49 protein-coding genes are annotated in these 57,671 nt (G+C 58.1%); 31 read left to right on the top strand and 18 right to left on the bottom strand.

Annotated elements, in window-relative coordinates; genetic code table 11:
- Positions 1-487: 487 nt before the first annotated feature.
- Positions 488-1,681, top strand: coding sequence for a Fic family protein (locus tag Q0D41_RS03595; RefSeq protein ID WP_294375314.1), 1,194 nt, complete (start codon positions 488-490; stop codon positions 1,679-1,681).
- A gap of 54 nt (positions 1,682-1,735) precedes the next feature.
- Here Q0D41_RS03595 and Q0D41_RS03590 read toward each other — a convergent pair whose 3' ends face one another.
- The 3 genes from Q0D41_RS03590 to Q0D41_RS03580 form a co-directional block, all read right to left on the bottom strand.
- Positions 1,736-2,407, bottom strand: a complete 672-nt coding sequence (locus tag Q0D41_RS03590) for a molecular chaperone (RefSeq protein ID WP_294375312.1) — start codon at positions 2,405-2,407, stop codon at positions 1,736-1,738.
- Between the two features lie 142 nt (positions 2,408-2,549).
- Positions 2,550-3,131 carry a 4Fe-4S dicluster domain-containing protein gene (locus Q0D41_RS03585; RefSeq protein ID WP_294375307.1) on the bottom strand — a complete coding sequence of 194 codons (582 nt, stop codon included), beginning with the start codon at positions 3,129-3,131 and terminating at the stop codon, positions 2,550-2,552.
- A gap of 11 nt (positions 3,132-3,142) precedes the next feature.
- The gene (locus Q0D41_RS03580) at positions 3,143-5,665 is read right to left on the bottom strand and encodes a molybdopterin-dependent oxidoreductase (protein ID WP_294375304.1); all 2,523 of its coding nucleotides are present in this window, start codon (positions 5,663-5,665) and stop codon (positions 3,143-3,145) included.
- Between the two features lie 556 nt (positions 5,666-6,221).
- On the opposite strand from Q0D41_RS03580, the gene Q0D41_RS03575 reads away from it, so the two are divergent.
- Positions 6,222-7,022 (top strand): YebC/PmpR family DNA-binding transcriptional regulator, encoded by an 801-nt coding sequence (locus Q0D41_RS03575; protein WP_294375301.1) that lies wholly within the window; start codon positions 6,222-6,224, stop codon positions 7,020-7,022.
- Positions 7,023-7,167: 145 nt separating this feature from the next.
- Here Q0D41_RS03575 and Q0D41_RS03570 read toward each other — a convergent pair whose 3' ends face one another.
- Complete coding sequence (locus tag Q0D41_RS03570; protein WP_294375298.1) at positions 7,168-8,049, bottom strand: MBL fold metallo-hydrolase; 882 nt, start codon at positions 8,047-8,049, stop codon at positions 7,168-7,170.
- A gap of 275 nt (positions 8,050-8,324) precedes the next feature.
- Here Q0D41_RS03570 and Q0D41_RS03565 point away from each other — a divergent pair, with 275 nt between their 5' ends.
- From Q0D41_RS03565 to Q0D41_RS03555, 3 genes are read left to right on the top strand one after another with little or no spacing between them, the layout of a single operon-like run.
- Positions 8,325-9,125, top strand: coding sequence for a hypothetical protein (locus Q0D41_RS03565; protein WP_294375295.1), 801 nt, complete (start codon positions 8,325-8,327; stop codon positions 9,123-9,125).
- A gap of 27 nt (positions 9,126-9,152) precedes the next feature.
- The gene (locus Q0D41_RS03560; RefSeq protein ID WP_294375293.1) at positions 9,153-10,010 is read left to right on the top strand and encodes a hypothetical protein; all 858 of its coding nucleotides are present in this window, start codon (positions 9,153-9,155) and stop codon (positions 10,008-10,010) included.
- A 30-nt stretch (positions 10,011-10,040) separates the two neighbouring features.
- The gene (locus Q0D41_RS03555) at positions 10,041-10,163 is read left to right on the top strand and encodes a hypothetical protein (RefSeq protein ID WP_294375858.1); all 123 of its coding nucleotides are present in this window, start codon (positions 10,041-10,043) and stop codon (positions 10,161-10,163) included.
- On the opposite strand, the gene Q0D41_RS03550 is transcribed toward Q0D41_RS03555, so the two are convergent.
- On the bottom strand, positions 10,107-10,322 hold the full coding sequence (locus Q0D41_RS03550) for a helix-turn-helix domain-containing protein (protein ID WP_114615916.1): 216 nt from the start codon (positions 10,320-10,322) through the stop codon (positions 10,107-10,109). The two genes, Q0D41_RS03555 and Q0D41_RS03550, sit on opposite strands and share 57 nt — an antisense overlap.
- 122 nt (positions 10,323-10,444) lie before the next feature.
- Between Q0D41_RS03550 and Q0D41_RS03545 the strand changes: the two genes are divergently transcribed.
- The 3 genes from Q0D41_RS03545 (at position 10,445) to Q0D41_RS03535 (ending at position 12,212) form a co-directional block, all read left to right on the top strand.
- Positions 10,445-11,599: a hypothetical protein gene (locus Q0D41_RS03545; RefSeq protein ID WP_294375288.1), complete on the top strand. Its 1,155-nt coding sequence runs from the start codon at positions 10,445-10,447 to the stop codon at positions 11,597-11,599.
- Positions 11,600-11,694: 95 nt separating this feature from the next.
- A complete protein-coding gene (relB, locus tag Q0D41_RS03540; RefSeq protein WP_294375283.1) occupies positions 11,695-11,922 on the top strand; it encodes a type II toxin-antitoxin system RelB family antitoxin in 228 nt (75 codons plus the stop codon).
- Positions 11,919-12,212: a type II toxin-antitoxin system RelE/ParE family toxin gene (locus tag Q0D41_RS03535; RefSeq protein ID WP_294375279.1), complete on the top strand. Its 294-nt coding sequence runs from the start codon at positions 11,919-11,921 to the stop codon at positions 12,210-12,212. Before relB ends, Q0D41_RS03535 begins: the two co-directional genes overlap by 4 nt.
- A 267-nt stretch (positions 12,213-12,479) precedes the next feature.
- On the opposite strand, the gene Q0D41_RS03530 is transcribed toward Q0D41_RS03535, so the two are convergent.
- The gene (locus Q0D41_RS03530; RefSeq protein WP_294375276.1) at positions 12,480-12,602 is read right to left on the bottom strand and encodes a hypothetical protein; all 123 of its coding nucleotides are present in this window, start codon (positions 12,600-12,602) and stop codon (positions 12,480-12,482) included.
- A 110-nt stretch (positions 12,603-12,712) separates the two neighbouring features.
- Here Q0D41_RS03530 and Q0D41_RS03525 point away from each other — a divergent pair, with 110 nt between their 5' ends.
- Positions 12,713-13,669 (top strand): hypothetical protein, encoded by a 957-nt coding sequence (locus Q0D41_RS03525; protein ID WP_294375275.1) that lies wholly within the window; start codon positions 12,713-12,715, stop codon positions 13,667-13,669.
- A gap of 49 nt (positions 13,670-13,718) precedes the next feature.
- Here the strand turns inward: Q0D41_RS03525 and Q0D41_RS03520 are convergent, their stop codons facing one another.
- Complete coding sequence (locus Q0D41_RS03520; protein ID WP_294375273.1) at positions 13,719-15,059, bottom strand: helix-turn-helix domain-containing protein; 1,341 nt, start codon at positions 15,057-15,059, stop codon at positions 13,719-13,721.
- A 305-nt stretch (positions 15,060-15,364) separates the two neighbouring features.
- The gene (locus Q0D41_RS03515; protein ID WP_294375270.1) at positions 15,365-16,582 is read right to left on the bottom strand and encodes an IS110 family transposase; all 1,218 of its coding nucleotides are present in this window, start codon (positions 16,580-16,582) and stop codon (positions 15,365-15,367) included.
- A 263-nt stretch (positions 16,583-16,845) separates the two neighbouring features.
- Between Q0D41_RS03515 and Q0D41_RS03510 the strand changes: the two genes are divergently transcribed.
- A complete protein-coding gene (locus Q0D41_RS03510; RefSeq protein ID WP_294375268.1) occupies positions 16,846-17,877 on the top strand; it encodes an IS3 family transposase in 1,032 nt (343 codons plus the stop codon).
- Between the two features lie 221 nt (positions 17,878-18,098).
- On the opposite strand, the gene Q0D41_RS03505 is transcribed toward Q0D41_RS03510, so the two are convergent.
- From Q0D41_RS03505 to Q0D41_RS03495, 4 genes are all read right to left on the bottom strand, one after another.
- Entirely contained in the window at positions 18,099-19,487 is a 1,389-nt protein-coding gene (locus tag Q0D41_RS03505) for a helix-turn-helix transcriptional regulator (RefSeq protein WP_294375266.1), read from the bottom strand.
- Between the two features lie 51 nt (positions 19,488-19,538).
- Positions 19,539-21,485, bottom strand: a complete 1,947-nt coding sequence (locus Q0D41_RS03500) for an FAD-dependent oxidoreductase (RefSeq protein WP_294375264.1) — start codon at positions 21,483-21,485, stop codon at positions 19,539-19,541.
- A gap of 219 nt (positions 21,486-21,704) precedes the next feature.
- Positions 21,705-21,857, bottom strand: a complete 153-nt coding sequence (locus Q0D41_RS10040; protein WP_367113805.1) for a LuxR C-terminal-related transcriptional regulator — start codon at positions 21,855-21,857, stop codon at positions 21,705-21,707.
- Positions 21,858-21,912: 55 nt separating this feature from the next.
- Positions 21,913-22,170 carry a hypothetical protein gene (locus Q0D41_RS03495; protein ID WP_294375263.1) on the bottom strand — a complete coding sequence of 86 codons (258 nt, stop codon included), beginning with the start codon at positions 22,168-22,170 and terminating at the stop codon, positions 21,913-21,915.
- Positions 22,171-22,200: 30 nt separating this feature from the next.
- Between Q0D41_RS03495 and Q0D41_RS03490 the strand changes: the two genes are divergently transcribed.
- From Q0D41_RS03490 to Q0D41_RS03480, 3 genes are all read left to right on the top strand, one after another.
- Positions 22,201-22,632 carry a hypothetical protein gene (locus tag Q0D41_RS03490; protein WP_294375261.1) on the top strand — a complete coding sequence of 144 codons (432 nt, stop codon included), beginning with the start codon at positions 22,201-22,203 and terminating at the stop codon, positions 22,630-22,632.
- Between the two features lie 360 nt (positions 22,633-22,992).
- Positions 22,993-23,907, top strand: a complete 915-nt coding sequence (locus Q0D41_RS03485; RefSeq protein WP_294375258.1) for a ketopantoate reductase family protein — start codon at positions 22,993-22,995, stop codon at positions 23,905-23,907.
- A 401-nt stretch (positions 23,908-24,308) separates the two neighbouring features.
- Positions 24,309-26,117: a hypothetical protein gene (locus tag Q0D41_RS03480; RefSeq protein ID WP_294375255.1), complete on the top strand. Its 1,809-nt coding sequence runs from the start codon at positions 24,309-24,311 to the stop codon at positions 26,115-26,117.
- A 125-nt stretch (positions 26,118-26,242) separates the two neighbouring features.
- Here the strand turns inward: Q0D41_RS03480 and Q0D41_RS03475 are convergent, their stop codons facing one another.
- Positions 26,243-27,550: an O-acetylhomoserine aminocarboxypropyltransferase/cysteine synthase family protein gene (locus tag Q0D41_RS03475; protein ID WP_294375252.1), complete on the bottom strand. Its 1,308-nt coding sequence runs from the start codon at positions 27,548-27,550 to the stop codon at positions 26,243-26,245.
- Positions 27,551-28,160: 610 nt separating this feature from the next.
- On the opposite strand from Q0D41_RS03475, the gene Q0D41_RS03470 reads away from it, so the two are divergent.
- From Q0D41_RS03470 to Q0D41_RS03435, 8 genes are read left to right on the top strand one after another with little or no spacing between them, the layout of a single operon-like run.
- On the top strand, positions 28,161-30,041 hold the full coding sequence (locus Q0D41_RS03470; protein WP_294375250.1) for a nucleoside-diphosphate sugar epimerase/dehydratase: 1,881 nt from the start codon (positions 28,161-28,163) through the stop codon (positions 30,039-30,041).
- Between the two features lie 3 nt (positions 30,042-30,044).
- Positions 30,045-31,127, top strand: coding sequence for a glycosyltransferase family 2 protein (locus Q0D41_RS03465; protein ID WP_294375846.1), 1,083 nt, complete (start codon positions 30,045-30,047; stop codon positions 31,125-31,127).
- 2 nt (positions 31,128-31,129) lie between these two features.
- Complete coding sequence (locus tag Q0D41_RS03460; RefSeq protein ID WP_294375248.1) at positions 31,130-32,017, top strand: phosphorylcholine transferase LicD; 888 nt, start codon at positions 31,130-31,132, stop codon at positions 32,015-32,017.
- A 9-nt stretch (positions 32,018-32,026) separates the two neighbouring features.
- Positions 32,027-33,016, top strand: a complete 990-nt coding sequence (locus Q0D41_RS03455) for a glycosyltransferase (protein ID WP_294375245.1) — start codon at positions 32,027-32,029, stop codon at positions 33,014-33,016.
- 33 nt (positions 33,017-33,049) lie between these two features.
- Positions 33,050-33,763: a 2-C-methyl-D-erythritol 4-phosphate cytidylyltransferase gene (locus Q0D41_RS03450; protein WP_287538483.1), complete on the top strand. Its 714-nt coding sequence runs from the start codon at positions 33,050-33,052 to the stop codon at positions 33,761-33,763.
- Positions 33,763-34,776: an alcohol dehydrogenase catalytic domain-containing protein gene (locus Q0D41_RS03445; protein WP_294375234.1), complete on the top strand. Its 1,014-nt coding sequence runs from the start codon at positions 33,763-33,765 to the stop codon at positions 34,774-34,776. Before Q0D41_RS03450 ends, Q0D41_RS03445 begins: the two co-directional genes overlap by 1 nt.
- Positions 34,776-36,494, top strand: a complete 1,719-nt coding sequence (locus Q0D41_RS03440) for an O-antigen polysaccharide polymerase Wzy family protein (RefSeq protein WP_294375231.1) — start codon at positions 34,776-34,778, stop codon at positions 36,492-36,494. The genes Q0D41_RS03445 and Q0D41_RS03440 overlap by 1 nt, the downstream gene beginning before the upstream one ends.
- Positions 36,487-37,545, top strand: coding sequence for a hypothetical protein (locus Q0D41_RS03435; RefSeq protein ID WP_294375227.1), 1,059 nt, complete (start codon positions 36,487-36,489; stop codon positions 37,543-37,545). The genes Q0D41_RS03440 and Q0D41_RS03435 overlap by 8 nt, the downstream gene beginning before the upstream one ends.
- Before the next feature lie 94 nt (positions 37,546-37,639).
- Here the strand turns inward: Q0D41_RS03435 and Q0D41_RS03430 are convergent, their stop codons facing one another.
- Together Q0D41_RS03430 and Q0D41_RS03425 are read right to left on the bottom strand one after the other, a co-directional pair.
- The gene (locus tag Q0D41_RS03430; protein ID WP_294375224.1) at positions 37,640-38,455 is read right to left on the bottom strand and encodes a phosphorylcholine transferase LicD; all 816 of its coding nucleotides are present in this window, start codon (positions 38,453-38,455) and stop codon (positions 37,640-37,642) included.
- Between the two features lie 9 nt (positions 38,456-38,464).
- Positions 38,465-39,310, bottom strand: coding sequence for a phosphorylcholine transferase LicD (locus Q0D41_RS03425; RefSeq protein WP_294375221.1), 846 nt, complete (start codon positions 39,308-39,310; stop codon positions 38,465-38,467).
- Between the two features lie 97 nt (positions 39,311-39,407).
- Here Q0D41_RS03425 and Q0D41_RS03420 point away from each other — a divergent pair, with 97 nt between their 5' ends.
- From Q0D41_RS03420 to Q0D41_RS03385, 8 genes are all read left to right on the top strand, one after another.
- Positions 39,408-40,382, top strand: a complete 975-nt coding sequence (locus Q0D41_RS03420; RefSeq protein WP_294375218.1) for a glycosyltransferase — start codon at positions 39,408-39,410, stop codon at positions 40,380-40,382.
- The gene (locus tag Q0D41_RS03415; RefSeq protein ID WP_294375213.1) at positions 40,382-41,500 is read left to right on the top strand and encodes a glycosyltransferase; all 1,119 of its coding nucleotides are present in this window, start codon (positions 40,382-40,384) and stop codon (positions 41,498-41,500) included. Before Q0D41_RS03420 ends, Q0D41_RS03415 begins: the two co-directional genes overlap by 1 nt.
- Positions 41,501-43,054 carry a lipopolysaccharide biosynthesis protein gene (locus Q0D41_RS03410; protein WP_294375210.1) on the top strand — a complete coding sequence of 518 codons (1,554 nt, stop codon included), beginning with the start codon at positions 41,501-41,503 and terminating at the stop codon, positions 43,052-43,054.
- A 175-nt stretch (positions 43,055-43,229) separates the two neighbouring features.
- Positions 43,230-44,903: an NlpC/P60 family protein gene (locus Q0D41_RS03405; RefSeq protein WP_294375208.1), complete on the top strand. Its 1,674-nt coding sequence runs from the start codon at positions 43,230-43,232 to the stop codon at positions 44,901-44,903.
- 191 nt (positions 44,904-45,094) lie between these two features.
- On the top strand, positions 45,095-46,309 hold the full coding sequence (locus Q0D41_RS03400; protein WP_294375205.1) for a DegT/DnrJ/EryC1/StrS aminotransferase family protein: 1,215 nt from the start codon (positions 45,095-45,097) through the stop codon (positions 46,307-46,309).
- Positions 46,302-46,898: a sugar transferase gene (locus tag Q0D41_RS03395; protein ID WP_294375202.1), complete on the top strand. Its 597-nt coding sequence runs from the start codon at positions 46,302-46,304 to the stop codon at positions 46,896-46,898. The genes Q0D41_RS03400 and Q0D41_RS03395 overlap by 8 nt, the downstream gene beginning before the upstream one ends.
- Before the next feature lie 128 nt (positions 46,899-47,026).
- On the top strand, positions 47,027-49,168 hold the full coding sequence (locus tag Q0D41_RS03390) for a L,D-transpeptidase family protein (protein ID WP_294375200.1): 2,142 nt from the start codon (positions 47,027-47,029) through the stop codon (positions 49,166-49,168).
- A 307-nt stretch (positions 49,169-49,475) separates the two neighbouring features.
- The gene (locus Q0D41_RS03385; RefSeq protein ID WP_294375197.1) at positions 49,476-51,539 is read left to right on the top strand and encodes a C39 family peptidase; all 2,064 of its coding nucleotides are present in this window, start codon (positions 49,476-49,478) and stop codon (positions 51,537-51,539) included.
- A 151-nt stretch (positions 51,540-51,690) separates the two neighbouring features.
- Here Q0D41_RS03385 and Q0D41_RS03380 read toward each other — a convergent pair whose 3' ends face one another.
- From Q0D41_RS03380 to Q0D41_RS03370, 3 genes are read right to left on the bottom strand one after another with little or no spacing between them, the layout of a single operon-like run.
- A complete protein-coding gene (locus Q0D41_RS03380; protein WP_294375195.1) occupies positions 51,691-51,963 on the bottom strand; it encodes a hypothetical protein in 273 nt (90 codons plus the stop codon).
- The gene (locus Q0D41_RS03375; protein ID WP_294375194.1) at positions 51,953-53,068 is read right to left on the bottom strand and encodes a hypothetical protein; all 1,116 of its coding nucleotides are present in this window, start codon (positions 53,066-53,068) and stop codon (positions 51,953-51,955) included. Before Q0D41_RS03375 ends, Q0D41_RS03380 begins: the two co-directional genes overlap by 11 nt.
- Positions 53,069-53,114: 46 nt before the next feature.
- A complete protein-coding gene (locus Q0D41_RS03370) occupies positions 53,115-54,890 on the bottom strand; it encodes a phosphotransferase (protein WP_294375191.1) in 1,776 nt (591 codons plus the stop codon).
- A 176-nt stretch (positions 54,891-55,066) separates the two neighbouring features.
- Between Q0D41_RS03370 and Q0D41_RS03365 the strand changes: the two genes are divergently transcribed.
- A complete protein-coding gene (locus Q0D41_RS03365; RefSeq protein ID WP_294375188.1) occupies positions 55,067-55,639 on the top strand; it encodes a hypothetical protein in 573 nt (190 codons plus the stop codon).
- Positions 55,636-57,671, top strand: a 2,036-nt coding sequence (locus Q0D41_RS03360) for a BspA family leucine-rich repeat surface protein (RefSeq protein WP_294375186.1), incomplete at its 3' end; no start/stop codon positions are given. The genes Q0D41_RS03365 and Q0D41_RS03360, both read left to right, overlap by 4 nt.

The raw sequence follows: 57,671 nt of genomic DNA, 5'->3' as shown, positions 1-57,671 counted from the left end.
CTGCTAAATGCTCGTAGCGTTTAGCAGGTTTTTCTTTATGGGGAAGCGATGGTTGCGCGGTTTTGCTCGCAGGATGGCAGGAAACGTCGCCATGGGGCCTCGCTGCATGGGCTCGGCATGGCATTCGGGGCCCCGTTGGCGGCTTTTCTGCCGCTTTTCGCGCTTCGCCGGTCCTTTTCGGGCCTTTTCTGCGACTTTAGGGCATCTCGCGAGGCCCCATGGTCGCGTTTTCTGCCAGCCAGGGAGGAAAACGCTGCAGCGAGGCCCCCTAGTGGCGTTTTCTGCCGCGGAATTGCTGCTCGCTCGGTTTCGCCCAGCGACCGGAGTTACTCTCTTGCTCGGCTTCGCCCAGCGCCCGGAGTCGTTCTCGTGCTTCCGCTGTCCTCGCATTGCGGAATTTTGAAAAAGCCGCAAAAGTATCTTTTCCCAGATTAGACGGCTACTATTGAAGGAGGCATGAAACATGGGGATTTTGGGAGGGGTTGCCATGTTCACTCCGAAAATGCTGAAAAGCCAGCAGTTTTTCTTGTCGGGGAAAACTGCCGCCGACGCATTCGAGGCCGAGCGCAAACTGCTGCTCATTGACCAAGAGCTCTCGCATTCTGAATCGGGGCTCGCAATCGCGCATGCGATTTCGCGCCTTGAGGCAACGGCGACCGTGCGCATCGATGGCCTCGCGCCCGATGCCTATGAGCTGCTCGTCATTGAATCGCTCTTCGCGGGCAAAAACTTGGATTACTTTGCGCACCCTTTCAGCGAAAGCAATTTCTGCACGAAATCGGCTTCGGTCGAGGCGTTCTACTACCTCGAAACCCTGCGGTGGATTCAGGAAACTGTAACGCCGGGGTATCGCTTCACGCCGGAGTTCATTCTCGAAGTGCATTCTCGATGCCTGTACAACAAGCCCGCCAGCGAAACGGGGCTGCGTTTCCGCTCATGCGATTTCGACGGCGACAGGACCGACCCTCGGGAATCGTTCGCCCCTCCTGGCGCCGCCGAGGTTCTGCCGTATATCGAAGACTTGTGCGAATTCATCAGCACGCCGCGCTTTTCGCCGCTCGCCCAAACGGGTTACATGCATTTCCAGTTCGAAAGCATCAAACCGTTCAAACGCTCGATGGACCGCACCGGTCGTGCGATGTGCCATGCGCTCCTTCGCGCGAGAAACATCACGAGCGGCTCCATTCCGGCCATCGCGTTGCTGCCTGCGATCGATACGCGCTACCACGCGAAAAGTCTGCTGCCGTATGCGCAGAAGAAGGCCATCGAAAGCGACGAGATGCCGTTCGCGATCAATAACTGGATCGATTTTTGCGCGGAAAGCATCTCTGCCGCATGGCAAGTCAAAGATGACTATCTTGCGATTTTCGGAAAGCTGAATGCGGTGTGGCGCGAAAAGCTGGGAAAGGTGAGCGAGGGTTCCGCGACGCAGCGCATCCTCGAGCTGCTCCCGGGATACCCTCTGCTCACGGTGGAAACCGCATGCCGCCTGACGGGCAAGCAGTTCAGTGCGGTCAACGACGCGTTCAGGCGCCTTGCCGACACGGGCATCGTGCGGCTCGTCGACAATGCCGGATGCACGAACGCGCGACTTTTCGAGGCTCACGACGTGATCGATGCCCTCTCGAAATTCGAGGCGGCGCTCATATCGGCGCCGCCCATCTCTCGTGATTGCATATAGCGTTTTGCGCGACGCTTTCGGCCGTGCGAATTTCGCAGGGAAACCCCGGGCCTTTTAGCTGCGCAGAATCGTCTGCTCTGCGATGGTGATGATTGCTGGGTAGAAAGCCCTGCGGGCGCCCGAGCGAACGTCGTGTGCGAACTCGCCAATCCAGCTCATGGGATGTTTCTCGCGGAACGCCTCGGCCGCATTGCGAATCGACGCGGCCTCTTCCTCGTTTCCTGCGAGGAACGCGTCGGCCTCTTTATCGGCCATGACGCCGAGAAATTCCAACTCAATGGCAATATTGTCGGCGAAGTCGACGAAATGGTCGGGCATTTTGAAACCGTTCAATGCATAGCACGCCGCGACTTGCTGCTCCGAGGGCCCGCGCAGGTGGCCGCGCCCATTTTCATCCTTCATCGTTTTGTAGAACGACTCGTAGGGCACGGCGAGCAATGTGCCGGGGCCCACGAAAAGCCGGTTGAAATCGGTTTCGAGCATGAGGCGCGCGTCGTTGGGGGCGACGCCAGCGGCCTCTTCGCAGAAAGCGTGCAGCTCGCCAAGCGCCGCGACAACCTTTTCGTCGGGGCAGTCGCGCAGCATTTCGCCGAATGCGTCGGCGACCTCACCACGTTGCACCTCTTCGGCGAATTCGAGAGAAGGGCGCAGAAGGCACCGCGAGATAAGCGCTGTGAGAGCCGCTTCCGCGCGAGCTTCTCGGGCTTGTTCTTCCATGTTCGACATAGCGGTCCTTTCTGTATGGAATCGAAAAACGGCGGCGTCAGGCCAATCGTGGCCCACGGCCCAAGAGCGCGCTATCCTTTTAGGTCACACCGCCGCGCGGGGAGCGGGATGGGAGGCCGCCCGCTCCCCGCGGTGGGTGATGCTAGTTGACCGAGCGCCAGTAGTAGACGTTGGGACCCGTGCCCTGGTCGGCGAGCAGCTGCTCGCACTCGTGCTCTGCGACTATCTTCGAGATCTCAGAGTTCGGGTCGTCCAAGTCGCCCACGACGATCGCGCGGTTGGGGCAGCACAGCTGGCACATGGTTCTCTCTTCGCCGTTCGAGAGGCGGTGGATGCACATCTCGCATTTGTCGATGACCTGCGCCTCAACGTCGAGGCTGCGCGCGTGGTAGGGACACGCTTCGGCGCACTTCTCGCAGCCGATGCACGCTTCCTTGTCCACCACGACAACGCCGTCCTCGCGTTTCGACGAGGCGCCCGTCGGGCACGCTTCAACGCAGGGCGCGTTGTCGCAGTGCTGGCATGGGGTGGGGCGCCAAAGGAACGTGACGTTGGGGTAAGTTCCCGAAGGCGCGTCGAGCGAGGCGTCGGTTTCGCCCGCGTCGTTATACACGGGAATGCGGCAAATGCCATCGGCGACGTGGTTTTCCATCTTGCAGCTCACGGTGCAGGTACGGCATCCAATGCAGCGATGCAGGTTAATGGCGAATGCATATTTGGTCATCGGAGGCCTCCTTAAGCCTTCTCGATTTGAACAAGGTTGTCATAGGGCGCGAAGTTTGTTTCGAAAATCGCGTCTTGCGCGGGGTTCAAATCCATTTGGAGCAGGTCGCGATAGTGGGTGCTATCGACGAAGTCCTTCGGCCACCAACCCTGGCGCTGGTTGACGCAGCCAGGCTTGATTTCTTCCGTGACCAGGGCTTTTACCTTGTATTCGCCGCGGTCGTTGAAGATGCGCACCACATCTCCGCTCTCGATGCCGCGATCGCCGGCGTCTTTCGCGGAAATCTCGATCCACGGCTCAGAGACGACCTCGCGGATCCACGGCAGGTTTACGTGCTGGCCGTGGGTGGTGAACACGGTGCGGGCGTTCATGAAGGTGAGCGGGTAGGTTGCCGCCTTCTCGGTGCGGTTCGACTCGATGGGCTCGTAGTGCACGGCGACTTCCTCGCCGAACTCGATGAGCGACTCGGTGTAAATCTCGAGCTTGCCCGACGGCGTCATGAAACGCTTGCTCGTGAACGGAATGTACGGGTCGGGGAAGTTGGCGCGAACGACCTGCTTCTCTTTCAGCTCGTCGAAGTCAATGGTGTTGAATTCGGGCGCGATGTTGCCTTCGATGGTGAACTTGCGGTGCCATTCCTCGATGTCGTATTTCCAGTCGGTCTTATCGAGGATGCCGAATTTCTCGGCAAGCATCTGGCCGATTTGGAAGTCGGTTTTCGACTCGTACATCTGGGAAATGACCTGCTTGCGAGCCTGTACATAGAAGTTCGACCACGAGGTAATGACCTCGAAGGGCTCTTCGTAGTAAGAAGAAATTGGCAAAACGAGGTCGCTCAGTTCGGCGCCGGAGTTCATGATTTGCTCGGACGTGATGACGAAGTCGAGCTGGGGCAGCGTTTCGTGGAGGAGCTTATTGCCCTCGGGGCTTTGCGTGCCCCAGCCGTAGTTATTGAACCAGATGAGCTTGACGGGGTAGGGCTCTTGCTTCGCAACGAGACTCATCCACTGCGTGCCGGGCTGCGGGGTCGCCTTGTGGCCCTCGTAGGGAGAGGTGCCCGTTACCGAGAACAGGATGCGCATAAGGCCGCCGCCCGCCCAGTTCACGTTGGCGTACTGCTTGCCGACGTTGCCGGTAATCGCGGCCATTTGAATGGCGGCGCGGGTGGGCAAATGTCCGTTCCAGTAACGGTTCGTGCCCTGGCTGATTTGGATTTTCGAGGGCGTCTCTTCCGCATAGATCTTCGCCAGCTTCACGATGTCGTCAGCGGGAACTTCGCAAATCGAGCTCGCGTATTCGGGCGTGTAATCCTGCACGGAATCGACGATGGACTGGAACGCGGGGGAAACCTCGACGTCGGCTCCATCGACTTTTACGGTATAGGTGCCCGTGATCGCTGCGGTTTCGGGCACTTCGCATTCCTTGGGAACGTCGCCGGAAACGGTGACGGAGGGATAGATGGGCTTCAGAGAATCGTCGAGCGCGGCGACTTCGACGGCCTTGTTCGCCTTTTCGTCCCATACGAGGTATTTGCCGTTGCTCATGACGAGCTTCTTGGTCGATTTGTCAACCAAGAACGCGCCGTTGGTGGTGGAGCGGATGTAATCCTTGTCGATTTTATCGTTGTCGATGATCCACTTCATCATGCCGAGCATGAGTGCGGCATCGGTGCCGGGGCGAATGGGAATCCACCAGTCGGCTTTGGCGGCCGTGCGCGAGCAGCGTGGGTCAACGACGATGACCTTCGCGCCTGCTTCCTGGGCGTCGAAGACAAAGTGCATTTCCTGCTTGTTGGTTTCAGCGTAGTTGCAGCCGAACATGATGATCGACTTCGAGCCGAGCATGTCTTTCCAGTCGGCGGCGTCTTGCTGAATGCCCATGGTCGGGATCCAACCCATGTTGCAGCCGAGGTCGCCCATGATGCCGAAATTCGTCCATTGGGTGCCGTCGTAGGTGTTCGCCATCATGGCCGAGAAACACTGCGGCACGATGCCGTAGTTGCCGACCATGGTAATCCAAGAGTTGGACGTGGAGCCGTATTTCTCGATATTGGTGGTCATCTTCTCGTGGATGAGGTCGATGGCCTCTTCCCAGCTGATGCGCTCCCATTCGCCGGCGCCGCGCTCGGTGCCCTCTACGCGCTTCATGGGATACTTCACCCTGTCGGGCGAGTAGACGCGCTGCATGGCATTGGAGATGCCGCACAGGCAAATGCGGTTATAGCTGGTGTCAGGGAAATCGGCGGGCTCAACTTTGATGATGGTGTCGTCTTTGACGAATGCGTTGATGCCGCAGCTGCCGACGCAGTTCGGCGCGCATGTACAGCGGCCGATTTTGTCGTATTCGGGCTGTGCGGTGCCTACGGCGTTTTCGGATTTCTTGGAGTCGTCTTTGTCAGACGGCGAGCAGGCGGTGAGCACCTGCGGAATTGCTGCGGCAGCGGCAACTGAACCGCTCAACTTCAGAAACGAGCGACGATTGATCCCCTTCGAGAGCGCGGTTCCGCCTGTTCCGCTGTGAACGAGTCGGGACATTTCTCCCCCTTCTTATTGTTTGGAGGCCAGGAAGCGTGCATTGGCCGATCCCCCTGAACGGCCACCATCCGGTCTCCCCATGCGTCCATTGTCCAAGGGAAAGGGGTGGTCCAGCAAGGGCTTTGCGGTTTAATGAAAAAGCCGTAATGCCATGTCGGAGCGGTGTTTTGAGGGGTGTTCGAGGATGGATTCGCGAGCGATGGTTGATTGCGTTCGCGATTCTCTTCGAGTCCAATAAACGTGCTGGGTACGTAACGGGGCAAATGTTGCGAAGGCTTAACGGGTTCGATGCGTCAGGGATGGGAACCTGCTAAATGCTCGTAGCGTTTAGCAGGTTTTTCTTTATGGGGAAGCGGCGGTTGCGCGGTTTTGCTCGCAGGATGGCAGGAAACGCCGCCTTTGTGGGTGCGACTCGTTGTGTCCTGAGACGTTTTTATGCAGGTTCGTCGCAAATACCTGCGGTTTTCTTGTGCGCGCGCATAGAGTGCGCTAAACTATTGCGTCGGTATTTTCCCCGAGGCGCGTCGCGCCTCTTGATAGCAAGAAAGAGGCGATCATGTCAGGTCACTCTAAGTGGGCAACCACGAAGCACCGCAAAGCTGCCCAGGACGCCAAGCGTTCGGCCCTGTTCAGCAAGCTTTCCCGTAACATTACCGTGGCGGCGAAAGAGGGTGGCGACCCCAACCCCGACAACAACGCCTCTTTGGCGGCTGCTATTGAAAAGGCCAAGGGCTACTCGCTGCCTAAGGACAAAATCAAGACGGCTATCGATAAGGCGTTCGGCACCGGCAAAGATGCCGCCAACTACGAAACGCTCACCTATGAAGGCTATGGCCCGGCTGGCGTCGCTATTTACTGCGAAGCCCTGACCGACAACCGCAACCGCACCGCCGCCGATGTTGGAGCTGCGTTCCGCCACGCCAACGGCTCGCTGGGCACCCCCGGCTGCGTCGGCTTCCAGTTCGAGCGCAAGGGCCAGATCATGGTCGAGAAGATCATTCCTTCCACCGAGAAGAAGGTCGCCGATAAGCAGAACGCTGTCGACGAGGACGAGTTCATGCTCGCCGTCGCCGAAGCTGGCGGATCCGATTACGAAGACGCTGGCGACGAGTGGATCGTCTACACCGCTCCGAACGACCTCATGGCTGTCAAGTCTGCTCTTGAGGCTCAGGACATCGAAGTGAAGGGCGCTGAGCTCACGATGATCCCGACCACCCCGACCGAGGTTGACCCGAAGGACGCCGCGAAGGTTATGCGTCTGGTCGACAAGCTCGAGGAGCTCGAAGACCTCCAGAACGTGTACCACTCCATGGACATGACCGACGAAGTCATTGCCGCCCTGGAGCAGGAGGACTAAGCTTTAAGGCTTGCTCCACCTCGCCGAAAGGCGATACGCGATATGCAATTGCAAGGCCCGCTCGCATGAGCGGGCTTTTTTGCGTTTTCAGAAGCTGCTGCGGTTGAAAAAGAGCGATTGCGCGGTTGACGCGTGGAGCCTGACGTTACTTCACGCTCGTGAGGCGGCCCTGGTAGCCGCAAAGAATGCGCGCGTTGCCATTGGCAATGGCGAGACCTTCCTCAAGCGCCGCCCGCGGAAGGTCGTAGTCGTTATTGTTTTGCGAGATGTGCATGGCGACGACGGTTTCGGGCGTGCGAAGGCCGGCTGCGCGCGATTCGGTGATGAGGGCGGCGAGCTCTTCGGTGGCCTGCGGGTTTGAGAGGTGGCCGAGCTCAGAGGCGATTCGTTTCTTAATAATGTAAGGGTAATCGCCGTTTTTCAGCATGCGCTCGTCGTGGTTGCTTTCGAGTGCCAGAATGCGCACGTCGCGCAAAGCCGCGTGCGCCGCGCTCGTCACGATACCCGAATCGGTTATGTACCCCAGCGCGTCGCCGTCGGGTGCTTCGATGCGAAATCCGAATGAAGCGGCGGCGTCGTGGCTGGTGGCGAAAGGGAGCACGTGCAAGCCGGCGGCGCGCACGACGCGTTCGTCGCAGGAGGAAGCCCCATTGAGACTCTCGCTTGCGCCTTCGCCCAAGAAAAGCGCGGGTGCCGCGTCAAGCGGCGCCGTTTCGAAATCGTCGGCAATCTTCTGCAGCGTCGAGCTGTTGTCGACGCAAGCGTGGTTCATGTATACCACCGGCGCGCAGCCGAGTTTCGCCAGGCCACGCAGCACCACGCCCAGGCCTTTGGTGTGGTCCCCGTGCTCGTGGGTGATGAGCACGGCCTCGAGCCGCGCGGGGTCGAAGCCCGCCTCGTCGCAGCGCTCGAGGAAATCGCGCTTGCAAATTCCGCAGTCAATAAGCACGCCCGCGCCCGTCGCGGCGTTTTCAACGATGGCGGCGTTGCCTTTGCTGCCGCTTGCGAGCACATGTAGTTTCAGCATAAGAATCTTCCTGTTGAGGCGCGTGATCGCGCTCTTCTTTTCCGGCGCACAAGTATAGGCGAAATGCCTTGGCTCCCGCGCGTAATTCGAAAGCGGAGCGCCGGTATGCAGCCCTCGCAAAATTTACATGCCCTCTTACGACAAGACACCGATGACCTTGTCTTGGTCGTGAGAAAGGCTGCGACATGACGAGCGAAAAGAAAAGCACCACTGGACAAATGGGGTGTTGCTGTTCAAGCGTTGAACAGGTTAGCTGGAAGAAAGGAGGGCAGGGAATGCGCGACGAAGTGGCAGACGGCTGGAAGATTTCCCAGGTGGAATCGCTGGTTGGTTTGCCGCGCCGCGATATTCAACGTGCGTGCTACGAAGGCGCGGGCGGGCTCGGCATCGTGAAGCCGCGCAATACCACGTGGGGTTGGCGCGTGTATGAGGTTCCCGATGTGGCGAAGCTCTTCTTGCTGGCGCAGGGGCGCAGACAGGGTAAGGCGCTCGACGAGCTTCGCGACGAACTTGCATCTTGCGAAGGCGCGCGCGACATGTTGCGCAAGCTTGCGCGATGCGAACAGGCCGCCTGCGAGGCCCGTGATGCCCATGCGGGTGCGAGCATGTCGGCTCGCGCCTTGCGATGCGCAATCGAGCAGGGGGACGTGACCGTATTCGCGGGGCTTATCGATGCGTCGTTCGCGGAAGAGGCGCGTGCATTTTGCGATGCGCATGCGGCGCTCGGGCTTGCTGCCGAGGGGCTTCTGTCGAAGCTTTTTGCGGATCTCGCACGCGTTCGCGCGTGTGGTCAGGCTGCAAGTTCGAATGAGGCAAAGGAGATTTGTGCGACTTCGGCGCGCGAGGTTTCCGAGCGCTGCGCGCTGCGTGCTGCCGATGCGGGCATGCTGCTTGCCCAGGCGATGAATGCGTCGGGCGTGGGGCTTGCGTGCGAGTTGTGGCTTGGTCCTGCGACGTGGACGTATGCGAATGTAGCGTTTGAGGCTTCGCAGCTGGATATGCAGCGCGCGGGCGTGAGCGAAGAGGAATGTCGCGCAAAGCCTCTGGGCGATGCGAAAGAGCAGTCGGCTGTTTAAGCGACTAATCAAGGGAAGGATTTAAAAATGATGAAACCAATGAGCATGATGGCATGTGCGGTAGCGCTTGCCGCGGTTGTGGCGCTCGCCGGATGCTCGGATGGCGCGGGGTCTGCAGCTGGCTCCGCCGGCGCTGCGGGTGCGACTTCGGCCTCGCAGCCGGCTGCCGAGGCAGTGCAGATCAAACAATCGCCCGACAAATATACCTGGTACGTGAAAAACTACGTCGGCATGAACGCGGGTAACGCCGGCTACACCGGACTCGACACCAATCGCTACGACCGTTACGGTGGCGGCGCGCTGCGGCTCGTGTTCGTCGCGGGCGATGGCACGTTCATCGATCCCGAAAACGAGGATCAGCTGAAAGAATACGTGGTTATTGGGCAGAACCTTGAACCAAACACCGAGGTCAAATACACCTTCCAAAAAGATGACGACGGCAAAGAATACGACAACCTGGTTTCGACGAAGTCGCATGAGGAAATCGTGCTCGCCGTGAAGCGCGTTGGTTCGTTGGGTGACGCCGTTAACATGACCGCGATTCAGGCTTCGCCCGACAAATACACGCGCATGGTGCGTGACTACGTTGGGCGCAATCTGGCAGAATGCGGTTATTTGACGCTCGGCGGGTATTTGGCCGATTCCTATGGCGCGGGGTCGGTGAAGATCAATCCCATCGTCGATGACGGGTCGTATATCGACTTGTCCGATTCCGAAACGTATAAAGATGTGCTTTCCCAATACAAGGTGACGTCTCAAAGCGTCGCGCCTAACACGGCGATAACTATGACGTTCATGCTCGACAGCGACGGCAACGAGTACGAAAACCTTGTTTCTACGAAGAGCCTTGAGTCGATTGACCTGCAGGTGACGAAAATCGGTTAACAGGTGGTTGGTGCGAAAGGGCGCGAGTTGATGTTTGAACATCGCGCGCTCGCCGCGATTTCCGGGCGCTCGGCGATGGAGAAATGGATGGCGGCTCTAGAAATCGATGAGGTCGGCCACCTTTACGCCGAGGCTGTCGGCGATGCGGCATAAAAGGTCGAGCCCGATGCTTACTGAGCCGTCCTCGATGTGCCATATGTGCGTTTGGTTTGAACCGGCCATTAAGGCAAGCTTGCGCTGGGAGAGGCCTTGCCTCTCCCGTTCGCGCCTAATTGCGGCGCCGAGCAATCTTTTGCGTTCGCTTGAATCCATGCAGCCATGGTATGGGGTAAAATTGAATAGGCGATATGCTATAGCAAGTCAAAAAGCGAATGGGCAGATGACGAGCACGGTATGCCGCATCTGCCCATTCGTCGTAAGGAGGGGCGACGAACATGGGCTTCAATCCACTCGAGGAAATCGGCAAAGCCGCCAACGGTGCAGCGCAAGCAGCAGGCGAAGCAGCGAAGGCCGTGGCCGACGGCGCCAACCAAGCTGCAAAAGCTGCAGGTGGTGCTGCGGAGCAGGCTGCCAAAGCTGCGAATGACGGAATGGCTCAGGTCGGCGCGGTAGCTGGCGGCGGCGTAAACCAGGCTGCTAAAATTGTGGGCGATGGCGCGGCGAAGCTCGGCGGCGCGGCGGTCGATGCTGCTGTTCAGGCGAAAAACGTTTTGCAAAACAACGTCGCCCCCGCTTTTCAAAAGGGCGCTGGCGATGCAGCTCGCGCGGCGAATCACTTGGCGACTGAGGTTAAGAAAGCATTTTACAAGCCCGTGTCCCGCGAGGATTTGGAATCGGACTGGTTTGTTCTTCCAAAGATGATTGAAGTTGTGGATGCGAGCGAAAAGCAACCTGCTTACGTGGAGCTTGGAGCAATTGGCTGGCAGGATAAAAGGGGCAAGATTAAAGTCCTTCATATTTACGAAGATGCATTGGACGCAATCGATCGAGAGTTCTATCCCGTTGTTGCCTCGAGGGCCGGTTCGGTTTATTACATTGACCAGCTGAACTCGCATCGGTATATCAATCTTTCTCAGTACATCGATGTGATTGCCGGGGAGAAGAGGGCCGAACTTCTCAAAATTGCTTATTGGCTTGGCGCCAAGCATTGCCATCTCGAGTGTCGCGAGGAAAAACGCAGCGTCCTTTCGGGCAATGCGACGGGAAAGGAAATTTTGAGGGTTAAAGGGACGACTTCCAAGAGAACGAATCGGACCGATATCGGCTTGTCTCGTGACAAATACAGTGAGGCGGTAACGATTTTTTCTCAGGAGTATGGCGGTAATGACGAGCCTCAACGCCCCGAGCTCCATTGGTATGCGCATGATCCAAAGATACTGCAGTTCATCGAGGCTCGTTGCGATCCAACGAATGAGATTAAAGAATATCGAGTCGAAATTAGTGATACGAAAGCGGTTACCTTTGATTTGAATGTTGCAACTTCCATAGATGCCGCGTTGGAAGAGATGCATGTGAACATGAATTTCTCGTTCGGCGGGCAAGTTCGCGATGAAAAACGTCGCAAACTGACGTTTGTGGTTGAATTCTAGTGGTGCGATTTCGGGCTCATTAATGGCAGAAGGTCGTGCCTTCAATCTCGCCTGTCTGTGTTACACTGTAAATACACCAAGCGAAGGGGGCGGCCATGAGCACGACTTTCACCATGCGCATTGACGAAGGGCAGAAAAAGCTTATTTCCGAATATGCGAATATGCACAGCCAGTCGATGAGCGAGTTCCTTATAGAATCGGCCATGAAGGCCATAGAAGACCAAATCGACCTCGATGCCTGGAATGCCGCAAAGGCGGAGTACGATAAAAACCCCGTGTCGTATTCGGCCAGTGAGGCGAAGCAGATTCTGGGACTTGCATGAGCTGGCAGGTGCGTTATTCCGAGCGTGCGCTGAAGCAGCTGTCTAAGCTCGACAGGCATGTGGCCGCTTTGATTGTCGGCTGGATGGAAAAGAACATAGACGGTTGCGCCGACCCTCGCGCCCACGGAAAGGGGCTTACCGCGAACCTTTCGGGCAAATGGCGCTATCGAGTTGGCGATTACCGCGTGCTCTGCGATATTCAAGACGGCCAGCTCGTGGTTCTTGCTCTTGAAGTGGAACATCGTAGTTCGGTGTATTCCAATCGCAAAGATGCTCGCAGAAGAAGATAGCTGAATTGTCGGTGGGGGCCTGCATTTCTCTGGGTTCGCCGGTTATCTTAATATGTCAATTTGAGCTTTCGGGAAAGTGTCGTAAGCGCCATGCATGCTAGTTTGAACGGGCCACGCGCCAATCGGATTGCCCGCTATGGCATAAAAGCAGTCCTTCTTGTCGTCATCGTGTACCTTATGAGCCTTGCGATGCCTTGCGATGCCTTCGCCTGTTGTGGCGCTGTTTTGAGTGGCGTTTACGCTTGTATCGATGCTCGGCATTCTCTATCAGGCGTCGATTGCCAAGGCCAACAGGCGGCAGAAATTCGCTTCGGGCGGAATCGCGGCCAGCACCAATAACGGGCGCTCTATCAGGGTCATCGTGAGCTTCGTCGCATCGGCGGTGCTCATGGCGAGCCTTTTGCTCGAATCGCCGAAGTGGGATGCGGCCGAATGAGCGCTCATCGTGGCGGCCGTCGCGCTCTATCCGCCTGTCGAATTCGCCGTGGCCGCCGCGCGCTTTGCGAATACGAGCCGATGCCATCAAAAGCGACGATGCCCAGGCGCCCGCGAAGAAGTGCTACATCGTTTTGACGGTAGCCCTGTCGGTGCTGCTCGCCGGTGGTTTCCTGTGGGCCGACGCCCAAGCGAATCGTGCTATGCAGACCGAAGACGGCACCGTGCTGCAGTCGCTCGTGCGCCAGCTCGCGGGAAAATCGGTCTATATCATCGATGGCAAATACTACGACCAGGGGAAAATCGATGCGCTCGCCTCGTCTCTCGCGGCCGAACAGGCGAATTTTCGCGCTGCGGCGTTTCAGCTGAAAGACGATATAAAGGACGCCTATGCGTTGTGCGATAGCAATATCGATGCCTTTCTCGACTGGTATTTCAGCATTGCGACTAATGGCTCAGTGCGTTCGGACATTTCTGCCGACGGTGCGCAGCAGGCCCTCGAAAAGCGCTTCTATGCGCTTGTGACATCGGATGAAGACGAGAAAATTACCCAAAAGGTGCGCGACTATCTTCGGGCTGCATCCGATTTGGAAGCGAAAATCGACGACGGCTATCGCGAAGCTGAAGTCCGCGGCGAAAATTACGCCGAGCTGCCCGATTGGTTCGTCGAGTCGAAAGAGTTCTCTGATGCTACTGCCCTGAATGTTTACAGACAGCAAGCCGAAAATGCGCTCGACGCCGCACGCGACGAGGGCATACTCGACGCGCTGGCAAAGGGCAAAACGCTGCTGGAATGCCAGTTTGAAGGCTCCGTGTACGGAAAGGAACCGTTCACAAAATGGGTCGACGCAACCAGGGGAATCGCAGGCGACAGTAACCCCTTGTCGGATATCCTCCATTACGCATCGGATGTGTTCGACCAGAAAAACCGCGACAGCTATCGCGCCGACGTGGAGGCTCGGCTCGCGGAATGCAAAATGCAGGCCCTGGCGTTCGTGGCGCAAAACACAGCCCTCGGGTAGTGGTGAAGGCGTCGGAGTGGTCATTTCCCTACGATTTCTCGATGCTTCTCTAATCCCATTCCGCGATGCGGCGCATCCTCTCAAGGCGCCATCGCAGTGCGCTTTCGATATATGGAAGCCGCCTCGACAGCGCTTCGTTGCGAGCAAGAATCTCTGCGGCCTCGTCGATAAACCCGTCGAGCGCGGCTGCGTTGAACCAGCCCATATCGTCGACGAGCAACATTTGCTTCGCGGGGCTTTCGTAGAACTGTTTGCTCGCAAAGCTGTGCTCGCCCGCAGCCAGCTGCGAGGTCGTCACATCGCACCACAGCGACGAGCCCGAGTCGAAAATCGGCGCGGGATGGCATTCCAGCGTATTGACGTTGCGGACGATTCCGAAATTGCGGTGGTGCCGGTCGTGGTTGGCGATAACGTCGTCGCAAACAATCATGCGGTCGAGCGCCTCTTTTGTTCCTGCGGCGCCAAGCGCCTCGCAGGAAGATAGATAGTGCTCGTAATCATTCGCGCGCTCGTTCCGCTTCAAATGCCGCTCGACGTACACGGCCGGCACGAATTCCTCTTCATCGGTAAGGAAATTCGCGCAGCAGCTCTGGGCCGTCGCACCCTCGCCCTCGAGTGCATAAGTGACGTATTCGTCCGGCGCAAGCAGGCGTCGATGCAAAGCGGAGGCGACCACTTCGTTATAGGGCTCTTGTCCATATTGGGTGCCGCTTTTGAGCAGCATACGAACCCCGTTGCGGCAAATCCAGTGCTTTTCGAGGTTGCCGTCCGACGTGTTGTCGGGCTTTGCCTGTGCCTCCTTGCCTTCGACGGCATAGGCGGCGGTATCGAGAGACACCTGTTCGAAATCGTTGTTGAAAAAATTGATACGTTCCCAGATGAGCCCCGAGTTTTTTGGCCTAATCCAATATTGGTCAGAAAGCGAGAGGCCGAGGTTTCTCTGGATGAGTTCCTGCGGCAGAGAGACGCTTGCTTCGCACAAAAGCGCCGCAAGCCCCTGGCGCGCATGGGGAATGCCGCGCCCGCGCCACCAATCGTTTAATGCGTCAAGGGGAATGCGTCCATCGTTGCTCGCAAGTCCAAGCGGCGCGTGGACGAGGTCGACGTCGGAGCCTATGGCAGTGAATTCTTTGCGACGTGTGTCGTACACCAGCTCGACCACCTCGTGCGTGCGGTTCATGAGCGTGAACGAAACGTCGTGTTTCCCAGATCCAATGCGCGGCCTCCCCCCGCGCTTGCTCGAATTTGCGAGGCGATTACGCACAGAGGCTTCGTCGATAAGCCAAACGCCCGATGCTTTTTCGGCTTTCAGCTCGTGCGTCTTGACGAGTTCTTGAACTCTTCTCGTGCTAACGTTGAGGGTTGCTGCGGCCTGGCTTGTGGTCATCATGGTGAATGTCCTTCGTCAGAACGAATAGTTTTCTTTATGAGACTATAGCAAAAACTATTCGTTCTGACGAATAGTTTTCTGGCATGCTTTTTGCGGATATGGACAGTTTTACACACGTTCGGTCTTTCGCCCGATGCGTCGTGTAGCATGGGCCTATCGAAGCCGACAGGCCTGCTATTAAGAGCCAAGGGGCAACCCGAGATTTTTCGATAGGAACCTTGTAAATGGAATATGAGATAAAAGGCGAGTAAGGGCGCGCGGCGTGCCAACGCCGATTGTCGGGACATATTCGGTTTTTGACGGGCTTAGGGCTCGAGGAGGTGGCCAGGCCTATGGCTTTTCGGAGGCGCCGGCTCGTACGGCCGCTTCTCCTTCATAACCGCGAGGGACACGCCCATGAGCTTGCGCGCCACGCCGGACAGCGCCACGTAGTGGTGCTTGCCGGCGGCCCTCTTCTTGGCGTAGTAGTCGCCGAAGTATGGGTCGTGCTTTCTGGCGCAATCCGCCGCCCGCATGAACGCCCACCTCAGCGCGGCCGGCCCACGCTTGGACATGTGCCCGTCGGAGTGCACCGTGTCGCCGGACTCGTTCTTCGTGGGGTCCATCCCCGCGTAGGCCATGAGCTTATGCGGGTCCGCGAACGCGTTCGGGTCGCCGATCTCCCCGGCTATCACCGAGGCTAGCGCAACGCCGACGCCGGGGATGGTGAGGAGCCACCTGCCAGCCGTCTCGTCGAGGATGCGCGCGAGCTCGGCGTCGACCTCATCGATCCGGCCCCGCACGAACCCCAGCTCCTCCATGACTAGCCTGACCTCGAACGCGAGCGCTCCGGACCCGAACCCCACGCCGACTGATTTTCTGGCGGCGGCCTTGACCTGCTCGGCCTTTTCCCGGCCGAGTTGGCCGCGGGACGCCTCGGAGAGGATTCTCGCGATGGTCCTCACATCGGTCGAGAGCGCTTGCTCCGGGGTGGCGCAATGCTCGAGCAGCGCTCGGTGCGCCGGGCCATAAGACCCGCTGAACAGCCCCGCGAGCTCGGGGAACGTCCTATCGAGGATCGCCGTCGCCCTGTTCTTGAGCATGGTCGACCGCTCGACGAGCGACATCCGGTAGCGCGCCAGGTTGCGCAGCTCTTCGGTCGCCTCTTCGCCCAGGGCGGACGGGCCGAACCTCTTGTAGCGCACCAGGTCAGCTATCATCGCCGCGTCGACGGCGTCGGTCTTGACCTTGCGCACCGACCACACGTCGCGGAACGCATCTGTCTGGATCGGGCTTATGACGGCGGCGTCGTAGCCGTGGGCGGTCAGGAAATCGAACAGCGCCACCCAGTAGTGCCCCGTCGCTTCCATGCCGACGAGGCAGCTGTCGGGGGTTGCCGACGCCTCGCTCAGCCTTTCGAGCAGTCCGGCGAACCCGTCGCGCGTGTTGGCGAACTTTAACGACTCGATCACGGTGCCGCCTCCGTCGTCTACCGCGCTCGCGACGTGGTTTCTCTTGGCGACGTCTATCCCGACGTAGATCATGCCCGCCCTCCTTGCTCGCTTGCCGAAGAAGGCGGAAGTCATCCCCTGGTCTCCGCAGGCGCAGCCTCATCGGACATCAAGCGCCGAACGCCATCCTGCCTTATTCGCGTCCACCTGCGGGCCGGAGGCGTCAGCCTATCGGAAAGAGCCGGACTCCTTGGAGGTTCGGCAAACGCCCTCCGCCCCATACGCGCCCTTTATCTCATATTCGCGTCTACAAGAGAAGAGCGCGGCCACTGCGCGAGAAGTGGCAAAGACAATATATGAGGTGGGTCAAGGCGATAAACGCGTCGGACTCGCCGCGCGCGGCCGACAACCGCACGCCCGAGCAGAACCGGATCATCGGGCTGGAGCGCGAGAACAAGCGGCTGCGCATGGAGGTCGACGTTTTAAAACAGGCGGCGCTGATATTTGCGCGAAAGCGGCGGCGATGGCGGCGAACGCCGGCCGCTACCCGGTATCGGCGCAATACGAGATGCTCGGCGTTGCGCGCTCGACCTGCTGCTCGATGCGCTCGCGCGCGGAATCCCCGAAGCCGCCGGACCCCGTCGAGCCCGACGTGCCGGCCGCGCACGGGGCAAGCCGCGGGCGCGGCAAGCCGCGGGCGGTACGGCGCGCGCAAGATAAAGGCCTCGCTCGCCCGCCGCGGCATAACGGCCAGCCGCAGGCGAATCTGCAGGATAATGAGGGAAAACGGCTTGGCCGGCGCGTACGGACGCAAGAAGCCCGAATGCCATCCCGGCAGGTCCAACGAGGCCGACCTGCCCAATGCGGCGGCCAGGCAGTTCGGCGGGCGCGAGCCGCGCACCCACGCGTGCGGCGGCCTCGCCTACGTGCGCGTCGGCGGCGGCTGGAGCTACGCCTGCCTGCTGGTCGACCTGGCAAATCGCGAGATCGTCGGGCATTCGGCGGGGCCGCGCAAGGACGCCGGTCTGGTGAGAGCCGCGTTCGCGACGGTCGAGTTCCCCCTTTCCGACATCCGGGTTTTCCATGCTGATTGCGGCAGCGAATTCGACAACGCCAAGATCGACGAGACGCTCGAAGCCTTCGGCATCGAGCGGTCGCTCTCCAAGAAGGGATGCCCCTACGACAACGCGGTCGACGAATCGACGAACGAGACCCTGAAGGCGGAGTCCGTCTACCGCGAGGCGTTCGGCACGACTCGCGAGCTGCAGGCCAAGCTGGCCGACTACGTGCATTGGTGCAACAACTTCAGGATTCACTCGGCGCTGAGATGCATGACCCCGGTCGAGTTCAGGAAGGCGGGCATGATCCTCCCGGAATCGTCCAAATAGGTATAGCCAATCCAGCTTGCTCGGGAGGGGGAGCGGGAATACTTGCCTCTCTACATGGCGTTCTGTTTGTAGCGCGGTCGCATGTCGGAAAGGCTGCTACGGGAAACCCGCGGCTGAATTCTCGCATGAGTGAATGGAAAAGTGTCGATGATTTTTACGCTGAAAGCTGATAGGGACGCAAGGCCCAATGTCGTCGATGGGCTTGTTGCGTTTGCTGAACCTCAGCTCTTCTCGATGAGGCTGATGATCTCCTGCTTACTGTGGATGCCCAGTTTTTGGTAGATGTGCTTCACATGGGTGCTCACGGTGGAGCGCGAGAGCCAGAGCTGCTCGCGTATGTAGGGCTCGGTGCGTCCCCGCGCCAGGTATTCCAGGATTTCCGTCTCGCGCGGGGTGAGGCCCTTTGCGGCAGCCAGGTCCTGAACGACTTCGGCGATGTCGCGTTCTTTCTGGGTGGAGGCAGCGGGGCCGGCGGCCGGGCGCGCCGAGGTGCTCCGGGGAATGAAGCTGAGCGAGAGCACGAGCGCGCTGGCCAGCACGAGCACGATGAAGAGAAGCTGCTCGGTGCTCAGGCCGAGCCCCCCGTGCCACTGTCTCCCAAACAGGTTCCCGGCGACGGAGCCGATCAGGATGGCGCTTTGGGCGATGCCGATGCCGCTGTAGCGTCTCAATCGGCCGGCTTTCTCCAGGTTGACGAGGTAGACGATGATGACGGACACGGCCATGAAGTCGGCGCCGGCGAGGAGGGCGACGAAGCACCGCTCCGCGAGGGGCCTTTGCAGGGCGAAAAGGGTAATGGCCCCCATGAGCAACGGTGCGATGAGCTTGCTGAGAGAGGCGAGGTCGATGCGCACCGCATGGAGGATGCAGAGCAACGCGAGAAGAATGCCCAGGCACGAGCCGAGGAACACGGGTATGTTCTCCGTGAAAGGCCCAAGGGGCGTTTCCAGGAGGGGCGACAGGCTGTTGAGGCACCCGATGACGAAGTAGAGGCTCACGGTGTAGGCGATGACCCGCAGGATGTTTCGGGACGGCATGGGCGCTCGGGCGTCGTTTCCCCGGGTTGGGTCGCCGTCGTACGGGACTTGCTTTCGTGCGACGGCGAGGCAGCCGAAAGAGAGCGGGGCGAGGGCGGCGACGGCCGTCACTCCGATGGGGCCGGACAGTGTGGGAAAAACGAGGGCGGTGAGGGCGGTGACGGCGGATGAGGCGGGAACGATGTACTCGGTTCGCTCCGAATGGATTTCCGCGAGAACCCTGCCCCAGAAAAGCCAGAGAAGGCCGTATCCGATGCCCGACGCGAAGCCTCCGGCCATGGAGAGAAGGGGCGCGAGGGATACCGCGGAGAGAACAGTGCCCCCGGCCATGAGCGCGACCGCCGCGGGTTCGAGGAGCCGCCCCGTCTCCCTGACGCGGTTGAACAGCACGGCCCCTGCGACGAGCACGAGAATGGCGCCGGCAATGGCCGCCAGCCAGGAGGGGTGGGCCAGCGACGCATTGCCAGGTCGTCCGTCGAACAGCGAGGAGGTGTTGTAGGCGCAGTAGACCCACGACGACAGGAACCCGATGCCGAGGGCGGTCAGGACGCTGTTTCGGTTCAGCAGGGCCATGTTGTCGGTGTGAGAGGTCGTCGCGTGCATGCCATAATTGTAGCCGAAGGCCTAGGCTCCGGCAAGAACGTCCGCCACCACCAGGCCGTTACCCATGGTCATGATGCCGCCCGTCGTGGGAATGACCTCCCCCACGCCGAACAGTCCGGGAATGTCCTTGCCGTCTTTGTCGGTCAGGGCGTAGTTCTCATGGTTGTAGTTCAGGCCGCCGCAGGTGATGTGCACGCCCCAATGGCACGGGAAGGCGTAGAAGGGCGCCGTGGTGATCGGGGAGGTCTCGTCGAACAGGCCGCGGCCGAAATCGGGGTCGTTCTTGGTGGCGGCCATCTCGTTGTACTGCTCGACGCTGGCGACGAAGGTGGCTGGGTCGATGGCGATGGCCGCGGCGAGCTCTTCGAGGGTGTCGGCGGTGAAGAGCTTGTCGTTGTCGAGGAGCTGCTGGACGTCAATGCCGAACATGTTGCGGCCGCCCTCGATGCCGCTGTTGTTGGCGTCGGAGATGAGGTAGCACATCTGGTCGGTCTGCTCGATCTGGGCATGGGCGATCTCGTTGCGTCCCAAGGTCTCGTTGACGAAGCGCTTGCCCTCCTTGTTGAGCATGAGCGCGTTGCCCGTGTTGCCCACCATGGATTCCACGGAGAAGTCGACGGCGTTGACGAAGGGGAGACACATGATGTTGGGCACGTTATCCATGAACGTGGCGCCGGCGGCCAGACCCATGACCACGCCGTCTCCCGTGTGACCGAAGTTGTTCGTCGTGGGGATGACGTCCATGGAGGCGAAGCCCCAGCCGTCGTCGTGCTCCTTCAGCAGCTCGGCGCTGCCGGAGAAACCGCCCGTGGCGATGACGACCGCCTTGGCGGCGTTGACGAGGTAGGTGGTGCCGTCGGCGCACACGCCCCGGGCCCCGACGGCCCGGCCTCCGTCCATGAGGATTTCCTCGGCCGGCGTCTGGAACAGGAACTCGATGGGATTGCCGTTGGCCTCCAGGTACTCGTCGAAGGCGCGGAAGTACCCCTCACCGTTCTCGCCCACCGTGGGCTGGGCCCAATTCGGCCAGGGGAATCCGGCGATGCCCGTCAGCGGCTTGAACTCGATGGGCATTTCGTCGGACAGCCAATTGAGGAGGACGATGGATTCGGCGTTGTACTCGCTGCAGGAGCGGTAGGTGGTCTCGTCGAAGGCCGGGATGCCGAGGGAGACGAGGGCGGCGATGTTCGCCCACTCGGCGCTGTCGAACACCTTGTCGGTGCCGGTGGCGTACCACTCGTCGTGCTGGGCGCGCACCGTGGCGATGAGGTCGGCGGGGAATCCCAGCTGTTCCGCCTTGGCCAAGGTTGCCTCGTAGTACTCTTCCAGACCCTCGGTGTTCGTGGCTCGCAGCTCCGAGGGTGCGCCGATCCAGCGCATCATGCCGCCCGAGACGAGGCAGTTGCCGCCCACGTTGCCGCACTTCTCCATCACCACCACATTCAGCCCCTTCTGGCTGCACGCCACGGCGGTGCCCATGCCTGCGGCACCGGCGCCGAGGACGACCACATCGGCGTCAATCTCCACGGTTTCGGTGCTCTTCTCGGTGCCGGGCGCCTGCTCGAGGGCCGTCACGTCGCCGCCGGCCTGGGAGACGCAGTCCTTCACGCCGTTGATAACGGCCATGGAGGCCAGGGTGGCGCCCGCGATGGTATCGACCTGCAGGCTCTGGTGCTCGAGAATCTGCTCGGGGATGTCGGTGAAGGCACGCTCGGATATACGCGGCGTCTCGTAGTTGTCGAGGATCTCGATGGTCTCGATGGCATCGTCGGAGAACGTCACCGCGATATTGACCGGGCCCTTCTTGCCCGTGGCGGCTGCCGTGTAGGTGCCGGCCTGATAGCTCGGCGCTGCGTCGGCGGCGCCCGTCTTCGGGGTGCAGCCGCCCAGTCCGAACAGCATGGTGCCGGCCGCCGCCGCTCCCAGTGCGACGAACTTGCGCCGACCCAGGTACATTCCCTGCTTCATATTTCCTCCTTCGCTCCCTGATTCTGCGGTGCCTCCCGGTCGGCGGGGAGATCGCCGACAGACGGGAGGACTTCTCCACCGTAGTCTTCGGAGCGAGAAAAACCATCGTGCGAATGACACGATTTCGCAGGAAGACGCAGAGAATCGTAGACTTCGGGCGCACTGGTCAGCGGTAAAGAGGCGCCGATCGCGGGTGGAGTAAGCCGATGGCCCTGCGCGCTAGGCGCGGTAGCTGTTGACGGAGGTGCGGAGGGCCTGCTTGTTGTCGACGCCGATTTTGCGGTAGATGTGGCGCGAATGGGTCTTCATGGTGGATTCGGCGACGAACAACTCCCGGCCGTCATGGCCGCTTGGGCGAGGCCGAACAGCCACAGGGCGCTCACGCCGAAGCGGTAGGAGATGTTGCAGAAAATGCCAGTCACGAACGTCATGAACAGCACAATGCCCATATTGGAGGCGGCGGCTTCAGCACGAGCGAGGAGAAGAGCGACGAGAGCAGATTGGACGCGACGAAGTAGACGAGCGCGTGGTGCACGTTCATGCGGGCGTAGGCTTCCATCCAGACGAGGTGCAGCAGCGCGAAGGCCCCGTTCACGAGCCCTGCGGTCGCAAAGGAGGCGCCCAGGGCACCGATGGCCGCGGCATGGGGCGCGGCGCCGAAGAAGATCAACGAGCCGAGGGCCATGGCCGCCGCGGCCGCCCGGAGGGCGCCGGGATGCCCGAGCAGGGTGGGAACCCGCCGCGCGAGAGCCGCCGCCGCGAGGAAGACCTGACCTGTGTCAAGATTTCGGACACAAAAGCTAGAGGCTTATGCTGCTATCGGCAGCTCCCCCGCGGTCGGAGCCGTCCTCTCGAAGAACGCCTCCATTGCTTCCGCGGGCACCTCGTATCCGATGGTCGAGTGGGGCCTGAATCTGAACATGACCCGAAAATCTTACAGCTTATTGAGGCGCGCTGCGACCGTGCGAATGAGCTCAAACGCTACAGTGCCGAAATTAGCGATACGCAATCGGTGACGTTTGATTTGAATGTCGCGGTGGGAATCGATATGGCGATCAAGAAAATGGGCTTGGCGAGCAACTTCTCATTTGAGGGGCAGACACGGCAAGAGGAACGTCGCAAATTGACGTTCGTCGTTGAGTTCTAGTGCTAGGTGGGTTTGTATGCAGCTATTGAAGAGATGCTCGACGCATGCCGAAACCAAACCGTAATGCTCACGTCGTAAAGTGCGAAGCGCGTATAAAGCGGTGAGTCGGCGTTGCGGCCGGCAATCTGCAAGCATGCCCCGTTTGAGTTCCTCGGTTTGTTTGAATCTGAATCGCGCGCTGAGCATTTTGCCCTTTATTCGGATGGCTACAATACATCGTATTCAAATAAAGGTCGCGAGTCTCGGGAAAACGCCGCTGGTGCTATCGCGATTCGGCGTTGTGCTGGGGCTTCGATATCAAGACGGCGAAGGCGCGGCGTTCGGCTCGCCGCTGGCGGGTTCAAAGAAAGGGTGCATCCAATGCGCATCAATAAAGTTGCATTCATCGGCAAAGGCGGCGTGGGGCTGCTGTATGGCAGCATGATCGCCCGCGCGCTCGGCGATGACGCCGTGGAATTCGTGATGGACGACGCGCGCTATGAGCGCCACGCGGCCGATCAGCTGAAAATCAACGGCGAGCCGTGTAATGTGCGCAGCGTGCGCGCGAGCGAGGCGACCCCTGCTGACCTGGTGATTCTCACGATTAAAACCACCGGCCTTACGCAAGCGCTCGACACCATGGAAGCCGTCGTGGGCCCCGAAACGCGCATCGCGTCGCTGTGCAACGGAATCACGAGCGAGCAGGAGATCGCCGAACGTTTCGGCTGGCGGCGCACGGTGCTCGGCATTTGCCAAGGCATGGACGCCGTGTTCCTGAACAACGAGCTCACATACGGCAAGCCCGGCGAAATCCGCTTCGGCGCGGCGCCCAATACCGACCCCGCTGTGGTGGCCGACATCGCCGAGCTGTACTCCCGCGCGGGCATCGCCCACGTGGTCGAGCCCGACATTAAGCGCCGCATGTGGACGAAGCTCATGATGAACGTGGGCATCAACCAAACGTGCATGGTGTATGGCGGCACTTACGGCAGCGCGACCGAGCGCGGAAGCGAGCAGCGCCGTAGTTTGGTGGCGGCTATGCGCGAGGCTCGCGTGGTGGCGAATGCGGAAGGCGTCGCCATCGCCGAGTCCGACTTGTTGCAGATGGTCGAGCTGCTCGAAACGCTCGACCCCGCAGGCATGCCGTCCATGGCGCAAGATCGCATCGCGCGCCGCAAAACCGAGGTTGAAGAATTCTCGGGCACCATCTGCCGCCTCGCCGCTGAACACGGCATCGAAGTTCCCCAAAACGAATGGCTTTACCAGCGCATTCGCGAAATCGAAGCGAGCTGGTAGCGGCTTGCTGCGACGGTTCGAGAGAAGGCAAGGCAGCGTCGCAGTTCGCGGTGGTTTCGCGGAAGCGCGTTCTTGGCGAACGGGCCGCCCGCTTGCGGAAGTGTTCGGAATCGCTTCAAACTGAGCGGCGTGTTGCGAATGGCTCTATACTATGAGTGATTAATGCCGTCCCAGGAGCCACTCTCATGAAGCCCGATTCTTCTCGCATACAGCCGAAGCGCCCAACCAGGGCGAGCGCTTCGCTGCGCGTTTCGGCCAGTGGGAGCAAGGGTGGCGACTCATTTAAGGTGAAATCGCCCGTCGAAGTGAAAGCCTCCTCCGAAAAGTCGTCCGCCAAAGCAGAACCGTCCTTCGAAACGGAGCCATCGCTGGAGAAGATCCTGACTTCGGCGGAATCGTCCTTGAAACTCGGCCCTCACGGCCTCGACTCGCTTCGCCGTTTTCTGGGTGATTCTTCCGCCAAGCTTCTCGGCGCCTATTTTGCCAAGGCGGCGCTGCTTGTCGTAACCGTCTATTTGCTGAGCTTCGCCGTGCCGAAAATGCCTGCGCCGTTTTTGGCGCTGTTCTGGGCGTTTTTCACCCTCGCTTCAACGGCGGGCGTAATGTATCAGGTGGTTGTGCGCAAAACGCACCGCCAATTTAAATACACGGCGGGCGGCCTGTTCGCGCGTGTGAACAACGGCCGCATCTTCAGCTTCATCGTGAGCTTTTGCGTGTCTGCCGCATGCATGGCGAGCTTGTTCCTCGAATCGCCGAAGTGGGACATCGCCGAATGGGTGCTCATTTTCGCCGCAGTGGTGGTGTATCCCGTGGTGCTGCTGCTCATGCGCCGCTACGCGCGCCGCGAATACGAGCCCGCGTTTCAGGCGTCGGGCGAATTTCTGTGGAGCTGCGCCATCGTCGGCCTGCTGCTATGCGTGGCGTATGGCGCGTATTGCGCGATGAGTCCCAGTTTCGGGCAGCCTGTCGAAACGGTGCTCGACGCCTTCGCGAAAACGCCCATGCCGTTCGAGAATTCCCCTTCGGCGCTCATGTGGAACGCGGGCGTTGGCTCGTGGATCGTCGACAGCCTTACGAGCTACGGCCTTATGCAGGCTTCGAAAGTGTCGGTGCCCGTTTGCTTCGCCATTCGCACGGCGCTGTGCGCGGGCGCGTTTTTCGGCATGGCGAACCTCATTGGGCTGTGCGCGCTTCCCGTGCAGGAGCTGCGCAAAATTTTCGTTTCGGTTGACGCGATCAAGCGCGATGACGCGACGCAACCCATCTGGCGGCGCTACGTCGTTATGGCCGCGGTGCTCCCCGTTGTGCTCGTGGCGGGCTTTTTCTGGGGCGAAATGAAAGTCGGCATGGCCATGCAAACCGAAAACGGCACTGCCCTGCAGGAAATCGCCCGCGAACTCGCGGGAAAATCGGTCTATTCCATTGACGGCGCGCTGTACGACCAGGCGAAAATCGATGCGCTCGCCAGCTCGCTTTCGGCAGACGAGGCGAACCTGCGCACGATGTCGTTCCAGCTGAAAGATTCGCTCGAGAGCTCGTATGCGACGTGCTCGGGCAAAACCGACGCGTTTTTGGATTGGTATTTCAGCATCGCCACGAATTCGTCGCTGCGCGCGAGCATTCCCGAAGGCGGCGCGCAACAGGCGCTTGAGGACAGGTTTTACTCCCTCGTGGGCTCGAGCGAAGACGAGCAGCTCACCAAGGGCATGAAAAATTATTTGGCCGCGGCGGCGAATTTGCGTTCCTCGATTGACGACGGCATGCAGGCGGCGAAGGTCGATGGCGACGTGTCGCAGGCGGGCGGCGATGGGCGGAAGCTTCCCGCGTGGCTCGTCGAGGCGAAGGAGTTCGGCGACGCGTGGCTGCTTAAAGGCTATCGCGAGGAAGCCGACGGCGTGCTCGACGCGGCGCGCGATTCGGGTATTTCGGCGGCGCTCGACGATGGGAAAACGCTGCTGCAGTACCAGTTTGAGAGGAACGTGTACTCCGACGCGCAGTTCGCAAGCATGGCTTCGTCGGTCGATAAGCTCTCGAACGGCGGCGGCAATATTGCCCTCGATCTTTTGACGTATGCGGGCGGCGTATTCGACGAAGGAATGAGCCGCGACAAATACCGCAAAACTCTCCAGGCAGGCATCTCTGCATGCGAGGATCAGGCGAAAACACTGCTTACGCCGAATGTGCCTTCTGCGTTTTCGGCCGAACGGTAGCTGGTTAATGAGTCGCAAATTGCAAGAAAGCCCTGGAATCGACTTCCAGGGCTTTCTCTATTTCAACTTTTCGATTCGTGGCGCGGCCTTAAAGCCTGCCATCTGCGGTTGCCTTTCGCCTGAATTTAGTCGAGCTTGGCGAAGGCCTGCTGCAAATCCCAAATGATGTCTTCGGCGTTCTCGGTGCCGATGGACAAGCGGATGGTCGAAGGCGTGATGCCCTGGTCGGCCAGTTCGGCCTCGGTCAGCTGGGAGTGCGTGGTGGTTGCCGGGTGAATGGCCAGGCTCTTCACGTCGGCAACGTTGGCGAGCAGCGAGAAAATCTGCAGGTTGTCGATGAATTTCCAGGCTGCTTCCTGGCCGCCCTTAATCTCGAACGTGAAGATGGAGGCGCCGCCGTTGGGGAAGTAGCGCTCGTAGAGCTCGTGATCGGGGTGGTCGGGCAGGCTCGGGTGGTTCACGGAAGCCACGTGCGGGTCGTTGGTCAAGAACTCGACGACCTTCTTCGTATTCTCGACATGGCGATCGACGCGCAGCGACAGCGTCTCGGTGCCCTGCAGCAGAATCCATGCGTTGAACGGCGAGATGCAGGCGCCTTCGTCGCGCAGCAGAATGGCGCGCACGTAGGTTGCGAATGCGGCCGGGCCTACGGCTTCGGCGAAGCTCACGCCATGGTAGCTCGGGTTGGGCTCGGCGATTTCGGCGTACTTGCCGCTCGCTTTCCAGTCGAAGTTGCCGCCGTCGACGATCACGCCGCCGAGCGAGCTGCCGTGGCCGCCGATGAACTTGGTCGCGGAATGCACCACGATGTTCGCGCCGTGCTCAAGCGGACGGAACAGGTACGGCGTGCCGAAGGTGTTGTCGACCACGACGGGCAGCCCGTGCTTCTTGGCGATTTCGGAAATGGCGTCGATGTTGGGAATGTCGGAGTTCGGGTTGCCGAGCGTTTCGAGGTAAATGACGGTGGTGTTGTCTTTGATGGCGCCTTCGACTTCAGCGAGGTTGTGCGCGTCGACGAAGGTGGTTTCGACGCCGAACTGCGAAAGCGTGTGCTCGAGCAGGTTGTACGAGCCGCCGTAGATGGTCTTCTGCGCAACCACGTGGTCGCCGGCCTGCGCGAGGGCCTGCAGCGTGTAGGTAATGGCGGCGGCACCGGAGGCCACGGCCAGGCCAGCCACGCCGCCTTCAAGTGCGGCGATGCGGTCCTCGAACACGCCCTGGGTGGAGTTCGTCAAGCGGCCGTAGATGTTGCCGGCATCGGCCAGGCCGAAGCGGTCGGCGGCGTGCTGGGAGTTGCGGAACACGTAGCTCGTGGTTTGGTAAATGGGCACCGCGCGGGCGTCGCTGGCGGGATCGGCGGTTTCCTGGCCGACGTGCAGCTGCAGGGTGTCGAAGCCGAAGGTGTGCTCGGGGTTATTGATGAACTGGCTCATTGGAAAGTCTCCTTACATAGTTCGATGGGCTGGTTCCCATCGCGAATGGAAATGTGCTGGTCGGTGGAGCTCCCGGCAGGTGTGAAAGCGAATCTACCGGGAGTTCGGCATTCGTTTCGTGTGTCGCATGTGGGGCTCCTTTCGAAATTCCCATTTCCCTACTCGTTTGGTCTGTTGAACAGAATAGGGATGCGATATGGTGATGTCAATCAGTAAAAACTGGTAGTTAGTTATCTGCTGAATAGATAGCGAACAATGAACACACACACATATATATATGAGAACCGATCGTATAGATACACGAGGAAAGATACGGGGAAAGTGCGAGGTTGAATCGGGGAGGGCGGCAGCATCTTCCCAAACCGCCGGCAACGTGCCCCGATGCGGCCATGGGCCGATTCCGCTATCCTGTTGATGGCCGGCGATGTTGCCGCGCACGGCGTTGTATTCTTGGCGAGCGGGCGTTTTGCAGCTGCAAAAATATATGAATAGCGAGCTTTTTCGCAGGCGCGCCCCCTGATGCAGCGATATGCATTACACTACGACAGATATGCCGTGCCTGAAAGGACGCACGACAGTTACATTTGGCCGTTAGGAAAAAGTAGACGTCATGGATATTCGTTTTACAAGGCGCACCGCGCTTCTCATAGTGTGCGACATTCTCGCAACATTCCTTTCATACTACTTGGCATCGGTGCTCACGGGCTTGGTGGGCGAAGTATTTGCCACTCACGAAATCTATTTCATCCTCGGCGTGCCGGCGGTTGTGTATATCTGCCTGTTCGCTGCATTTAAGATGTACAACAATCTTTGGGAATACGCTTCGATTGATGATGCGATTCGCATTGTCATCATGGTTGGCTTTGGAACGCTGGTTTCCGCCGTGTTACTGTGGATGCTCGGCGAGTGGATTCCCATTCGTATTTACTTCGTCGCGCTGTTCCTGATGATTTTCTTCACGGGCGGCGTGCGCATGGTGTTCCGCGTTATTCGCTCCAAGAAGCGCGTTATTGCCGCTACGCCCGCAGAAAATCAGAAACGCTTGCGCACGCTGGTCGTTGGCGCAGGCGAAACGGGCTCGCTCGCAATTGGCCGCATGGCTTCGCGCGACCCGCATATGCCGGGCGATCCGATTATTGCGGTCGACGACAATCCCAGCAAACGAAAGCTTCGCATTCATGGCGTCGAGGTCATGGGAACGAGCGACGATATTCCCCGCTTGGTCGAGCGCTTCGATATCCAGCAAATCGTCGTAGCCATTCCTTCTGCCACGCTTGACGAGCGCAAGCGCATTTATGGCATTTGCACCAAAACGAATTGCCAGTTGCGCACGCTTCCCAATGTGCGCGAGCTGCGCATCGACGAAATCAACGACGTCAAGCTGCGCGAGGTCGATGTCGCCGACCTGCTCGGCCGCGAAGAGGTCGTTTTGAACACGCGCGTTGTGAGCGGCTACATTTCTGGCAAAACCATTCTTGTTACTGGTGGCGGCGGCTCTATTGGATCTGAGCTGTGTCGTCAGGTTGCCGCTGTTGCCCCGAAGCGCATCGTGGTGTTCGACATGTATGAAAACGACGCATACATGCTTCGCAACGAAATCATGTCGCAATACGACGATATCGACGTGCAGGTCGAGGTTGGCAGCGTGTGCGACGAGGGCCGCTTGCGCGACGTTTTTGAGAAATACCATCCCGCAGCCGTGTTCCATGCGGCTGCGCACAAGCATGTGCCCCTTATGGAGATGTGCCCGCGCGAGGCGATTCAGAACAACGTTTTCGGCACTCTGAACGCCGTGCGTCTCTCCGACGAATACGGCGTTGGCCGCTTTATCTTCATCTCGACCGACAAGGCAGTGAACCCCACTTCGGTTATGGGCGCCACCAAGCGTATGGGCGAGATGATCATTCAGCATTACGCGCAGGAATCGAAAACGGTGTTCACGGCCGTGCGTTTCGGCAATGTGCTCGGAAGCAACGGCAGCGTTATCCCTCTGTTCAAGCGCCAAATTGCGGCTGGCGGTCCCGTTACGGTTACCGATCCGAACATCGAGCGCTTCTTCATGACGATTCCCGAGGCGTCGCGTCTGGTTATTCAGGCGGGCGGCATGGCCAACGGCGGCGAGATCTTCATTCTCGATATGGGCGATCCCGTTAAAATCGTCGATTTGGCGAAGAGTCTCATCAAGCTTTCCGGCCTCGAGGTCGATAAGGACATCAAGATTGTCTATACCGGCCTGCGCGAGGGCGAGAAGATGTACGAAGAGCTGCTCATGAACGAGGAGAACACGATCCCCACCAAGCTCAAGGGCATCATGATTTCCACGGGCAAAGAAATTGGTTACGAGGCCGTCGAGCGCAAGCTTGGTGAGTTGCGCGATGCCCTTACCCAGGACGACGTTACGGCGCTCCATACGCTCGCCGACGCCGTTCCTACGTACACCATTACGCATAACGTCATTGAAGAACGAGCAGCTGCTGCGCAGGGGAAATAGTTGATGCAGGATACGAATGTCGATTGCGCGAAGAGGTGCGAAGCGGTGCGTACGGTGTCGGTTGCTATCGTCGCACACAATGAGGCCCCGCATTTTTCGAATATTCTCGAAGATGTCGTAGCGCAAGATTTCCCTCATAATCGAATTGAGCTCTTGCTTATTGATAGCATGTCGAAGGACGACACGAAGAGGGTTATGCTTGAATTTGCCGAGAGCGATCAGGCAAAGGAATTCAAAAGGGTTGTCGTTCTTAGCAATCCAGGCGAAATTCTTCCGTGTGGCTGCAACGTCGCTATTAGGAATTTCACTGGCGATGCTCTGGTCCGCATTGATGCTCATGCGCGAATTCCCCAATCATTTATTTCCTCGAACGTTGAAGTCCTCGACGAGGGGGAGTTTGTTTGTGGCGGGCCGCGTCCAACGATTGCCTCTCCCGAAACCGACTGGAGCAACACGCTTCTTATGGCAGAGGAATCGGCGTTTGGCAGCTCAATTGCGGATTATCGTGGTTCCTCAAAAAAGGAATACGTTTCGTCGGCGTTTCATGCGATGTTCCGCCGCGAAGTAATTGAGCGAGTCGGGCTGTATGATGAACGTCTTGCCCGCACCGAAGACAACGACTATTTCTACCGAGTTCGCGAAGCCGGCTATAAGATTCGTTTTGATGCTTGTATTCAATCTAAGCAAATTGCGCGCAGTTCGTTGAAACGTATGCTGAAGCAGAAATACGGTAATGGATATTGGATCGGCCGTACGATGTATGTTCAGCCTAAATGTTTCAGGACTTATCATTTTTCGCCGTTTACATTCGTTCTCGGAATCATCCTGCTGGCGTGCGTTGGTTTTTTGCGCACCTGGGCGCCTTTCGTTGCGTGCGCAGCTCTTTACGCGGCGGTTACGGTGGTGCTCACGTTGCGAGTGGCGGTTGAATCTCCGAAGCGAAACATCCGCATGGTCGCGTTGCCCTTTGTGTTCTTTGGTATTCATGTTTCGTATGGCGTCGGAACGCTCGTGGGGCTTCTCTCGGGTGCGTTTAGGAAGATGCCCTCTTTCGACACTGCGTTTTCCGTAAAAGAAGGCGAGTAGCAATGCAAGAATTGACTCAAGAAGACCTCAAAGGGCTCCAATCCAAGAGCCTTGAGATGGCGAAATACTTTAAAGCCTTCTGTGAGAAGCACGACCTGACGTTTTATTTTTGCGGCGGCTGCTGCATTGGCGCTGTTCGTACGGGTGGCTTTATTCCCTGGGACGATGACGTTGACGTATTCATGCCCCGTGAAAGCTACGAACGTTTGCGTGAGCTTTGGCCCGTGCATGCCGATTCGCGCTACCAGCTCGTCGAATCTGATGAAACGTTCATCGATCACGATATCTTCGTCGCTATTCGCGACGCGCAGACCACGTTCATCAAGCCTTATCAGCGCGATATCGACTTGTGTCATGGCCTTGTGCTTGACGTGCTTCCTCTTGATGGCTGTCCCGGTGGTTTTGCTCGAAAGAAGCAAAAAGCTTGGGCGCTTATCTACTCGCTGTTCCGCGCGCAATTCGTCCCCGAAAGGCACGGCGGTGTGGTTGCGATGGGCAGCCGCATTTTGCTGGGTCTTGTGCGTTCGCCTCGTGCGCGCTACAAGCTGTGGAAACGCGCCGAACGCAATATGACGAAGTACCCTATTTCGGAATGCAGCAAAATCACTGAGCTTTGCTCGGGTGCGCATTATATGCAGAACGAATATCCGAAAGAAGCGTTCGATCATGCAGTGATGCATACTTTCGAAGATACCGAAATGCCGCTTCCGTGCGGCTATGACGCCTATCTTCGCATGGCGTTTGGCGACTATATGCAGCTTCCACCCGAAGACAAGCGCAAGCCGCACCACGATGCGGAGTTCTTCGACTTGAACACCCCGTGTGCGCAGTATAAAGGCGTGAAGTATTGTGTCGAAGAGTCGAATCGGCAATCAAACGATGAGCGCTAGGTGGGCTGGATGATTCAGGGCAATGCTGCACAGCCGAAAGTTTCTATCGTTGTGCCTGTGTACAATTCGAAGCAATATTTGGCCCGCTGCCTCGATTCTTTGCTCGGGCAAACCGTCAGCGAGATTGAAGTGGTGCTTGTCGATGACGGTTCGACTGACGGGTCTTCTTTGACCTGCGACGGATGGGCCGATATAGATTCCCGAATTCGAGTGATTCATAAAGAGAATGGCGGTTTGAGCGACGCGAGAAACTGCGGCGCCTTGGCCGCTCGCGCGCCATACGTCGCGTTCGTCGATAGTGACGATTCTGTTGACCTGGATTTTTGCGAGTCGCTGTTGAACGATATCGAAGCCACGGGCGCCGATATCGCAACGTGCGACGTGGTCGATGTCGAGGATGGCTGCGAGCTTCCCGACCATATAGACGCATCGCATCGCTCGGTTGAGGTTGTGACTCCCGTCGAAGCCCTAAGGGCGTCAATCACGTCGGGCTTGCCGCGCATTTGGGTTCCGACGCGTTTGTATAAAAAAGAGCTTTTCGACAACGGTTTTCTTTTCCCGGTTGGCAAGACGTACGAGGATGCCGCGACGATCGTCGAGATATTCGGTTCTGTCTCGTCTATTTCGGTGTCAAACGCCCAGCTCTATCATTATCGCCATCGTGCGGGGAGCATTACCACGCAACCTTACACGCCGAAGGCGCATGATATTATTGATGCGTGGGAACACACCGCGTCATTGGCGTGCGAAACGTATCCTGAGCTCAAAGAAGACCTGGACTTTCGCCTTTATTGGGCGCGATGCGTCGTTCTTGACCGAATGATCGCTTCTCGCAAAATGAATGGCACTCCCGAGGAAAAGGAGCTCGTATCCTATATTCGAGCGCACTTTGAATCGGTGAAGAATAATAGGCAAATGACGAAAGCTCGCTTTGTGCTGTCGAAGGTGCTTATGTTGAGTTTGCCGCTGTATCGATGCGCCTTGCGCGTTATGAAATAAAATCTCTCGTGTTGGATCAATAAGGAGCAATCAATGATTTTCGGAGCTATTCTTGCTGGCGGCGTTGGTTCTCGAATGAATATCGAGAGCATGCCGAAACAGTACCTTCCTCTTAACGAGAAGCCCGTTTTCATTCATACGCTTGAGAAATTCTTGCTGTGCAGCGAATTCGACGCTGTCTTCATTGGCACGCACGGCGATTGGGTCGAGTACACGAAAGATGCTGTTGCCCAGTACGGATTCGGCGAAACCCCGGTGCATGTCGTGCAGGGCGGCGCCGATCGCAACGGCACGATTCTCGAAATCATCAAAGCCATCGAAGAGCGTTATGGCGAATCGGATGAACACGTCATCGTTACGCACGACTCCGTGCGTCCTTTCGTGAAAGTGTCGACTATCAAGGCGAATATCGAGGCTGCGCAAAAATTCGGAGCATGCGACACGGTTATTCCTGCTACCGACACCATTGTCGAATCGCTCGACGGCGAGTGCATCTCTTCTATTCCGCTTCGCTCGAATATGTATCAGGGCCAAACGCCTCAGAGCTTTAAGGTGAAGACGCTCAAAGATTTGTACGCGAGCCTTACCGATGCCGAGCGCGCCGAGCTTACCGATGCCTGCAAGATTCTTGTGCTGAAGGGCAAGCCCGTTCATTTGGTGCTGGGCGATGTGACGAATATCAAGCTTACGACCATCATGGACTATAAAACTGCCCAAGCGATGATTGAGTGTGGGGTTGACGAATAATGATCGACAACGTGTACCAGCTTATCGCGCCACGAACGGTCGCGATAAAGTTTGAGGACGTCGATATTGCCAACAAGGTGATCGTTCGACCTCGTTATATGGCGGTTTGCCACGCCGATCAGCGTTATTTCCAGGGCAAGCGCGACCCCGAGGTTATGCGCAAGAAGCTTCCCATGGCGCTTATTCATGAGTGCATGGGCGAGGTGCTTGCAGATGACACTCATACGTTCAATGTGGGCGATCCCGTCGTAATGATTCCGAATATTCCAGGCCATGGTCCCGATGGCGTGTATGAGAACTACGCTTCGGGGTCGGCGTTTCGCTCGAGCGGCCACGACGGCTTTATGCGCGAATTCGTCGCGCTGCCTGCCGACCGCGTTGTTTCATGCGCTGGGGTCGAGCCTCATGTTGCCGCCATAACCGAGTTCGTGAGCGTGACCATGCATGGCATCCATCGCTTCGATATCGCCGCCCACGCGAAGCGCGACCGCATTGCCATTATTGGCGATGGCTCTTTGGCTTATGCGTTGGCATGCACGCTCTCGTGCCAATACCCCGAATGCGAGATTGTCGTCGTCGGCCACGACCCGGAAAAGCTTTCGATGTTTTCCTTCGTCGCGGAGCGCTATCTGTCGTATGAGGCGCCCGCCGATCTTACGTTTGACCATGCATTCGAGTGCGCTGGCGGCGAGGGTTCGACGTCCGCGATTGATTTCGTTATCGAGCATATTCAGCCGCAGGGCACGCTCATGCTTATGGGCGTGAGCGAACACCCCGTGCCGGTGTTCACGCGCAATGTGCTCGAAAAGGGCATGACGCTCGTTGGGTGCTCCCGTTCGGGTCGCGACGATTTCCTCGCCGCGATTGATGTGATGCGCGATAAAGATATCCAGCGCAGGCTTAGCCAGATCGTCCATTTCGACGGGGAAGTGAACGACATAAAAGACATCAAGCGGGTATTTGCGACCGATTTACAAAACCCGTTCAAAACGGTATTCAAGTGGGGCCTGTAATGGCCTGGATGCCGAAGGTGAAGCACCGCGTGGGCTCGGCCCGAGGCGTCGTGCTGTCTTTACAAGTAACCATCTCGGTGCTTTCGGGCGCTTTATTTGCGACGGGGGTATTGACGAACGATACGGGCATCACCCTTGCTGCAGTGCTCGCGCTTTTCGTGGGTAACCTGCTGCATGGCTGCCTCGACGTGAAAAACCGCTTGCTTTTTCTGTTTCTGCATGCGGGCATTTTCTTGTTCCTTTTGACGCGTCCGATTTTTGGCGAGCTTGACCCAAACAGGGATTGGTTCTTGTGGACGGTCGAAACGACGATGTTCGCGCTTTCGTCCATTTACGTTTCGATGCTCTTCTTGCTTCTGGGGTCGACGTTATGCTCGGCTATTGCTCGTCACAATGAATGCGTGAGGGAGCGGAGGGCGCGCATGGCGCCACGCGTGGTGGAAGCGGCAAAGCCCATTAATAACGTTGTGGCCGATTACGCCTTGCGCATAGGGCACAGCGAGAAAATGCTCTATATTCGCCGAGCTGCTTTCTTGCTTTTCATAGTGTGCTTCGCGGGCGCGATGTGCGATGGTTCTATTCGTCTGTCGTACATGGGCGGCATGTCGTATGAGGAATACTACCTTATTGATTCCAGCGAGCATATTCCATGGATAGTCGATTTGTTTAGGGCGATGACGCCATACGTTTTATGCGCGTATTTAGCGACGATGCCCCGAAAGCGCCCCACGGCGATTTGCTTTTTGATGTTCATTGCGACTTCGGTGCCGATTTTGCTCATTGGCTCTCGCGGCGATTTTGTCATAGACATATTGTTTGCGGCGCTCTATTTCGTTTTCCGCTCGATTACCGACAAAGAAGAGCGTTGGATTACGAAGCGCATGATGGTTGGCGTGGCCATTTTGGCGCCGTTGGGCATTTTTGCAATGGGCTTGCAGAATTATTTGCGCTCAGGCCAGGTGACGAACCTCGGTTTTGTCGAAATGCTCGAAGATGCGCTGTTCAAGCAGGGCGTTACGTTTACGGTGCTCGGCCGCGCATATCTCGTGAACGATCAGGTCCAGAATCTTGGGTTCAAGTTTTTCACGATGGGCGCCTTTATTTCGAACATCACGGAGGGCTTTATTGGGCAAACCTTCTTGGGGTGCGAGGCATTGGGGTCGACGAACAGCGCGAAGCTCGCCCTCGAGGGCAATTCTTATTCGCATACCATGTCGTACTTTGCCCACTACAACTACCTGGGCGGAGAAGGCTACGGCTCTTCCTATATCTTGGAGTGGTTCGCCGACTTCGGCTGGGGAGGCATCGCCATTGGCAGCTTCATGATGGCGTGTGCGTTCTACCTTTTGTCGCGTTCGATTGGCAAAAGGTGGTTCTGGGGCATGGTTGGCTTGATTTCCGCCATGAATGTGTTCCATATGCCGCGCGGTTCTGCGAGCGAGTGGATTTCGTTCATTTGGACGACGAGGTTTTTGGCTGCGCTCGTGCTGGTCATGGCTTTCGCGGCGGTGCTTGCGCTTGCCTCGCGAGTCGGAACGCGGCAAAGCGTCGTGGCTGCCGAACAGTCTCCGCCACCTGCTGCTCGGCATCGCGTAGCGCTTCTGCGCGCTTTACCCGTATGTAAACCGCTTTCAGACAAAGCGGCGAATACGAAAACAAATGTGTATGGCATTGCATGTATTGACTTGGCCCAGGAAAAAGGGAGGACCGATGTTTAATTTCACCACGATTTGCGAAAGCGTGAAGCGGCACTGGGTCGCCATTGTGCTGATTACCGCGCTCGCTCTTGTCGCCGGCGCGGGCTCGTCGTTTGTCAAATCTGGCAAGGTCGAGACCGCTGCGACGTATACCGCCGAGGCGAGCCTGTATGTCACCGGCTATGGCTATGACGAGAATGCTCGTCAGGGTGGCGATTACAATTACGAGTTCAATGAGAACACGATGATGAACGACGTGCGCCGTATCATCGTGAGCAAGGAAGTTGCCGCCCAGATTCGCGAGGAATATGGCGAAGATATCACCATTACCACGCCCGACTGGAAAGACACCTCCACGAAAACCAGCTGGACGACGCGTTTCTGCTTCATCGACGTTACGGCGGAAGATCCTGACCTTGCCGTGAAGGTCGCCGACGAAGTTGCGAACAAGGTGTGCGACGTTGCGAAAGAAACGGTTCCCCTGAGCCAGGTCGAGGTGTTCGACTCCGCTGCTCTTAAGCCGACCGACAGCTCGACCGCCAATGAATGGGGAACGGGCGACCTTGAAGTCAAGGATTCCGCCGAGTCGGTTGCTTCGCGCATCAGCATGAAATCGCTCGTGATTTACGTATTCGTTGGTTTGTGCGTTTCGATTTTCGGTTTTGCCGTGTATGACATCATGTCGCGCCGCGTTCGCTCCGCGAACGACGCCGAACGCCTGCTCGACATTCCTGTGATCGCTTCGCTTGGTGCGACTGAGAAGAGCTCGATGCTCGCCGAGGACGTGCGTGTTCTTATGAAGCGCAGTGGGTTGGCATCGCTTGCGGTTGTCGGTGCGACGGAGGCCGACGGTGCTGGCAATGTTGCGGCGATGCTCGAAGGCGTGCAGGTTTCGGGGGCGTTTGATTTGTCGAAAGATACTAAGGGCGTCTCGACGATTGCCGAATCTGACGCGATTCTGCTTTCGGTGAAAGAGGGCGCTGCGAGCGGCAAGCAGCTCGAAAATGCACTTAAGCAGATGAAGATCTCGGGCATTCCGGTGCTTGGCGTCGTGTTCATTTCGAAAAAATAGTTACCGCTAAGCAAAAGGAGCACCGTTTGAAACGGTGCTCCTTTTTTGTGCCGCCGAAAGGCGGCTCAAGGTTGAGGTTAAGCGTGACCTGGCTTTATTGTTCCGATTCCACAATAATGCCGTGGCCGTTGCGCTCGCTTTCGGGTGGAAGCTGGTGCCAGTCTCCATAGCTAATCGTGAGCAGTTTGTCGTATTCAGCGGGCGCGGGGTAGCGCTTCCCTTCAAATTCAAGCTCGATGGTTTCCGCGAAGTACTCTATAGGGAACAGCTTTGAGGGCTCGGTGCCTTGCATCGCGAGTTTTTTGCCCGCGAACGAATGCCTGGCTTCCTCTTTTACATATGCATCGATATAGGGCTTCGCGCCTCTGATTTTTGCGGGGATATAGAACGCGAAACGGCCGAGCGTGCCCAAGAGGGAGTTGCCTTTTTTGAAGGCGAATGTGGCAAGTCGCGTTTTGGCATAAAGCGAATACAGCTTATCTCCCACGGGGCGCGCTTCTTCGAGCGAATCAAAGCCCATCAGGGGGAAGATGTCGATCCAAATGCCCTCTTGGAAGCCGATGTCGGCCGTAAGGATGCTCTGCTTGATTTTGAACGACGTGTCGTAAATCTTCATAAAGGGACAATGGAACTTTTCGCAGCCGTTAAGCCCCGGTGCTGCGGCGCGATAAGGTGCGGGCAGGGCATTGGGGTTTTCTTTGAAAATTGCGATAAGCTTTTGGTATTCCTCGATGGGCATGACGAGGTCGATGTCGTCATCCCAGGGAATAAAGCCCTTGTGGCGGGCGGCGCCAAGCAACGTGCCGTAATCGATCCAGTAGGTAAGGCCGTGCGCTTTCGCAAAGGCGTCGAATGCTTGCAGAATGCGGTGCGCAGCTGCTTTCGAGTTATCGAGGGTCTCTTCGCTCATGGTGGTGTCCTATTGCTCTTTCGCCCAGCGGGCGGTCATATTGTGGGTGCTCGTGCGTTCGCTTTCGGATGGAAATTCCTTCCAGTTGCCATAGCGGAAAGCAAGGAAATCCTCATAATGCGGAAGACAGGGGAATTGCCTGCCTTCGAATTCGAGCAGAGCGCAGTCGCCTTCGAAGAACTTCGTGGGGTAGATGAAGCTCGATTCCGACAGAGTCAGGCAGTGATCCTTTTCGAACATGTCAGGAGCGCTTTTTTGAATGTCGTCGCAGGTGGCCGCCCAGCGCTTGTATCCGCCAATTTTCGCGGGAAGCCATGCTGCAAGTCGGCGCAACGTTCCAACGAAATTATCGCCTTTTGTAAAATGCCAGCTAGATCGACGGAGCAAGGCCTGGTTGAGGTCGAACGATCGAATATACTGCTCCCCGTCCTGCTTAGAACTCACTTCGGTGCCGACGAAGGGGAAGATGTCAATCCATACGGCCTCATTCACGCCTTTCATAGGCACGAGCTCATTCTGGACAACTGAAGTCCTTCGGTCGAAAAGCTTTGCGAAGGGTCGGTAGGGTATGCAATTTTGAACGCCGCAGGCATCGAGGTCGATATGGTCGCAAATACGCTCGCCGTTGTTGACGAGTTCGACGAGCCGGTAATAGTCATTTTTCGGCATCGCGATGTCGACGTCGTCGTCCCAGGGGATGAAGCCCTTATGGCGGGCAGCGCCGAGCAGGGTGCCGTATATGAGCCAATAGCAAAGGCCGTGTTTTTTGGCGAAATCGTCAAAGGCGCAAAGCATCTCGAATTCGATGCGCTTCAAATCTTCGAGCTCCAATTCGGAGGCCTGTTCCTGAGCCACCCTGAAACTCCTTTCAGGCTTATGGAAAGAGGTTTTTTCAATCAGCTCCCCATACTATCATTACCGCGTTGCGCGGCTTAAGATAGGAGTGAAATATATGCCAGCAGTGAGTGTGATTGTTCCTGTGTACAACGCTGGGCGGCATGTGCCCCGTTGCGTGCAGTCTATCCAATCACAAACAATGCTTGACCTCGAGATTATCCTTGTTGACGATGGTTCGACTGATGGTTCCGCCCAGCTTTGCGAAGAGCTGGCTTCTGCCGATAATCGCATTCGGGTTTTCCATAAGAAAAACGGCGGCGTGTCCTCCGCGCGCAATTTTGGTATTGATAAGGCCGAGGGTGAATACCTCTTGTTCGTCGATGCTGACGATTTTATCCATCCCAAGATGCTTTCGATTCTCTTCAATGGCGCACAATCGGTTGGCGCTGGTATTGCGGCATGTAAGAACGTGCGCGTGCGGGAAGAAGAGAGCCTCGATGCTGCTTTGAAAGATGCAGAAGGCTCCTTCAAGACGTTTTCATGCACGGGCATCGAGGCCCTTGGCTTTGCACTTTTAGGAACCGACATTTCGGGGAGTATGTGCGACAAGCTTATTTCGCGCGAGCTTCTTGGAGATACGCGTTTCCGCGAGGGCGTTCTTTACGAGGACGCGCTGCTTGCATCTCAGCTTTTTCCGAAATGCGATAATGTTTTTGTGACCACGAGGCGCATGTACTACTACTCGAAGTGCTCTGGGAGCGCTACGATGAAGGCGTATGACGCGAGCGCTTACGATGTTGTTCGCATTTACGAAGAAATATTCGAGCGCGTTTCGGCCGATTATCCCGAAATCGAACCGCAAGCGGAATTCCGTTTGCTGTGGGCCTACTACGCGGCGTTTGACCGCATGATTGCTTCTCCAGGCTATCGATCGATTCCGGAATATGATGCGACACTCGCGTATCTTCGCGCCCATACGAAAAGGGTTCTTCATGACCCGTTTTTCCGTGCAACGCGAAAAGTTGGGGCCGCCGTTTTGCGAGTGAATGTCGGCGCGTACCGGCAGCTCGTTTTGAAGGGTGGACAATAATGCAACATATCGGCTTTCTCGTTTCGACGCTTTCGAGTCCTGGCGGAACGGGCCGCGTTGTGGCCAATGTGGCGAATCGCATGGTCGAAGATTATGAAGTGCATGTAATCGGCGCGTACCATTCGGGCGATGGCGAACCCGCGTTTGCCTACGATAGCCGCGTTCACCGATTGAACATTCTGCCGAAAGAGCCCCGTATTCGCGAGGCGAACAAAGAGCTTAAGAAGCCCCTGATCGACTATATCGAGCAAAACCACATCGAGGTTCTTTTTCTGATCGGCAACTATCAGGGTGCCTATACTTTAGCTACCATGCCCGCCTGCAAAAGCTGCAAATTCGTGTTTTGCGACCATGGCGCGCTTATGAACGAATGGGACAACAAGCCTATTCGCTTTATCCGCTTTCTTGCCTCGGTTTTGTCCGACATGACCGCGGTGCTTACCCAGCGAAGCGAGCAGGCGTATCGTGCGAAATTCCACACGCCTGCCCGAAAGCTCCGTGTCATTCCCAATTGGATTCCCAATTGGCAGCTGGCTTTGGCTCCTGGCTATAACAAGAACTCGAAGCGCATTATGTGGGCCGGAAGGCTCGACCCTGAAAAGGGCCTCGATTTCCTGTTCGAGATTGCCGAAAAAGTGTTGCCGGCGCGCCCCGATTGGAGTTGGGACGTGTTCGGCGATGGTCTTATCGATGGAAGAACGCCCGAGGAGTGCCAGGCCGAGGCGCATGCCCGCGGCATGGGCGACCAGTTGCATTTCTGCGGTTCCGTGCCAAACCTCATTGAGCGGTACCAAGACTACGGCATCTTCGCCCTTACGTCGCTTCGTGAGGGCTTGCCCATGGTGCTTCTTGAAGCGAAGGCCTTCTCGGTTCCCCTTGTGAGCTTCGATGTGGAAACCGGTCCAAGTGAGATTATTGTCGATGGCCACGACGGCTTCTTGGTTCCGTGCTACGATTGCGGTGTTTTTGCCGAAAAGCTCGCTGCGCTTATGGATGACGATTCCTTGCGTGCCCGTTTTTCGGAAGCATCGCAGGAAACCGTGCAGAAATTCTCGGAAGACTGCGTATACGAAGATTGGAAAAGCGCAATAGAGCAGCTCACCGAGAGGGGCAAATAGATGGCTTCACGCCTCGAGAATTCGGCGCGAAACGTGTTGGTCGCGCTGTGCGGCCAAGCATTCTCGATCGTTCTTGCATTCGTTACGCGCGGCATTTTCGCGCGTCAGCTCAGCCTTGAGTATATGGGCTTGGAGAACTTGTTCTCAAACGTCCTTACCATTCTTTCTCTGGCCGATTTGGGCGTGGCGAGCGCGATTATTTTCGCGCTCTACCGGCCTTTGGCCGAAGAGAACCACGAGCAGGTTCGTGCCATCATGCGCCTGTTCAGAAACGTGTACGTGATTATTGGCTTGGTCATTATCGCGGCCGGCTTGGCTCTTGCCCCGTATATCGACGTGCTCATTAAAGACACGCCCGACATCCCGTATTTGAAGCTGTATTTCTTCATGTTTGTGGCCAATACAGGCATATCGTATTTCTTCTCGTACAAGGGCTGTCTCATCGCCGCCGATCAGAAGAAATATATCGTGTCGTTGAACCAGTATGCGTTCCAGATCGTGATGTGCATCGCTCAAATCACGGTGCTCTTCGTGACGCACAACTATTTCCTCTTTTTGTGCTGCATGGTCGGCTCGACGCTTCTGCAGAATATTTCGATTTCGATTATCGCGAATCGCATGTACCCCTACATTTTGAAGGGGAAGGGCAAGCCGAAGGTCGACCCCGAAACAATCGACCAAATCAAGAAGAACACGTTCGCCATGGTGCTGCATCGTGTTGCCGGCGTCGCGAATACCCCTGCAAGCAGTCTTATCCTGAGTTCCTTCGTGGGCATTCAGGCTATCGCGCTGTACGGAAACTACATGCTCGTGGTGAATTCCATGACGCGTGTTGTCGACCAGATTTTCGATGCCGTGGTCGCGCCGCTTGGCAACTTGGGCGTCACCGAATCGGGCGAGCGCCAGTATCAGGTGTTCAAGACATGTTTCTTCGTGAATGCTTTTATCGCAGCGTTCATTTCGATTCCCATGCTGTGCCTTTTCAATCCCGTGATCACACAAATTTGGCTCGGTCCCGATTACGCTTTCCCCGAAATCGTTGTGGCGCTGATCGTGCTTTTGTTCTATTTGAAGGAAATGCGCTGCGCCGCCCTTTCGTTTACGAGCGCGTATGGCCTGTATTGGTATACGCGATGGAAGGCGGTTGTCGAGACGGTCGTCATGCTTTCGTTGTCGCTTCTGCTCGTTTTGAAGTTTGAAGTCGCGGGCGTTGTTTTCGCGGGAATCATCAGCACGACATGCGTCTCGTCGATTTATGAGGGCTACATGCTGTTCAAGCACGGTTTCAAGAAGTCGTCGAAGCCGTATTTCGCGAGGTTCTACCTGTATGTCGGCTTCACGGCGATTCTTGCGCTGGTGGCGTGGTTCGGCTGTGCCGCCGTTCCTGATTCGCTCGGCATGGCGGGAATTCTGGTCAAGCTTGTGGTGAGCGTTGTCGTGCCAGTTCTGGGTTTTTGGGCGGTTTTCCGCAAAACGCAAGAGTTCGCCGAGCTCAAGTCGATGGCGATGCGCATCTTTGCGAAGCTGCCAATTCTCAAGCGTTTTGCCAAATAACGAAGAAACACTTACGTATAAGTGAGGGCGCCGATATTCGTTTCGGCGCCCTCACTGTTTTTTGTGCGCGGAGGGTACGCGTGCCGATTAGGAGGGTAGAGGGCAAACGGTCTTTTCGACGCAACCCCGGCGAGGTTCGTTTATGATGGTTCCAACTGAAAGGGGAGGTTTTGCCATGACTGCCAAAATGAAAAATGCGCTTGTTGGAAGCGTGGGATTATTTGCAATTGCAATGGCCTTCACGCTGTTCGCGATTCCTCAGGTTTCATATGCCGACCAGGCTGCCGATGGAAGCGACGCCCTGGCTGTGGCTGATGAAGCCAAGCATGGCTGGGTCCAGGATGAATCGGGCAACTGGCTGTATTACGACGCGCAAAGCAATTTGTATGCGGGCTGGCTCAAATACGGGGGCGCGTGGTATTGGCTCAATCCCGAGACCGGCGTTATGGCTGTGGGCGTCGTTGAGATTGACGGTATGGGTTACCATTTTGCACAATCGGGCGCGCTCACGTATGGATGGGAATTCGATGACGGTTCCTGGTACTGCTCGAATGGGTTGGGCGTGCTTGTGAGTGGCTGGTACTCGTATAACGGCGGCTGGTATTACTTCCAAGAGGGCACGTATGCGATGTACGAGGGCATGATCGATTTCAGCGGCCAGCTGTATTGGCTCAAGCCCTCTGCTTCTGGGCGCATGGCCGTCGGTTGGGAGCTCGTCGATGGCGACTGGTATCACTTCAGCAGCTCTGGCTGCGCCGATTCGGCATGGCTTGAAGATGGCGGCGATTGGTACTATTTCGATCCCATGACCCATGTCATGGCTACTGGATGGCTGCAGCTTGGCGGCGATTGGTATTACCTTTCCGACTCCGGCGTGATGCAAACGGGTTGGCAGTTTATTTCGGGGGCCTGGTACTACTTCGATGGCTCGGGCATTATGGCCGCCGGCGACTGGTATCGCATCGGCGGTACGTGGTACTACTTCCATGAATGGGGCGGCATGGCTACCGGCTGGCTGCAGCTGGGCAGCGATTGGTATTGGCTACGCGACTCGGGCGCCATGGAAACTGGCTGGGCGCAGATTGGCAGCGCTTGGTACCATTTCGCGAATTCCGGCCTTATGTCGAGCAACGGCTGGGAGAAAATCGGCAGCTCGTGGTACTACTTCCGCGATTGGGGCGGCATGGTCTCGAGCGAATGGATCAACCTTGGCACTGAAGGCGACGACCAATGGTATTACCTCAAGTCGTCGGGAGCCATGCAAACAGGCTGGTGGCGCAACTCGGGCCACTATTACTATTTCGGTTCCAATGGCCTTATGACGTCCGACTCCACCTCTCCGAGCTATTTGGCGGGCGAGAACAATCGTCTTTCCGACATGCGCTCGCGCGGGTGGTATGTAAGCCCGCTTTTGGCCGATGAAAACAACACGCGCGAAGAGCGCATCGAGGCGATGATTTCTACCGCGTATGAGTACTACGGCGATACGTATAAAGCATGCTATAGCCAGGCCCCTGGTGGCTACGTCGACTGCAGCGGCCTCGCGATGCAAGGGCTGTATGCGGCAGGTTTCGACCCGTGGCCGGTGAGCCCCGAGCGTCATTCCAACCCAGCATACGAATATGAATCCCGCAACATGTGGAACCTTCCCATTCAGCGCGTCTCGTATTCCGACCGCCAGCGCGGCGACCTTATCTATTACGACAACGGGTACGGCACCATCATTCATGTCGCCATCTACCTGGGCGATGACAAGGTTATCGAGGCGTGGCCGCCGTCTGTCACGGTAATGTCGACGGTGAACAGCATCCATCCCCATGTATATGGCGTGCAGCGACCGTTCGCTTAGACAATACGTCCCCTAGGGTTTTATATGGAAAGAAACGGCACGGGAACAGCGCTTTCCGTGCCGTTTTCGCTATTTGGAATTCCCGTTAAGTCTTCCGCTTATTTGTAATGGGGCGGCTGCTCGGTTTATAGTAGTGCGCGTGAATTGGTGAAGCCGTCGCTCGAATGGCTTCCGAAGAAAGGTTGCATACCATGCGTGTTGAGTTTTCTCCTCCCGATATTACTCAGGCTGAAATCGACCAAGTTGTCGAGGCTTTGAAATCGGGTTGGATCACCACCGGCCCCAAAACGAAAGAGCTCGAGCGTGAGGTTGCCCAGCTTTGCGGCACCAACAAAGCGTGCTGCCTGAATTCCGCCACTGCGGCGCTCGAGATGTGCCTGCGCCTGCTCGGCATCGGCGAAGGCGACGAAGTCATCGTGCCTGCGTACACCTACACTGCAACGGTGAGCCCCGTATGCCACGTTGGCGCAACGCCCGTTATGGTCGATGTCGCTCCCGACAGCTACCAAATGGACTACGACGCCATGGAGGCCGCAATCACCGAGCGCACGAAGGCTGTTATCCCCGTCGACCTCGGCGGCGTTCCGTGCGATTACGACCGCATTTTCGCGGCCGTGGAAGCCAAGCGTGACCTGTATCATCCCGCAGAGGGCCTGCAGCAGGCGTTCGACCGTTGCATCGTGATTACCGACGCGGCCCATGCCTACGGCGCGTCGTACAAGGGCACGCCGGTTGGCTCTGTGGCCGACTTCTCTTCGTTCTCGTTCCACGCCGTGAAGAACTTCACCACGGCCGAGGGCGGCGCGCTCACGTGGCGTTCTCGCGAGGGCATCGACGACGAAGCCGTGTACAAGCAGCTGCAGCTGTTCTCGCTGCATGGCCAGAGCAAAGACGCCCTGTCGAAGATGAAGCTCGGCTCGTGGGAATACGACGTGGTGGCGCCGTATTTCAAGTGCAACATGACCGATGTGCTGGCAGCTATTGGCCTGGGCCAGCAGTCTCGTTACAAAGAGCTGCTTGCCCGTCGTCACGAAATGCTCGTGCATTACTCCGACGCGCTTGCTGGCGAGAAGGTGCAATTCCTGCATCACTTCGATGAGGACATCACTTCGTCGGGCCACCTGTGCCTGGCGCGCCTTGTAGGCAAGTCTCGCGCATTCCGCGACCTGTTCATCGAGAAAATGGCTGAACGAGAAGTGGCATGCAACGTGCATTACAAGCCTCTTCCGATGCTCACCGCATATAAGAATCTTGGCTTCGATATTGCTAATTACCCGAATGCGCTCGCGCAATTCGAGAATGAGGTTTCGCTGCCGCTGAACACTAAGATGACCGACGAGATGGTCGACTACGTTATCGCCTGCTTCGGCGAAGCGTATGCCGAATGCGAGGCCGCGGGTGTATAAGCACTTCTTTAAGCGTGTGCTCGATATCGTGCTCGGCCTTATTGCGCTTCCGTTCGTGCTTCTCGTGTTCATCGTGTTTGCGCCGATGATTTATCTGGAAGACAAGGGGCCCGTTTTCTACAACGCGCCGCGCGTCGGAAAGAACGGCAAGCCGTTCGTCATGTACAAGTTCCGTTCTATGTACGTGAACGCGCCCGATTTGAAGATGGAAGACGGCAGCACCTACAACGGCGCCGATGACCCGCGCATGACGAAAATCGGTGCGTTTATGCGCAAGACGTCGCTCGACGAGTTCCCTCAGTTCCTGAATGTGCTGAAGGGCGACATGAGCATTATTGGCCCGCGTCCCGATTTGGATTCCGAAATGGCCTTGTACCAAGGCGATGAAGGTCGCAAGCTCGAAGTGACGCCGGGCATTACGGGCTACGCCCAGGCGTACGGCCGCAATTCGCTGCCGTGGCACGATAGGCTTGCCCTCGACGTGTATTACGTCGACCATTTGTCGTTCTTGCTTGACGTGAAGATCTTTTTCAAGACCTTCGCTACGGTGTTCAAACAAGAGGGCATTTACGTGGAGCAGGAAGATTAGTTTTCCTGAACTCGGCGAACGATATCCAGTCGCGGCAAACATGGCCGCGAACAGAAGAGGCATCAGGGCGACTTGGTGCCTCTCTTGGTATAATCGCCTAAGCTAATGCCTATTCTGAAACGAGCTTTATGATGAAGAAATTCCAAGTCATTTCGCTTTTCGCTGCGGCGGCGTTTGCCGTCGCCGTGCCGAGCGCGGCGTTCGCGCTCGATGCCAACGCGTGTGGCGACCAGGTTCCCGATGCGCTTGAGCAGAAAGCAGCCGATTCCGCGAATTCTGCCAATCAGTTCGATGGGAGGCCGCCTTTGGCTGCTTCCGCTGCCGCGCCTTCGCAGGAGCCGGTCGGCACATCGCAGGTCAAGCCTGCCGGCGAGTCGGTGGCAGACGATGCGAACCAAGGCGGTTCTGACGAGCAGGGCGAACAGCCCTCGTATAGCGAGGGGTGGAATGCTGTTGGCTCCGATTGGTATTTCGTGCGCAATGGAGCGCTCGTTTCGGGCTGGGAATACATCAACGGCCACTGGTACTGGTTCGATTCCTCGGCGGGCTGCAAAATGGCTACGGGCTGGATAGAGCTTTCGGGTTCGCGCTATTACTTGGCGCAGGGCGGCGACTTCCAGGGTGCCATGGCTACGGGCTGGCTTTACGATGGCGGCGCCTGGTATTATGCGAAGGCTTCGGGCTCTATGGCTGGCGGCTGGGAATTGATCGGCGGCGCATGGTACTGGTTCGATTCCGATAATGACTGCGCTATGGCGCAGGGGTGCGTTACGGTTGACGGCCAGGACTACTTGCTTGGCGAATATGGCTTGGTCGACGGCTGGGTTTCGTGTGCCGGAACGTGGTATTACGGTCGCGATGGCCAGCCCGAGACTGACTGGTTGAAGCTTGGCGGCACGTGGTACTGGCTCGACCCTTCGGCGCATGGCGCTATGGCAACGGGGTGGAGTGACATCTCGTCGACGCGCTACTATTTTGACGCTTCTGGCGCCATGGCCACGGGCTGGATTCTCGATGGCGGCGACCGGTACTACGCCGATGCTTCGGGCGCGGCTCATTCGGGATGGCTTTCTATAAACGGAAGCTCTTACTATCTCGACCCCGCAAATGACCTTAAGTTGGCTACGGGATATTTCTCGGCTGACGGGTCGAACTACTTCGCAAGTGACTCCGGTGAAATTGCCGTGCGCCAATGGGTGACCGCCGAGGACGGAACGACGGTTTTCGCGGGCGTCGATGGCGCGCTTTGCGGCAAGCTTGACGGCGGCGTGCTGTATGTTCCGAATGCCGATGGCGTGCTTGAGCCCGCTTCCGGTTTCGTTGAACTGGGCGGTTGCAAGTTCTACATCGATCCCGAAACCCATGCGCCCTCATCGGGCTGGAAGCAGTTTGACGGCGTGTGGTACTACTTTGACGAAAGCGGATGCGCACGTGCTGGCTGGTTGGACGACAACGGCGCTTGGTACTATTTCGGAAATAGCGGCGCTCTGCAGACCGGCTGGATCGATGTCGACGGCTCCTGGTACTATGCGAACGATTCCGGTCGCATGGAAACTGGCTGGATCTATGTTGGGGGCGCGTGGTATTACGCGAACGCGTCTGGACGCATGGAAACCGGCTGGCTCTACGATGGCGGCTCTTGGTACTACTTCAGCGAGAGCAGCTGCGCCATGCAGACCGGCTGGATTGATGTGAATGGCACGTGGTATTACGCGAACGCGTCTGGCCGCATGGAAACCGGTTGGTTCTCTTCGGGCGGCGCCTGGTATTGGTTTGACGGCAATGGCGCCATGGCCACGGGCTGGCAATGGATCAATGGCTCTTGGTATTACTTTAAGTCGAACGGCGTTTGGGTTTCCGACTCAACGAATGCGAAGGCTCAAAGCTACGCAAGCCGCACGAACTGGCTCATTCTGGTCGACACGTCCCGGTGCGTCACGAGCATTTATTACGGCTCACAGGGCAATTGGGATTTGAACAGGCGCTATGTGTGCTCTACGGGAAGGGCTGGAACGCCGACGGTCATCGGCGAGTATGAGGTGTTCGGCAAGGGCTACTCGTTCGGCCATGGTTACACCTGCTATTACTACACGCAGTTCTACGGTGACTATCTGTTCCATTCCTCCCCGTACTACGTCAACAGCAACCGAATCATGGATCCGACCATGGGCGTTCCGTCGTCGGCCGGGTGTGTGCGTCTTGAAATTCAGAATGCAAAATGGATTTATGACAATATTCCCTATGGCACGAAAGTTGTGACGTACTATTAGAGAAGTTGACCATGTCTTATATTTCGGAGGGCGCCGACAATGATGGAGCTGCCGTTTAGGCATGCGGAAGGCCATCGTTGAAGGAAGTAGCCCAATGGATGTTTCGATTCGAAGCGAGTGATGCCGCTTTTCGGCTTGTTGTGCGCTGGCGCGCTGATGTGCGCCAGCGCTCTTTTTTGTGCGGCTCTCTCCGTCGATTTTGACCGCCCCCGTTCTTTCTCGTTAAAAAAATGTTACCTGGGTGAATCATTGCTACAATTATCGCCGCAAGTATCGAGTCGAAAAAGTGCAAGAATCGAGCAGGATTATGAAATACGGAAAAGCGGCGCTGCTCATGGGAGTCGCGCTTCTTGTTCCATCTCAGCTCTGCTGGGCGGACGATGCGTCCCTGAATAGTGCGGCGACTCATGAAACGCAGGTAATTCAATCCGCGAATGTCGCGAGCTCAACGTCGAATTCCCTTACTGAGCCGGGCGCGGGTTCTTCTGTCCAGGCGGCCGCATCGGCAGCCGACCCGGAACCCACTACGCCGTCGGCTTGCGGGTCTGAAGCTGGCGCAGCTGGATCGCAGCCGTCTCAGCCGACTCATCCGACGTACACGAAGGGCTGGAATGAAACCGAAGACGGCTGGGTTTACCTTACGTCCGATGCCCAGGATTCCTTTTGTGAGGGTTGGCTCAAGCTCGGCGATACGTGGTACTGGTTTGACCCCACTACCCATCTTATGGCGACGGGCGTTGTCGAATGCAATGGCTGCATGTACCGATTTGTCGATTCGGGCGCCCATGAGGGCGCTATGACGGTTGGCTGGTCGTATGATTCCGAGGCTTCGCTGTGGTATTACGCAAGGCCGTCGGGCATGCTCGAGTGCGGCTGGCTTGGAATTGGCGATACGTGGTACTACTTCGATGAGGAAACCTGCGCCATGCAAACGGGGTGGCTCGAAATCTCTGGCGCAACCTACTACTTCGACGAATCGTCGGGAGCCATGGCAACTGGATGGCGCTGGATCGATGGGGCATGGTATTCCTTGAGGCCGACGGGCGTGCTCGAACGCGGCTGGTTGCTTGAGGGAGACACGTGGTATTGGCTCGATCGCGAGACCGGTGCAATGGCGAACGGCCCGTGCGAAATCGACGGCACCCCCTATGGTTTTTACTCGAATGGCGCCATGGCTTCGGGTTGGTTCTTCTTTGACGGAGCGTGGTATTACGCCTCGGATTCGGGCGTGCTGCAGAGCGGCTGGCTGTCCGATGGCGGCTGCCGGTACTACCTTGACGAGGAAACGTATGCCATGCAGACGGGCTGGGTTGAGCTCGATGGCGTCGAATACTACCTCGACGATGCTTCTGGAGCCATGGCGTCGAACAGGTGGGTCGTGACAGACGATGGCCAAGCGTTCTATGCGGGTTCCTCCGGCGCGATTCTGTGCAAGGGCGTGCAGTCGGCCGACGGCATTATTGTGACCGGTGAAGACGGCCTGCCTTTTGCCAGCTGGGTTCAGCTCGATGGCAAACGGTTCCTGTTCTCGGACGAGGGGCTTATGCTCACGGGCTGGCAAGAGCTCGATGGCACGTGGTATTACCTCAACGATCAGGGAATCATGCAAACGGGCTGGCTGTATTGGGACGGCCATTGGTATTTGCTCGGCAATTCCGGCGCTATGCAAACGGGCTGGAATTATGTTGACGGAAACTGGTATTACCTCAACTCGTGGGGCGCTATGGCGTGCGGCGGCTGGCAGTACGTTGGCTCGGTCGATTACAAGTTCAGCTCGTCGGGCGCGATGGTCGGCGCATGGGTCGATGTTCCGTGCTTCATGCAGTATCCAGAGTTGCCGACGGGTTGCGAATCGGTCGCGCTCACGAACCTTCTGAATTACTACGGGTTCGGCCTTTCTAAGACGACTATTGCGGGCCACTATCTTCCGATTAGCTGGAGCAATAATTTCGTGACGGCGTTCGCTGGCGATCCGTTCACGGGAACAGGCGGGCTCAACGGCTGCGTGGCCCCCGCAATCGTCATCGCGGGCAACAACTACTTGAGCGCTGCGGGAAGCTCCCTGCGCGCCGTGGACGTGTCGTTCAGTTCCATTCCCGCCTTGAAGAACCGCCTGGCGTGTGGCCAGCCGATTGAAGTATGGAACACCGAATGGGGCGGATACCCCGGCGGGCGCTATGCGGCTTCGTGGTACAACGGCCACAGCTACGGCCTGTGGGGCGGAAACCACGCGGTTGTGCTGAAGGGCTACGATGACGAAGAAGGCATCGTGTACGTTTCCGATTCTATTTCGGGCGACGTGACGAGGGATGCGAGGGTCTTTTTCTCGACGTGGCAAATGATGGATAGCCAAGCCGTCGCGATTGAGTAACGGGCGTCCCAATCGCATCGAATGATTGAGCAACGGTAAAGCCTCCATCGCCTCAAGACAAAAGTCCCGTCGCGGCTTTGTTCGCGGCGGGACTTTTTCGTGCACGCCGCCCGAAGGCATTCGCTCTGGGCGGCTAATATTTTCTTCGGAGCTAGAGGTATTGGCTCACCATAACGCCGCCGAAAACGCTCATGCGGTAGAAGACGCGCAGTTGGTCGTTGTCGTCGAGGTCGGCGCGCGTTTCGTCGAGAATGCCGTTCTCTTTCGCGGTTGCAAGGGCCTCCTCAACGTCTTTGTTGGTGAGCAGCTTGTAGCCCGCGTAGTCGCTCTCGAGCGCGGCCACGATGTCGGCGGCGCAATGCTCGGCATCGTCTTTGAATTGCCCAATAATGGCGTAGTAAAGGGGCGGCAGATTATTCTTCATTGTTCTGCTCCTTTCGTTTTGCCAGGTGATCGGCGGGATTTACGGCGATCAGGAAGATGCCTATGACCATGACGAGCGCGCCAACCCACTGCATGATTGACAGGGGAGGATAGTCGGCCGACATGCCGCCGATGTTCAGCACGCCCAGAACGATCCAAATGAAGAACGGTCCCCAGAAGGCGTACATGCCGTTGCAAGCCATGCCCAGGGCGGTGCCGCACATGGAGTTGCCCTTGTACCAGAACGAGAACGCGGGCATCGCGAACAGGCCCGAAATGGCGAAAATCACGATGGCCGGGTCGGTGACGGCGCCTGCGAGAATCGCGGGCACGCTGGCGATGTCACCGCCGAAGGCGGCGAGAACGGGGAAGGCGATGACGAGCTCGAGCAGGCCCGCGGTAAGCTGACGAATGGCGATGCCGATGCGGTAGTCGATAAGCACGGTGCCGAAGCCGGCCACGCAACCCTCGAAGCCCCAGCCGAATGCGGCCAGGAAGGCGAACAGGCAGCCGAACAGCGCCTCGGGGCCCATGTTCGCGAAGCTCGTGCCGCCAATCGCGGCAGCGGCGGCCAGGCACACGAGCACGCCGGCGATTTTATGCGCGCCGAGGCTTTGCTTGAACAGGATGCGGCCGAGCACGGCGCCAATGGCGCAGTTGAGCGCCGCGATGGGCACGATGACGCCGGGGTTGCCTGCGGCGGTCGCCGAGTTGAGCGCGACCACGTAGGCGATGGTCGCGAACGGCCCGCCAATGGCGGCGCAGAGCATCATGACGCGGCCGGGCTTGGTCGCGATGGTTTTGCGCAGGTCGCCGAGCTGGCCGTTCTTGGCGCACATGACGAGCGACCACAGGCCGCTGAACAGGTCGTTGAGGCCTGCTGCCAGTGCGGCAAGGGTAAAGGTGATGGCGAACGCGCTCAGCGGGGCGTTGCCGTTCCAGGCATCGCCCGCGAACCACACGCCCCACACGCCCTGGGTTTCTCCCAAGGTGAGGAACGCCGTGTATAGGCCGTAGCAAATGCCCGATGCCACGGCGAAGGCGATGCCCTTCATCATGAACGAGCGGTGCCTTTGCTTGCGAAGGGCCGCGATATCCTGCTGCATGTCTTCTCCTGACCGATAACGTACGTGTTTTCGTTGTGCCGGCGGGTTACTTGCCGGCTGCTTCGTAGAGTTCGAGTGCCTTCTTCAGGTACGTCTTGGCGTGGCGGTAATAGATGTATGCCCATTCGCCCACGTTGTCGCCTTCGCTTTCTTTGAGCAGCGACCAAGCGTACCAGCACCAGCCCGCCATGCCGACCTGGCCTAGGTTGTGGCGCCATTCGGCGTCGGTGGGGGTGCGGTCGAAGTAGCTGGTGAGCGCCTGGAGCATTTCATCTTCGCTGAGCTGCTCGCATACGCAGAAGGTGCCGAAATCGTTGGCGTAGTCGCCCATGCCGGCGTATTCCCAGTCGATGAGGCTCGTGTTGCCGTCTTCGTCGATGAGGAAGTTCAGGCCGAAGAAATCGTTGTGGCACAGCACGGGCTCGCCGCCGTCGGCCACGAGGTACTCGTTGAGCTTGGCCGCCTGGTCGCTCATCTCCTGCCAGTCGTTCACGCTCATGGGGCCGCGGGCGAGCAGCGAGCGCTCGTAGTTGCGGCCTTCGTCGTAGAAGCTGAAGCTGCGCTCGACCTTGGCGTTCGACTCATGCAGCTTGCGCGCCATGCGCATGGCCTGGTCGAGCTGTTCGCCGTTGTGGGCGTCGAGGTTTTTGCAGTTGACGACGAACTTCGAGATCTTCCAGCCGCGGCGCGGGTTCTCGAACACGAAGGTGTCGTCGAGGCCGAGCTTGGCGGCCGTTTCGAGCGCTGCCTTCTCGGCGTTGCGGTCGATAAGCAGCTCGGTGCCAATGCCGGGGTGGCGGTAGACCCACTCGCCGTCGTTGGTGGCGAAGTGGCAGCTCAGGTTCGTGATGCCCTGCTTCAGCGGGTACACGTCGTGGATTTCCGATTTCTCGCAGCCAAGCACGGCCACGATGTTGTCGAAGATCTCGCTGTCGAGGTTTTCCAGGAACAGCGGATCGAATTCCTGCAGCTCATCGAGTGAGTCGAACTCATGGATGATGGGATTCTCGTAGCGGCGGATGGTCATGTCGAACTCGTTGAGGTGCTCGATGTAGAGGTTCTCCCAGAGCTTGTCGCGCGTTTGCGGCAGGTCGTACTCGGCTTCCAGGATTTCGCGGAAGTGCTCAGAGAACGCGCGGTCGAAGTAGGCGTGGCCGATCATGTACCAGGCGTCGCTGCCGCCGATGGTCACCTTCGAGATGCGGTCATGCGACTTGGTTTGCATGCACCATTCTTTCGTGGGGCCTTCGGAGTATTCGGCGGAGTAGTACGCCTTCCACACGTGGCTCTCGAAGGGGTTTTCCTCGAAGTAGTTGTCGGAAGAGCAAATGTAGGTGTTGCCCAGAATTTCGCGCACGAGCATGAGCGAGCTGTTGTTGTTGCGCTCGGCGTAGGCGCGGTTGACGACGATTTTCACGCCGTATTTGTCTTCGAGGTAGAAGAACGATTCCTTCTTGTAGCCGACCACGATCACGATGTCGTTCACGCCGGCTGCCTTGAGCTGCTCGATTTGGCGTTCGATGAGCACGTCGCCGCGCACTTTGAGCAGGCCCTTGGGGCGCTCGTAGGAGATGGGGGCGAAGCGGCTGGAAAGGCCGGCGGCCAGGATAACCGCGTTGTCGACGGCGTAGGGCTTGAGCGCGGCCATGCCCCTGGCTGTGAGGCGGCCGTCTTCGAGGAGGCCTTCCTCGGCGCATTCCTTCATGGCGACGTTCACCGTGGCCAGGGCCATGCCCGTGGTTTCAGCGACTTCGCGCTGCGTGAGCCCGGCCGTTTGCGACAGGGCGTTGATGACTTTGAATTGGTTATGGGTAAGTGCCATGGGAATTCTCTCTCTTGTTCGGATTTCGAAAGTGTAGCACAAAAACCGAACACAGAATAGCAGAGTACATAAATCGCGCACAGAGGCGTAGAGGGGGTTGCGAAAATGTTGTGCAACAAATTTTTAAAATGTGGGGGGATAATGGAACGTAGGATTATTGTGTGATGGGAGAGGCTATGAAAAAAGTCGACCACCTGGTAGCTCGCGCGTTTAAGGGCGCGATGGCATTCGTGCTTGCGGTAGGGCTATGCCCCATTGCGCCGGCGATGGCGCAAGAGGGGGCGACGGTAAATGAAGAAGGGGGCACCGCTGCTGCTGCGGTCGATGGCGCGGGTGCTTCCACCGATGGCGCTGCGGCTGGTGCGACTGGTGACGTCGCGGGCTCGGAGGCCGACGGCGTGCAGCCCGGCGGCGTTTCCGGCGACGGCGATGCTGCGGCGGATGGCGTGGGTGTTGGCGCTCCCGTGCAGGATGCTGTTGAAAATGATGATGCGGGTTCCGACGTTTCGGCTGATGTCGCAGAAGCGGCTGCCGCGGCCGATGGGGAAGCCGATGGATTCAACGATGCCGCCGCCCAGACCGATGGCTGGCAAGCTTGGGGCGGCTGCGAATGGATGATCGATGCCGAAGGCTGCCTGACGATTCGCCCGAAAGATGGCGCTGAAGTGGGGCAGTTGCCTAATGTTTCCAGTCGTGCGCCCTGGTGTGCTTCAGAATACAGGGGAAGCATTGGGCTGTCAGGGTTGTGACGGGTGTCAAAACCTCGGAATATGCTGATCGCCTGTTCGGTAGCCTTTCGCTCGTCGAGACCATGGATCTTTCCGGCCTCGACGTCTCGTCCGCCACGGATATGTCCAGCATGTTCTCCGGCTGCTCCAAGCTCGCGTCCCTCGACGCCTCCGGCTGGAGCACCTCGCGCGTCAGGAGCATGAGCGGCATGTTCTACGGCTGCTCCTCGCTCGCGTCCCTCGACGCCTCCGGCTGGGACGTCTCGTACGCCACGGACATGTCCGGCATGTTCTCCGGCTGCTCCTCGCTCGCGTCCCTCGACGTCTCCGGCTGGGACACCTCGAGCGTCCGGGATATGGGCAACATGTTCCGCGGCTGCTCCTCGCTCGCGTCCCTCGACGCCTCCGGCTGGGACGTCTCGTACGCCGCGGACAAGACCGGCATGTTCTACGGCTGCTCCTCGCTCGCGTCCCTCGACGCCTCCGGCTGGAATGTCTCGAACACCACGGACATGCACGCCATGTTCTCCGGCTGCTCCTCGCTCGCGTCCCTCGACGTCTCCGGCTGGAACCCCTCGTCAGCCACACTCATGGATTCCATGTTCTCCGGCTGCTCCTCGCTCGCGTCCCTCGACGTCTCCGGCTGGGACACCTCGCGCGTCACGGGCATGTCCGGCATGTTCTACGGCTGCTCCTCGCTCGCGTCCCTCGACGTCTCCGGCTGGCACACCTCGAGCGTCACGTATATGGATTCCATGTTCCGCGGCTGCTCCTCGCTCGCGTCCCTCGACGTCTCCGGCTGGCACACCTCGAGCGTCACGTATATGGATTCCATGTTCCGCGGCTGCTCCTCGCTCGCGTCCCTCGACGCCTCCGGCTGGGACACCTCGAGCGTCCGGGATATGGGCAACATGTTCGACGGCTGCTCCTCGCTCGCGTCCCTCGACGCCTCCGGCTGGGACGTCTCGGGTGTTAGAAATATGGACGACATGTTTTATGATTGCTCGCGACTTGGGCAAATCGCGGTAGGGTACGGGTTTGGTTTGTACGAGAGGAAGACGACGGTGATCGAGCCTTCTTTGATTGAGGGCTGGACTGGGAAGTGGGTGAATCGGGCCGGGGATGCGTTCCCTTTCGCTAGTATTCCTTGGGATAGAGACGTTTATCGGGCCCAAATCGCCTTGCGCGATGACATGTTCGAAGTGGACTGCAGTGATTCCCCCTATATCGGAAGCGAGATTACGAAGGAGATTCGGTCGTCAAATCTTCAAGAAGGGGTCGATTACAAGGTTTCGTATTCGGACAACGTCTCTGCCGGCACCGCATCGATCAGCATATCCGGCATTGGTCGCGCGGTAGGCACGCTGCGCTATGAATTCAATATCACGAAGGCGCTCCCAGCGCTTGATGCCCTCGATGCAACCTATGGCCAAAAACTCGCCGACCTCGCGCTCCCTGAGGGCTTCTCGTGGCAGGACGCCGGCGACGCCTCCGTGGGCGATCCCGGCGAGCATGGGTATTTGGCTACATACACCCCTTCCGACGAGGCCAACTACGAGGCCGCCCGCGACGTCCCCGTGAAGGTGCGCGTCTTCCGCGACGTCGACGCCTCGATGTTCTCCGTCGACGCCGCCGGCCTCGTCTACGACGGCACGGCGCACGAGCCGGCCGTCTCCTCGGGCGTCGTGCCCGAGGGCTCCTACTCGGTCGAGTACCGCGACAACGTGAACGCCGGCGAGGCGACGGCCGTCGTGTCGGGCGGGGGCTTCTACCGCGGCTCCTGCGAGATCGGGTTCCCCATCGCCAAGGCGGCCCCGGAGTTCGAGGCGCCCGCCCCCGTCGAGGCGGCCTACGGCCAAACGCTTTCCGACGTGGCCCTGCCTGAGGGCTTCTCGTGGCAGGACGACCCCTCGACCTCCGTGGGGGACGCCGGCGAGCATGAATTCCTGGCGACGTTCATCCCCGGCGACGTCTCGAACTACGAGGCCGCCCGCGACGTCCCCGTGAAGGTGCGCGTCTTCCGCGACGTCGACGCCTCGATGTTCTCCGTCGA

Origin of the sequence: uncultured Slackia sp. (genome assembly GCF_934630525.1) — a bacterium.
GTDB lineage: Bacteria > Actinomycetota > Coriobacteriia > Coriobacteriales > Eggerthellaceae > Slackia.
Note: the sequence above shows the minus strand (reverse complement) of the source record. Positions and strands in the feature narration are given on the sequence as shown.

Coding starts and splice junctions, on each gene's coding strand:
- Q0D41_RS03555 (WP_294375858.1), top strand. CDS start 10,041: ATGTTTGAACATCGCGCGCTCGCCGCGATTTCCGGGCGCTCGGCGATG.
- Q0D41_RS03595 (WP_294375314.1), top strand. CDS start 488: ATGTTCACTCCGAAAATGCTGAAAAGCCAGCAGTTTTTCTTGTCGGGG.
- Q0D41_RS03430 (WP_294375224.1), bottom strand. CDS start 38,455: ATGAGCGAAGAGACCCTCGATAACTCGAAAGCAGCTGCGCACCGCATT.
- Q0D41_RS03515 (WP_294375270.1), bottom strand. CDS start 16,582: ATGATCTACGTCGGGATAGACGTCGCCAAGAGAAACCACGTCGCGAGC.
- Q0D41_RS03560 (WP_294375293.1), top strand. CDS start 9,153: ATGATGAAACCAATGAGCATGATGGCATGTGCGGTAGCGCTTGCCGCG.
- Q0D41_RS03370 (WP_294375191.1), bottom strand. CDS start 54,890: ATGGCACTTACCCATAACCAATTCAAAGTCATCAACGCCCTGTCGCAA.
- Q0D41_RS03585 (WP_294375307.1), bottom strand. CDS start 3,131: ATGACCAAATATGCATTCGCCATTAACCTGCATCGCTGCATTGGATGC.
- Q0D41_RS03535 (WP_294375279.1), top strand. CDS start 11,919: ATGAGCTGGCAGGTGCGTTATTCCGAGCGTGCGCTGAAGCAGCTGTCT.
- Q0D41_RS03455 (WP_294375245.1), top strand. CDS start 32,027: ATGATTCAGGGCAATGCTGCACAGCCGAAAGTTTCTATCGTTGTGCCT.
- Q0D41_RS03410 (WP_294375210.1), top strand. CDS start 41,501: ATGGCTTCACGCCTCGAGAATTCGGCGCGAAACGTGTTGGTCGCGCTG.
- Q0D41_RS03385 (WP_294375197.1), top strand. CDS start 49,476: ATGAAATACGGAAAAGCGGCGCTGCTCATGGGAGTCGCGCTTCTTGTT.
- Q0D41_RS03570 (WP_294375298.1), bottom strand. CDS start 8,049: ATGCTGAAACTACATGTGCTCGCAAGCGGCAGCAAAGGCAACGCCGCC.
- Q0D41_RS03445 (WP_294375234.1), top strand. CDS start 33,763: ATGATCGACAACGTGTACCAGCTTATCGCGCCACGAACGGTCGCGATA.
- Q0D41_RS03365 (WP_294375188.1), top strand. CDS start 55,067: ATGAAAAAAGTCGACCACCTGGTAGCTCGCGCGTTTAAGGGCGCGATG.
- Q0D41_RS03475 (WP_294375252.1), bottom strand. CDS start 27,550: ATGAGCCAGTTCATCAATAACCCCGAGCACACCTTCGGCTTCGACACC.
- Q0D41_RS03575 (WP_294375301.1), top strand. CDS start 6,222: ATGTCAGGTCACTCTAAGTGGGCAACCACGAAGCACCGCAAAGCTGCC.
- Q0D41_RS03460 (WP_294375248.1), top strand. CDS start 31,130: ATGCAAGAATTGACTCAAGAAGACCTCAAAGGGCTCCAATCCAAGAGC.
- Q0D41_RS03405 (WP_294375208.1), top strand. CDS start 43,230: ATGACTGCCAAAATGAAAAATGCGCTTGTTGGAAGCGTGGGATTATTT.
- Q0D41_RS03465 (WP_294375846.1), top strand. CDS start 30,045: ATGCAGGATACGAATGTCGATTGCGCGAAGAGGTGCGAAGCGGTGCGT.
- Q0D41_RS03495 (WP_294375263.1), bottom strand. CDS start 22,170: ATGGCCCTCGGCTCGTTGATCTTCTTCGGCGCCGCGCCCCATGCCGCG.
- Q0D41_RS03530 (WP_294375276.1), bottom strand. CDS start 12,602: ATGAGCACCGCCGATGCGACGAAGCTCACGATGACCCTGATAGAGCGC.
- Q0D41_RS03415 (WP_294375213.1), top strand. CDS start 40,382: ATGCAACATATCGGCTTTCTCGTTTCGACGCTTTCGAGTCCTGGCGGA.
- relB (WP_294375283.1), top strand. CDS start 11,695: ATGAGCACGACTTTCACCATGCGCATTGACGAAGGGCAGAAAAAGCTT.
- Q0D41_RS03580 (WP_294375304.1), bottom strand. CDS start 5,665: ATGTCCCGACTCGTTCACAGCGGAACAGGCGGAACCGCGCTCTCGAAG.
- Q0D41_RS03590 (WP_294375312.1), bottom strand. CDS start 2,407: ATGTCGAACATGGAAGAACAAGCCCGAGAAGCTCGCGCGGAAGCGGCT.
- Q0D41_RS03440 (WP_294375231.1), top strand. CDS start 34,776: ATGGCCTGGATGCCGAAGGTGAAGCACCGCGTGGGCTCGGCCCGAGGC.
- Q0D41_RS03420 (WP_294375218.1), top strand. CDS start 39,408: ATGCCAGCAGTGAGTGTGATTGTTCCTGTGTACAACGCTGGGCGGCAT.
- Q0D41_RS03375 (WP_294375194.1), bottom strand. CDS start 53,068: ATGCAGCAGGATATCGCGGCCCTTCGCAAGCAAAGGCACCGCTCGTTC.
- Q0D41_RS03510 (WP_294375268.1), top strand. CDS start 16,846: ATGAGGTGGGTCAAGGCGATAAACGCGTCGGACTCGCCGCGCGCGGCC.
- Q0D41_RS03400 (WP_294375205.1), top strand. CDS start 45,095: ATGCGTGTTGAGTTTTCTCCTCCCGATATTACTCAGGCTGAAATCGAC.
- Q0D41_RS03490 (WP_294375261.1), top strand. CDS start 22,201: ATGCCCGAGCAGGGTGGGAACCCGCCGCGCGAGAGCCGCCGCCGCGAG.
- Q0D41_RS03470 (WP_294375250.1), top strand. CDS start 28,161: ATGGATATTCGTTTTACAAGGCGCACCGCGCTTCTCATAGTGTGCGAC.
- Q0D41_RS03390 (WP_294375200.1), top strand. CDS start 47,027: ATGATGAAGAAATTCCAAGTCATTTCGCTTTTCGCTGCGGCGGCGTTT.
- Q0D41_RS03520 (WP_294375273.1), bottom strand. CDS start 15,059: ATGATGACCACAAGCCAGGCCGCAGCAACCCTCAACGTTAGCACGAGA.
- Q0D41_RS03500 (WP_294375264.1), bottom strand. CDS start 21,485: ATGAAGCAGGGAATGTACCTGGGTCGGCGCAAGTTCGTCGCACTGGGA.
- Q0D41_RS03550 (WP_114615916.1), bottom strand. CDS start 10,322: ATGGATTCAAGCGAACGCAAAAGATTGCTCGGCGCCGCAATTAGGCGC.
- Q0D41_RS03380 (WP_294375195.1), bottom strand. CDS start 51,963: ATGAAGAATAATCTGCCGCCCCTTTACTACGCCATTATTGGGCAATTC.
- Q0D41_RS03485 (WP_294375258.1), top strand. CDS start 22,993: ATGCGCATCAATAAAGTTGCATTCATCGGCAAAGGCGGCGTGGGGCTG.
- Q0D41_RS03545 (WP_294375288.1), top strand. CDS start 10,445: ATGGGCTTCAATCCACTCGAGGAAATCGGCAAAGCCGCCAACGGTGCA.
- Q0D41_RS03435 (WP_294375227.1), top strand. CDS start 36,487: ATGTTTAATTTCACCACGATTTGCGAAAGCGTGAAGCGGCACTGGGTC.
- Q0D41_RS03505 (WP_294375266.1), bottom strand. CDS start 19,487: ATGGCCCTGCTGAACCGAAACAGCGTCCTGACCGCCCTCGGCATCGGG.
- Q0D41_RS03450 (WP_287538483.1), top strand. CDS start 33,050: ATGATTTTCGGAGCTATTCTTGCTGGCGGCGTTGGTTCTCGAATGAAT.
- Q0D41_RS03565 (WP_294375295.1), top strand. CDS start 8,325: ATGCGCGACGAAGTGGCAGACGGCTGGAAGATTTCCCAGGTGGAATCG.